Annotated in this window: 51 protein-coding genes and 2 pseudogenes; 25 read left to right on the top strand and 28 right to left on the bottom strand. The window is 61.3% G+C overall.

Annotated features, from left to right (window positions below):
* The 3 genes and pseudogenes from ATN37_RS21975 to ATN37_RS21965 all read right to left on the bottom strand — a co-directional run.
* A pseudogene (locus ATN37_RS21975) lies at window positions 1-272 on the bottom strand (acetyl-CoA C-acyltransferase); the annotation flags it as partial.
* Window positions 269-931 (bottom strand): 3-oxoacid CoA-transferase subunit B, encoded by a 663-nt coding sequence (locus ATN37_RS21970; RefSeq protein ID WP_007726396.1) that lies wholly within the window; start codon window positions 929-931, stop codon window positions 269-271. The pseudogene ATN37_RS21975 and the gene ATN37_RS21970, both read right to left, overlap by 4 nt.
* Window positions 928-1,695 (bottom strand): CoA transferase subunit A, encoded by a 768-nt coding sequence (locus ATN37_RS21965; protein WP_007726398.1) that lies wholly within the window; start codon window positions 1,693-1,695, stop codon window positions 928-930. Before ATN37_RS21965 ends, ATN37_RS21970 begins: the two co-directional genes overlap by 4 nt.
* Before the next feature lie 167 nt (window positions 1,696-1,862).
* Here ATN37_RS21965 and ATN37_RS21960 point away from each other — a divergent pair, with 167 nt between their 5' ends.
* Window positions 1,863-2,642, top strand: coding sequence for an IclR family transcriptional regulator (locus tag ATN37_RS21960; protein WP_218695617.1), 780 nt, complete (start codon window positions 1,863-1,865; stop codon window positions 2,640-2,642).
* 17 nt (window positions 2,643-2,659) lie between these two features.
* On the opposite strand, the gene ATN37_RS21955 is transcribed toward ATN37_RS21960, so the two are convergent.
* Window positions 2,660-3,241: a helix-turn-helix domain-containing protein gene (locus ATN37_RS21955; RefSeq protein ID WP_374103519.1), complete on the bottom strand. Its 582-nt coding sequence runs from the start codon at window positions 3,239-3,241 to the stop codon at window positions 2,660-2,662.
* A gap of 112 nt (window positions 3,242-3,353) precedes the next feature.
* On the opposite strand from ATN37_RS21955, the gene ATN37_RS21950 reads away from it, so the two are divergent.
* The 10 genes from ATN37_RS21950 to ATN37_RS21905 all read left to right on the top strand — a co-directional run bounded on the left by ATN37_RS21950 (window position 3,354) and on the right by ATN37_RS21905 (window position 16,979).
* Window positions 3,354-4,757 carry an MFS transporter gene (locus ATN37_RS21950; RefSeq protein WP_218695615.1) on the top strand — a complete coding sequence of 468 codons (1,404 nt, stop codon included), beginning with the start codon at window positions 3,354-3,356 and terminating at the stop codon, window positions 4,755-4,757.
* 110 nt (window positions 4,758-4,867) lie between these two features.
* Entirely contained in the window at window positions 4,868-6,775 is a 1,908-nt protein-coding gene (locus ATN37_RS21945) for an alkyl/aryl-sulfatase (RefSeq protein WP_218695614.1), read from the top strand.
* 17 nt (window positions 6,776-6,792) lie between these two features.
* Entirely contained in the window at window positions 6,793-7,773 is a 981-nt protein-coding gene (locus tag ATN37_RS21940; RefSeq protein WP_081557465.1) for a linear amide C-N hydrolase, read from the top strand.
* A 104-nt stretch (window positions 7,774-7,877) separates the two neighbouring features.
* Window positions 7,878-9,209, top strand: a complete 1,332-nt coding sequence (locus ATN37_RS21935) for an MFS transporter (RefSeq protein WP_218695613.1) — start codon at window positions 7,878-7,880, stop codon at window positions 9,207-9,209.
* Window positions 9,210-9,255: 46 nt separating this feature from the next.
* The gene (locus ATN37_RS21930; RefSeq protein ID WP_054780860.1) at window positions 9,256-10,452 is read left to right on the top strand and encodes an anhydro-N-acetylmuramic acid kinase; all 1,197 of its coding nucleotides are present in this window, start codon (window positions 9,256-9,258) and stop codon (window positions 10,450-10,452) included.
* Window positions 10,449-11,324 carry a MurR/RpiR family transcriptional regulator gene (locus ATN37_RS21925; RefSeq protein WP_003941452.1) on the top strand — a complete coding sequence of 292 codons (876 nt, stop codon included), beginning with the start codon at window positions 10,449-10,451 and terminating at the stop codon, window positions 11,322-11,324. The genes ATN37_RS21930 and ATN37_RS21925 overlap by 4 nt, the downstream gene beginning before the upstream one ends.
* Window positions 11,325-11,421: 97 nt before the next feature.
* On the top strand, window positions 11,422-12,339 hold the full coding sequence (gene murQ / locus ATN37_RS21920) for an N-acetylmuramic acid 6-phosphate etherase (RefSeq protein ID WP_070160321.1): 918 nt from the start codon (window positions 11,422-11,424) through the stop codon (window positions 12,337-12,339).
* Entirely contained in the window at window positions 12,340-13,119 is a 780-nt protein-coding gene (nagB, locus tag ATN37_RS21915; RefSeq protein ID WP_003941456.1) for a glucosamine-6-phosphate deaminase, read from the top strand.
* A gap of 60 nt (window positions 13,120-13,179) precedes the next feature.
* The gene (locus tag ATN37_RS21910; protein WP_218695612.1) at window positions 13,180-14,595 is read left to right on the top strand and encodes an FAD-dependent oxidoreductase; all 1,416 of its coding nucleotides are present in this window, start codon (window positions 13,180-13,182) and stop codon (window positions 14,593-14,595) included.
* Window positions 14,596-14,681: 86 nt separating this feature from the next.
* Window positions 14,682-16,979 (top strand): serine/threonine-protein kinase, encoded by a 2,298-nt coding sequence (locus ATN37_RS21905; protein WP_218695611.1) that lies wholly within the window; start codon window positions 14,682-14,684, stop codon window positions 16,977-16,979.
* Window positions 16,980-17,006: 27 nt separating this feature from the next.
* Here the strand turns inward: ATN37_RS21905 and ATN37_RS21900 are convergent, their stop codons facing one another.
* Entirely contained in the window at window positions 17,007-17,315 is a 309-nt protein-coding gene (locus ATN37_RS21900; RefSeq protein WP_037129603.1) for an amphi-Trp domain-containing protein, read from the bottom strand.
* A gap of 249 nt (window positions 17,316-17,564) precedes the next feature.
* On the opposite strand from ATN37_RS21900, the gene ATN37_RS21895 reads away from it, so the two are divergent.
* The 3 genes from ATN37_RS21895 to ATN37_RS21885 all read left to right on the top strand — a co-directional run bounded on the left by ATN37_RS21895 (window position 17,565) and on the right by ATN37_RS21885 (window position 20,820).
* Complete coding sequence (locus ATN37_RS21895; RefSeq protein ID WP_037129600.1) at window positions 17,565-18,008, top strand: Fur family transcriptional regulator; 444 nt, start codon at window positions 17,565-17,567, stop codon at window positions 18,006-18,008.
* A gap of 36 nt (window positions 18,009-18,044) precedes the next feature.
* Window positions 18,045-20,267: a catalase/peroxidase HPI gene (katG, locus tag ATN37_RS21890; RefSeq protein ID WP_058038909.1), complete on the top strand. Its 2,223-nt coding sequence runs from the start codon at window positions 18,045-18,047 to the stop codon at window positions 20,265-20,267.
* Window positions 20,268-20,346: 79 nt separating this feature from the next.
* Window positions 20,347-20,820, top strand: a complete 474-nt coding sequence (locus ATN37_RS21885; protein WP_003941446.1) for an NUDIX domain-containing protein — start codon at window positions 20,347-20,349, stop codon at window positions 20,818-20,820.
* A gap of 17 nt (window positions 20,821-20,837) precedes the next feature.
* On the opposite strand, the gene ATN37_RS21880 is transcribed toward ATN37_RS21885, so the two are convergent.
* Genes ATN37_RS21880 through ctaD form a run of 3 tightly spaced genes read right to left on the bottom strand, consistent with a single transcriptional unit; the run spans window position 20,838 to window position 23,620 of the window.
* On the bottom strand, window positions 20,838-21,656 hold the full coding sequence (locus ATN37_RS21880) for a universal stress protein (RefSeq protein WP_218695610.1): 819 nt from the start codon (window positions 21,654-21,656) through the stop codon (window positions 20,838-20,840).
* Complete coding sequence (locus ATN37_RS21875) at window positions 21,634-21,885, bottom strand: hypothetical protein (RefSeq protein ID WP_218695609.1); 252 nt, start codon at window positions 21,883-21,885, stop codon at window positions 21,634-21,636. The genes ATN37_RS21880 and ATN37_RS21875 overlap by 23 nt, the downstream gene beginning before the upstream one ends.
* Complete coding sequence (gene ctaD, locus ATN37_RS21870; RefSeq protein ID WP_218695608.1) at window positions 21,878-23,620, bottom strand: cytochrome c oxidase subunit I; 1,743 nt, start codon at window positions 23,618-23,620, stop codon at window positions 21,878-21,880. The genes ATN37_RS21875 and ctaD overlap by 8 nt, the downstream gene beginning before the upstream one ends.
* A 199-nt stretch (window positions 23,621-23,819) precedes the next feature.
* On the opposite strand from ctaD, the gene ATN37_RS21865 reads away from it, so the two are divergent.
* Window positions 23,820-24,200 carry a VOC family protein gene (locus tag ATN37_RS21865; RefSeq protein WP_007726436.1) on the top strand — a complete coding sequence of 127 codons (381 nt, stop codon included), beginning with the start codon at window positions 23,820-23,822 and terminating at the stop codon, window positions 24,198-24,200.
* Between the two features lie 3 nt (window positions 24,201-24,203).
* On the opposite strand, the gene ATN37_RS21860 is transcribed toward ATN37_RS21865, so the two are convergent.
* From ATN37_RS21860 to ATN37_RS21850, 3 genes are all read right to left on the bottom strand, one after another.
* The gene (locus ATN37_RS21860) at window positions 24,204-25,904 is read right to left on the bottom strand and encodes a GAF domain-containing protein (protein WP_003941436.1); all 1,701 of its coding nucleotides are present in this window, start codon (window positions 25,902-25,904) and stop codon (window positions 24,204-24,206) included.
* Complete coding sequence (locus ATN37_RS21855; protein ID WP_039972719.1) at window positions 25,894-26,625, bottom strand: response regulator transcription factor; 732 nt, start codon at window positions 26,623-26,625, stop codon at window positions 25,894-25,896. Before ATN37_RS21855 ends, ATN37_RS21860 begins: the two co-directional genes overlap by 11 nt.
* A gap of 263 nt (window positions 26,626-26,888) precedes the next feature.
* Window positions 26,889-27,233: a nitroreductase/quinone reductase family protein gene (locus ATN37_RS21850; protein WP_037129595.1), complete on the bottom strand. Its 345-nt coding sequence runs from the start codon at window positions 27,231-27,233 to the stop codon at window positions 26,889-26,891.
* 238 nt (window positions 27,234-27,471) lie between these two features.
* Here ATN37_RS21850 and ATN37_RS21845 point away from each other — a divergent pair, with 238 nt between their 5' ends.
* Window positions 27,472-27,693: an RGCVC family protein gene (locus ATN37_RS21845; protein WP_075832430.1), complete on the top strand. Its 222-nt coding sequence runs from the start codon at window positions 27,472-27,474 to the stop codon at window positions 27,691-27,693.
* Window positions 27,694-27,800: 107 nt separating this feature from the next.
* Here ATN37_RS21845 and ATN37_RS21840 read toward each other — a convergent pair whose 3' ends face one another.
* Together ATN37_RS21840 and ATN37_RS21835 are read right to left on the bottom strand one after the other, a co-directional pair.
* Entirely contained in the window at window positions 27,801-28,403 is a 603-nt protein-coding gene (locus tag ATN37_RS21840) for a hypothetical protein (RefSeq protein WP_082845672.1), read from the bottom strand.
* Window positions 28,404-28,426: 23 nt separating this feature from the next.
* Window positions 28,427-28,876: a helix-turn-helix domain-containing protein gene (locus tag ATN37_RS21835; protein WP_218695607.1), complete on the bottom strand. Its 450-nt coding sequence runs from the start codon at window positions 28,874-28,876 to the stop codon at window positions 28,427-28,429.
* Window positions 28,877-28,925: 49 nt separating this feature from the next.
* Between ATN37_RS21835 and ATN37_RS21830 the strand changes: the two are divergent.
* A pseudogene (locus tag ATN37_RS21830) lies at window positions 28,926-30,083 on the top strand (MFS transporter); the annotation flags it as partial.
* Between the two features lie 84 nt (window positions 30,084-30,167).
* Here ATN37_RS21830 and ATN37_RS21825 read toward each other — a convergent pair.
* From ATN37_RS21825 to ATN37_RS21810, 4 genes are all read right to left on the bottom strand, one after another.
* Window positions 30,168-31,418, bottom strand: a complete 1,251-nt coding sequence (locus ATN37_RS21825) for an amidohydrolase (protein WP_218695606.1) — start codon at window positions 31,416-31,418, stop codon at window positions 30,168-30,170.
* A 97-nt stretch (window positions 31,419-31,515) separates the two neighbouring features.
* On the bottom strand, window positions 31,516-31,938 hold the full coding sequence (locus ATN37_RS21820; protein WP_007726468.1) for a hypothetical protein: 423 nt from the start codon (window positions 31,936-31,938) through the stop codon (window positions 31,516-31,518).
* A 469-nt stretch (window positions 31,939-32,407) separates the two neighbouring features.
* Window positions 32,408-32,956 carry a hypothetical protein gene (locus ATN37_RS21815; RefSeq protein ID WP_003943619.1) on the bottom strand — a complete coding sequence of 183 codons (549 nt, stop codon included), beginning with the start codon at window positions 32,954-32,956 and terminating at the stop codon, window positions 32,408-32,410.
* A 159-nt stretch (window positions 32,957-33,115) separates the two neighbouring features.
* Window positions 33,116-33,256: a hypothetical protein gene (locus tag ATN37_RS21810; RefSeq protein WP_156423194.1), complete on the bottom strand. Its 141-nt coding sequence runs from the start codon at window positions 33,254-33,256 to the stop codon at window positions 33,116-33,118.
* A 187-nt stretch (window positions 33,257-33,443) separates the two neighbouring features.
* On the opposite strand from ATN37_RS21810, the gene ATN37_RS21805 reads away from it, so the two are divergent.
* The 4 genes from ATN37_RS21805 (at window position 33,444) to ATN37_RS21790 (ending at window position 38,091) form a co-directional block, all read left to right on the top strand.
* The gene (locus ATN37_RS21805) at window positions 33,444-35,159 is read left to right on the top strand and encodes a 3-ketosteroid-delta-1-dehydrogenase (protein ID WP_058038916.1); all 1,716 of its coding nucleotides are present in this window, start codon (window positions 33,444-33,446) and stop codon (window positions 35,157-35,159) included.
* A gap of 689 nt (window positions 35,160-35,848) precedes the next feature.
* The gene (locus ATN37_RS21800) at window positions 35,849-36,655 is read left to right on the top strand and encodes a peptidoglycan DD-metalloendopeptidase family protein (RefSeq protein WP_244993261.1); all 807 of its coding nucleotides are present in this window, start codon (window positions 35,849-35,851) and stop codon (window positions 36,653-36,655) included.
* A gap of 244 nt (window positions 36,656-36,899) precedes the next feature.
* A complete protein-coding gene (locus ATN37_RS21795; protein WP_218695605.1) occupies window positions 36,900-37,661 on the top strand; it encodes a pentapeptide repeat-containing protein in 762 nt (253 codons plus the stop codon).
* Window positions 37,662-37,674: 13 nt separating this feature from the next.
* Window positions 37,675-38,091, top strand: a complete 417-nt coding sequence (locus ATN37_RS21790; protein WP_042452357.1) for a hypothetical protein — start codon at window positions 37,675-37,677, stop codon at window positions 38,089-38,091.
* A gap of 78 nt (window positions 38,092-38,169) precedes the next feature.
* Here the strand turns inward: ATN37_RS21790 and ATN37_RS21785 are convergent, their stop codons facing one another.
* The 4 genes from ATN37_RS21785 to ATN37_RS21770 all read right to left on the bottom strand — a co-directional run bounded on the left by ATN37_RS21785 (window position 38,170) and on the right by ATN37_RS21770 (window position 41,807).
* The gene (locus tag ATN37_RS21785; protein WP_003943650.1) at window positions 38,170-38,511 is read right to left on the bottom strand and encodes a hypothetical protein; all 342 of its coding nucleotides are present in this window, start codon (window positions 38,509-38,511) and stop codon (window positions 38,170-38,172) included.
* Entirely contained in the window at window positions 38,508-39,659 is a 1,152-nt protein-coding gene (locus ATN37_RS21780) for an alkane 1-monooxygenase (protein ID WP_007726486.1), read from the bottom strand. Before ATN37_RS21780 ends, ATN37_RS21785 begins: the two co-directional genes overlap by 4 nt.
* A 95-nt stretch (window positions 39,660-39,754) precedes the next feature.
* On the bottom strand, window positions 39,755-40,408 hold the full coding sequence (locus ATN37_RS21775) for a class F sortase (protein WP_007726493.1): 654 nt from the start codon (window positions 40,406-40,408) through the stop codon (window positions 39,755-39,757).
* Window positions 40,409-40,526: 118 nt separating this feature from the next.
* On the bottom strand, window positions 40,527-41,807 hold the full coding sequence (locus ATN37_RS21770) for an ice-binding family protein (protein ID WP_256933442.1): 1,281 nt from the start codon (window positions 41,805-41,807) through the stop codon (window positions 40,527-40,529).
* Window positions 41,808-42,030: 223 nt separating this feature from the next.
* Here ATN37_RS21770 and ATN37_RS21765 point away from each other — a divergent pair, with 223 nt between their 5' ends.
* Window positions 42,031-42,747: a TetR/AcrR family transcriptional regulator C-terminal domain-containing protein gene (locus tag ATN37_RS21765; RefSeq protein WP_083056115.1), complete on the top strand. Its 717-nt coding sequence runs from the start codon at window positions 42,031-42,033 to the stop codon at window positions 42,745-42,747.
* Between the two features lie 558 nt (window positions 42,748-43,305).
* Here ATN37_RS21765 and ATN37_RS21760 read toward each other — a convergent pair.
* From ATN37_RS21760 to ATN37_RS21745, 4 genes are all read right to left on the bottom strand, one after another.
* Window positions 43,306-43,767 (bottom strand): Hsp20/alpha crystallin family protein, encoded by a 462-nt coding sequence (locus ATN37_RS21760; protein WP_007726499.1) that lies wholly within the window; start codon window positions 43,765-43,767, stop codon window positions 43,306-43,308.
* 186 nt (window positions 43,768-43,953) lie between these two features.
* Window positions 43,954-44,838, bottom strand: coding sequence for an MBL fold metallo-hydrolase (locus ATN37_RS21755; RefSeq protein ID WP_218695604.1), 885 nt, complete (start codon window positions 44,836-44,838; stop codon window positions 43,954-43,956).
* A gap of 137 nt (window positions 44,839-44,975) precedes the next feature.
* On the bottom strand, window positions 44,976-46,229 hold the full coding sequence (locus ATN37_RS21750; protein ID WP_218695603.1) for a wax ester/triacylglycerol synthase domain-containing protein: 1,254 nt from the start codon (window positions 46,227-46,229) through the stop codon (window positions 44,976-44,978).
* A gap of 46 nt (window positions 46,230-46,275) precedes the next feature.
* Window positions 46,276-47,940 carry a hypothetical protein gene (locus ATN37_RS21745; RefSeq protein WP_230793318.1) on the bottom strand — a complete coding sequence of 555 codons (1,665 nt, stop codon included), beginning with the start codon at window positions 47,938-47,940 and terminating at the stop codon, window positions 46,276-46,278.
* 183 nt (window positions 47,941-48,123) lie between these two features.
* Between ATN37_RS21745 and ATN37_RS21740 the strand changes: the two genes are divergently transcribed.
* Together ATN37_RS21740 and ATN37_RS21735 are read left to right on the top strand one after the other, a co-directional pair.
* A complete protein-coding gene (locus ATN37_RS21740; RefSeq protein WP_218695602.1) occupies window positions 48,124-48,741 on the top strand; it encodes a DUF1109 domain-containing protein in 618 nt (205 codons plus the stop codon).
* Window positions 48,742-48,941: 200 nt separating this feature from the next.
* Entirely contained in the window at window positions 48,942-49,433 is a 492-nt protein-coding gene (locus tag ATN37_RS21735; protein ID WP_007726512.1) for an FBP domain-containing protein, read from the top strand.
* Between the two features lie 149 nt (window positions 49,434-49,582).
* Here the strand turns inward: ATN37_RS21735 and ATN37_RS21730 are convergent, their stop codons facing one another.
* From ATN37_RS21730 to ATN37_RS21720, 3 genes are read right to left on the bottom strand one after another with little or no spacing between them, the layout of a single operon-like run.
* Window positions 49,583-50,323 (bottom strand): ABC transporter permease, encoded by a 741-nt coding sequence (locus tag ATN37_RS21730; RefSeq protein ID WP_218695601.1) that lies wholly within the window; start codon window positions 50,321-50,323, stop codon window positions 49,583-49,585.
* Window positions 50,320-51,255, bottom strand: a complete 936-nt coding sequence (locus ATN37_RS21725) for an ABC transporter ATP-binding protein (protein WP_058227586.1) — start codon at window positions 51,253-51,255, stop codon at window positions 50,320-50,322. The genes ATN37_RS21730 and ATN37_RS21725 overlap by 4 nt, the downstream gene beginning before the upstream one ends.
* Window positions 51,252-51,614 carry a GntR family transcriptional regulator gene (locus ATN37_RS21720; protein WP_218695600.1) on the bottom strand — a complete coding sequence of 121 codons (363 nt, stop codon included), beginning with the start codon at window positions 51,612-51,614 and terminating at the stop codon, window positions 51,252-51,254. Before ATN37_RS21720 ends, ATN37_RS21725 begins: the two co-directional genes overlap by 4 nt.
* 58 nt (window positions 51,615-51,672) lie before the next feature.
* On the opposite strand from ATN37_RS21720, the gene ATN37_RS21715 reads away from it, so the two are divergent.
* Window positions 51,673-51,861: a hypothetical protein gene (locus ATN37_RS21715; RefSeq protein WP_218695599.1), complete on the top strand. Its 189-nt coding sequence runs from the start codon at window positions 51,673-51,675 to the stop codon at window positions 51,859-51,861.
* Window positions 51,862-52,475: the final 614 nt, after the last annotated feature.

The following is a 52,475-nucleotide window of genomic DNA, read 5'->3' as shown; positions in this document are numbered from 1 at the left end:
AGGCACACTTTGTTGATGCTCAGGGCGGGGACGTTCATGGGGATGCCGGCGGCGACGGCGGCTTGGCGGGCGGGCATCTGGCCGGCGCCGGCGGTGAGGACCTGTCCCATGATGACGTAGTCGACCTGTTCGGGTGCGACTGAGGACTTGTCGAGGGCGCCTTTGATGGCGATGCCGCCGAGGTCGGACCCGGAGAGGTCTTTCAACGATCCGAGGAGTCGACCCATCGGGGTACGAGCTCCCGCGACAATCACAGTGGTCGTGTCGGTCATGCCAGTTCAACTTTCAGTTCGGTGCCGGTTGCGGCGACTACGTCTTCGACGCTGACATCGGGGGCGAGTTCACGCAGGACGAGTGGACCTTCTTCGCTCACGTCGATGACGGCGAGGTTGGTGATGATCCGATTCACCACGCCCTGGCCGGTGAGCGGCAGGGTGCAGGCGTCAACGATCTTGGGGTTGCCGTCGCGGTCGTTGTGCTCCATGACGACGATGACGCGTCGGGCTCCGTGGACCAGGTCCATCGCGCCGCCCATGCCCTTGACCATCTTCCCGGGGACCATCCAGTTGGCGAGGTCGCCCGTCTTCGACACCTGCATACCGCCGAGGACTGCGGTGTCGATGTGGCCGCCTCGGATCATCCCGAACGAGAGGGCCGAATCAAAATATGCTGCACCGGGATTGACGGTCACGGTCTCTTTGCCGGCGTTGATGAGGTCAGGATCGACGTTGTCCTCGGTGGGATACGGTCCGGTGCCGAGAATTCCGTTCTCCGAGTGCAGGACCACACGAACGTCCGAGCCCAGGTATCCGGGAATTAGTGTGGGAAGGCCGATTCCGAGGTTGACGTACTCGCCGTCGATCATCTCTGCGGCCGCCCGCGCTGCCATCTGCTGGCGCGTCCAACCCGTCACTGTCACTGGTGCGGTCATCGTGTGGTTCCTTCCGAAGCGCTGACGGTTCGCTTTTCGATTCGCTTGTTCTGAGGTCCGGTGTGGACTACGCGCTGGACGAAGACCCCAGGTAGATGCACTGACGCCGGATCGATTTCACCAGGTTCGACGAGGCGTTCCACCTGCGCGATGGTGATGCGACCGGCCATGGCAGCGAGAGGGTTGAAGTTCATCGCGGTCTTGTCGAACACGAGGTTGCCGTCGGTGTCACCGAGAACGGCGTGCACGAGTGCGTAGTCGGCGTTGATCGCCTCTTCCATCACGTAACGCTTGGTTCCGAAGACGCGAGTCTCCTTCGGAGGCGATGCAATAGCGATCGAGCCGTCGGCGTCGTAGCGCCATGGCATTCCGCCGTCGGAGATGGGGCTACCCACTCCGGCCGGTGTGAAGAATGCGGGGATTCCGGTTCCGCCGGCGCGCAGACGCTCGGCGAGCGTTCCCTGCGGCGTCAGTTCCACTTCGAGTTCGCCGGCCAGGTACTGCCGGGCGAACTCCTTGTTCTCGCCGACGTACGACGCGGTCACTCGTCGGATACGGCCGGCGCTCAGCAAGATTCCGAGACCGTGATCGTCGACACCGCAGTTGTTGGAGAACACCTCGAGGTCGGTTGCACTCGTAGCTGCGATCGCGTCGATCAACACGTCGGGGATGCCGCACAAGCCGAATCCGCCGACGGCCAGCGTTGCGCCGTCGACGATGTCGGCGACCGCCTCCGCTGCGGACTCGTACACCTTTGCTGTCATGTTCTCTCCCTGCCAAGCGTTCATTGAGTAGACACTCACTCACTTCGATATCCAGTGAACTATCTCCAGTTCACAGGTTCAAGGAATCTCGAACATCAACCGAGAACTGATCGACTACTGATCGTCTGAAGGAATTTCGTTCATTGAATGGACGCTAGGATGGCTGCATGCCAACTCACGGGCAATCGCCGGCCATGGTCGCGCGGGTGGCTGCACTTCTGCGAGCCCTCGGCGCGTCCGAACCAACGGGCACTTCCACCACGGAATTGGGCAAGGTCACCGGCCTCGCTCGGCCCACTGCGCACCGACTGCTCACGTCCCTGGCTGCCGAAGGACTGGTCGACCGTGACGCACGAACCGGTCGGTGGTCTCTCGGCCCGGAGTTGTACCTCCTGGGGGCGGCGGCCGGAAATCGGTACGACATCACCGACCGGGCCCGCGACGTCGTCGACGAACTTGCCCGGGTCACGGGGGAGAGCGCCTTCCTGTCGGCACGCCGAGGTGACGAGACCGTCTGCATCCTGAGTCAGGAAGGCAGTTTTCCACTGCGATCTCACGTGCTGCACGAGGGGAAGCGATTCCCGTTGGGGGTCGCGTCGGCGGGGCTTGCCATCTTGAGCCATCTACCGACGCGGGATGTCGACGACTATTTCGCCCGAGTGAATCTGGAATCGGAATGGGGTGAGATCCACAGTGAGGCATCAATCCGTGAGCGAATCGAGTCGACGCGTGTCACCGGGTACGCGGTCAATCCAGCCCTCATCGTCGAGGGAAGCTGGGGGATGGGTGCCGCGGTGTTCGATCGCAACGGTCGCCCGGACTGGGCGCTGAGCCTGACCGGAGTGGAAACACGCTTCCGGCCCGCGCGTCATGCCGAGTTGGGAACGCTACTCCTCGAGTATGCTCATACGTTGTCGAACCGATTGAAAACACATGCAGTGAACTAGCTTTCGATAAACACGCTTTAGGCAGGAGCGTTCTTTACCTTCGTGCGCACGTGTGCCTTCTCGCCTTGCGGGCCGAACAGGTGCAAGATCTCCACCACCTGTTCATCGGCAGGCCCGAACCAATGGGGCTCGGCAGTGTCGAACTCCGCGACTTCCCCGGGGTGCAGGACAACCTCGTTCGCCCCCAGGATGAGACGCAGATCCCCGGCGAGGACGTAGAGCCATTCGTAGCCGGCGTGGGTGACCAGCTTCGGTGGACGCGGACCGATCACCTGCTTGAAGACCTGCACGCGGCCGGGATAGCGCGTCAACGGAACGACGGCACTGCCGTTCTTGCGTCGGGTCGGGGTGAGGTGAACCCGGGGATCGCCCGTAGCGGGAGCGCCGACGAGTTGGTCCAGCGCGACCCGGTGCGCTCGGGCAAGCGGCAACAACAGATCGAGGGTGGGACGACGCTTACCCGATTCGAGGCGTGAGAGTGCGCTGACGGAGACGCCGGTGGCCTCGGACAGCGCCTCGAGAGTCAATCCGCGATCGCGTCGAAGCGTGCGCAGCCTCGGTCCGATATCGGTGATCAACTGCTCGAATTCAGCATCCATGCCGTCCATCTTTGCAGTTTCCGCAAAATTCTTACCGACTTCGGACTCTGGAGAGCAACGATCCTTTCGACAGTCGAGTACGGCAGAGCACTTCGAGAGATGGAGTCCGACCATGAAACCTTCGAGCGGGATCGAACCGCAAGTGATCGGACTTGATGCACGGCGGCGATGGGGCATCCTGGCGATCTGCTGCACGAGCCTGTTCGTCGTCGGGTTGGACACGACCATCGTCAACGTAGCCCTGCCGACGATCGGTGAGGGATTTCGCGTCGGAACCCGTGGTCTGGAATGGGTCGTCAACGCGTACACACTCGTCCTGGCCAGCTTGCTGATCTCGTCCGGAGCGGTGGCCGATCGATTCGGCAGGAGACGAGTCTTTCAGATCGGGCTTGTCGTTTTCGGGGTGGCGTCGATTGCCTGCGCACTCGCTCCGTCCGTGGAGGTGCTGATCGCGGCGCGGATCGTCCAAGGCGTCGGTGGGTCGATGCTCAGTCCGGTTGCCTTGGCGATCGTGGTCAACGTGATGACCGACCCGAAGGAGCGGGCCAAGGCGATCGGGGTGTGGGCCGCGGTCTTCGGCCTGAGTATGGCGGCAGGGCCGATCGTCGGCGGTGTGCTCATCGAAAGTTTCGGCTGGCGATCGGTTTTCTGGATCAACGTGCCGGTGATCTTGGCCGTGCTCGTCTTGACTGCTGTGTTTGTACCGGAGTCCCGAGCGCAGCAGTCGCGACGTCTCGACCTTCCCGGTCAGTTGCTACTGGTGATTCTTGTCGGCGGGGCGGTCGCCCTTCTGATCGAGGGTCCGCGAATCGGATGGTTCTCTGCCGCGGCGACGGCAGGGTATGTCGTTGTTGCTGCAGCGTTGGCCGCATTCATCCGCGTCGAATCACGCAAGCGCGAGCCACTGATGGATCTGGCACTCTTTCGCCGCAGAACGTTCTCGTCGGCTGTGGTCGGCGCTGTCGTGGTGTTCGTGGCGTTGAACGCGACGCTACTGCTCGGCACGTTCTACTTGCAGCACTCCCGCGGAATGAGTCCGGCACTGGCCGGCGCGATCACCCTTCCGATGGCTGTTGCGGCAACGGTCTGCGCGCCGTTGTCCGGAATACTCGTCGGACGCTTCGGCCCGCGGCGGCCGCTACTCATTGCTGGTAGCTTCACGACACTCGGCGGGCTGTGCCTGGTCTCGCTCGACAACAACACGGCGATTCCGATGCTCTTGGCCGCTTACCTGTTCCTCGGTATCGGATTCGGATTCTCGAATGCCCCGATCACCAACACCGCCGTCAACGGGTTGCCGAGATCGCAGGCGGGGCTTGCTGGTGGAATAACCTCCAGTGCACGCCAATTCGGTGCTGCTCTCGGTGTTGCGCTGGCCGGTGGCATCATCGGCGGCAGTGCATCGGTGGATGTCGCGCAGGCATCGAGGTCGGGATGGATCCTGGTTGCCGGATGTGGGATCGCGGTCCTGGTGATTGCACTCGCATCTCGGAATTCCGAGGAACTCCCCGGCTGATCACCTCGCGTGTTCGTGGGAGCTTCACCCTGCGCGGGTGATTCCAAGCGCGTGCCCAACCGATACAGATGATGGGGTATCAGATCGTCGTATCCGAGCGGGGGAGTGCCATGTGCCAGACACCTAAGGACGCAACACCGGCCACAGTCACGGCGAATCGCGAGGCAGTCGCACGGTATGCCATGGACGACCGGCAGGATTTTGCCGACGCGGATCGAGGATTGATCGCTCCGTTGCCGGGCAAGGTTGTCGCCGATGACGGGCATACGGTCTTCGATCCCGATGCGATGGCATACCTCGGTGACGATGTTGCCGCGCCGGAGACAGTCAATCCGAGCCTGTGGCGTCAAGGACAACTGATGCGCCGAGGTGGTCTGTATCAGGTGACGGATCGCCTTTACCAGGTACGGAACAACGACCTGGCAAATTTGACGGTTGTCGAAGGTGGCGAGGGACTGATCGTCATCGACTGTATGGCGGGGGTCGAATCGGCGCGCCAGGGTATGAAGATGATTCGTGAGCACGTCAGCGATAAGCCAGTTTCGGCGATCATCTACACGCACACCCACATCGACCACTACGGCGGAGTCAAAGGGATCGTCGATCTGGACGACGTGACGTCCGGGCGAGTTCCGATCATCGCACCGGGCACGATCGCGTCGTTCGACAAGTTCGCGATCGGGGAAAACGTCGTCGCCGGAAATGCCATGGCGAGACGGTCCTTCTACGCCTTCGGTGGATTGCTCGATCTCGATGCCAAAGGGATGGTTACCTGCGGCATCGGCACGATCAGCACGAAAGGTCCACTTGTCTCGTATATTTCCCCCACTGACAGCATCACGGAGACCGGAACGAAGCGTGAGATAGCCGGTCTGGAATTCGAGTTCCTCTACGCGCCGGATACCGAGGCCCCGGAGGAAATGCACATCTGGATCCCCGAACTCGCCGCGCTGACCTGTGCGGAGAACGCCAATCATTCGCTCCACAACATCCAGACCTTAAGAGGTGCGCGCACTCGCGACGCTCGGAACTTCGCGCGGTATCTGGACGAGACTCTCGAACGGTGGGGAGACGACGCGACTGTTCACTACGGACCGCACACGTGGCCGGTGTGGGGTAACGAGAACCTGGTGCCGTTCATCGAATCGCAAAGGGACACTTACAAGTACATTCACGACCAGGCACTCCGTCTCGCGAACAAGGGGTACACGCCGCTCGAAGCTGCCGAGGTGATCGAACTACCGGACGAACTCGGGCGCAAGTGGTACAACCGCGGATATCACGGCACTCTGCACCACGACGTTCGCGCCGTGTACACCAAGGAACTGGGAATGTGGGACGGCGATCCGGTGTCGCTTCATCCTCATCCGCCGGTCGAATCGGCGAAGAGGTTCGTCGATCTCCTTGGCGCGCAGAAGATCCTGGACGAGGGTAAGCGGGCATTCGACGCCGCGGACTACCGATGGGCGGCAGAGATCCTGCACAAGTTGGTGTTCGCGCAACCGGAGAACGCCGAAGCGAGGAACCTGCAAGCCGACGTCTACGAGCAGATGGGCTATCAAGCCGAAGGGCCGCAGTGGCGTGGGATCTATCTCTCGGCCGCATTGGAACTACGCGAGGGCGCCCAGCCTGCCCCGTACGTCACGGCAAGTCAGGACAGTGTCCTCGCGATGCCCATCGACATCCTCTTCGACTTCGTTGCAATACATCTCATCGGCGACAAGGCCACCGACGCGGAACTGCGGATCGATTTCGTGTTCACCGATCGCGGCGACGAGGCATGGACTGCGTGGGTCAAGCGCGGTGTCCTCAATGCACGTAAGGGTGCGTCACCGAACACACAACTGACGGTCTCGGGCCCGAAAGCGGCACTCGTGGGAGCGCTTCTGCAACCGGGCGCGGCCGCCGAACTGGCCAAGGCCGGGAAGATTTCGCTCGACGGAGACGAATCAGCGCTCGAGACGCTGGGAGGGTTGCTCGATACCTTCGATCCCAGTTTCAATATCGTCACGCCGTAACGAAGGGATAGTTTTCGATGTGTACACGCTTGGTCTACTTGGGGCCCAACGACACTGTGATCACTGCTCGATCGATGGATTGGAAGGTCGACCTCGGAACAAACCTCTGGGCTTTCCCGCGCGGCATGACCAGAGGGGGCTGCGCAGGTCCGAACTCGATACAGTGGACGTCGAAATACGGAAGTGTTGTCGCGACGGCCTACGACATGTGCACGACCGACGGGGTCAACGAGGCTGGACTGTCTGCCAATCTCTTGTGGTTGGTCGAGTCCGAGTACCCGACGTATGACGGTTCGACCCCGGGATTGTCGATCGCGGCGTGGGCGCAATACGTCCTGGATCGCTTTGCGACAGTTCAGGAAGCGGTCGAAGTACTCGCGTCGGAACCGTTCACGGTAGTGACCGCTGCCGTTCCCGGCGAAGACCGCCTCGCAACGCTGCACATGTCGCTCTCGGACGCCGGGGGAGACAGCGCGATCATCGAGTACGTCGGTGGACGCCCGACGATTCATCACAGCCGTGAGTACCAGGTGATGACCAATTCGCCGATCTTCGATCAGCAACTCGCCGTCAACGAGTACTGGAAGCAGATCAACGGGACCGTCATGCTGCCCGGAACAAACCGTGCCGCTGACAGATTCGCTCGGGCGTCGTTCTATGTCGATGCGATACCGCAGACGGACGATCCGCGGGCGGCGTTGGCATCCACCTTCAGTGTTATTCGGAATGTGTCGGTGCCCCTCGGTATTTCGACTCCCGATGAGCCCAACATTTCATCGACCCGTTGGCGCACCGTCGTCGATCACAAACGCACGCTCTATTTCTTCGAGTCGGCGATGACGCCCAATACCTTCTGGGTGGACGTGGCGTCGATGGATCTCGCGGAAGGGACACCCGTCCGAAAGCTCGGACTCGGACCGAACGAGAGCACCGTCTATTCCGGTGACTCCACTGACCAGTTCGAACGGGCGGAGGCATTCACGTTCGCGGGAGCATAAGGCTTCGGGGCGTAGTAAAAATCCAATCGTGAAACTTCTTGACATTTCTACTCCGTTCAGATGAAACTTTGTTGCATATTCGGGTTTCGTCAACGGAGGACGGCATGGGCATCACAGTGCAGACACGGAACGATGGTGCGCAGCTCAAACGGCGCAGGGCGCTCGTCGCCGGCTCCGTCGGAAATTTCATCGAGTGGTACGAGTTCGGTGTGTACGGGTTCTTCGCGACGATCATCGCGTCGAACTTCTTCAGCGCCGACGGCTCCGGCGACCTCGAAAGCCTGATCAAGACCTACGCGTCGTTTGCGTTGGCGTTTTTCTTCCGCCCAGTGGGGGCCGCGCTGTTCGGTCGACTCGGTGACCGCATCGGCCGACGTCCCACCCTGGTGATCGTTCTTCTGCTGATGTCGGCTGCGACGACCCTGATCGGTGTGCTCCCCACCTACGAGAGCGTCGGAATTCTGGCACCGCTTCTCTTGACGGTCCTTCGAATTCTGCAGGGATTGTCGGCCGGTGGTGAGTTCGGCGGTGCGGTGTCGGTGATGACCGAGTTCGCTCCGCCCGGACGACGTGGGCTGTACGGCTCGTGGCAGTCGTTCACCGTCGCACTCGGACTGCTCGCCGGTGCGGGTATCGCAGCACTCCTCGCCACTGTCCTCGACCCGTCACAGCTCGGTGACTGGGGCTGGCGTATCCCGTTCCTCCTTGCACTGCCGCTGGGGCTGGTTGCCCTGTGGCTCAGGCTCCGGCTCGAAGAAACGCCGTCGTTCGAGCGTGCTCGATCAGTCCAGTCCGAACCGACAGCTGATGCGCCGGCGCCGGTAGTGCAGCCGACTGTCGGAGAGACGGCCAGGGCGATTCTGCTCGGAATCGGGCGGTTGATGGGGTGGTCTGCTGCCGGTTACACGTTCCTCGTCGTGATGCCGACTTATCTTCAGAGTTCGCTCAACGCGACTTTCCATCAGGCACTTGTTGCTTCCGTGCTTGCCAATGCGGGCTTCGCGGTGACCATTCCGATCGCGGGTGGACTCAGCGATCGCATCGGACGACGCGCGGTCATGCTCACCGGCACCGTGATAATTCTGGTCTTGGCTCTGCCGCTGCTCAACGTCCTGCAGAACGAGCAGACGTCTTTGACAGCCAAGGGATTTGCAGTGTTTGCCGCCGGCGCCGCAGTGGGACTTGTTGCCGGACCCGGACCCGCCATGCTCTCCGAGATGTTCCCCACCTCGGTTCGGTACACCGGATTGGGACTCGCATACTCCCTGTCCAACGCGGTCTTTTCGGGCTGCGCCGGTTTGATCATCACGTGGCTGATCAAGGAAACTTCCAATCTCGATATTCCGGCCTACTTCGTGATGGCAACGTGCGCCGTCAGCGCGATCGCCTTGAGTACCTTGCGAGGAAATGCCCACAAGCGGGCACTCGTCGACTGACCGCAGTTCTTCCGAATGCCGAAACGATGCGAGTAAGGGATATTTCATGAGAGTCATCGGTCTGATGTCCGGTACTTCGTACGACGCTATCGATGCTGCCGCAGCAGACATCCGGATCGACGGGGACACTCTTGTGCTCACCCCACTGGGCATGGTCAGCGAACCGTATTCCGGTGAGTTGCGGGCTGCGGTGGCGGCTGCGGTACCGCCGGCGTCCACCACTGTCGGTCAGATCTGCCAACTCGACACCGAGATCGGACAGGCATTTGCGGCCGTGGCTGCGCGGGCGAACGAGGAACTGTGCGGTGGCAGTGCGGAATTGATCTCCTCACATGGTCAGACGATGTTCCACTGGGTCGAAGGAGCGCAAGTAAAGGGCACTCTTCAGCTCGGGCAGCCGGCCTGGATAGCCGAGAAGACCGGATGCACGGTCGTGTCGGACCTGCGCTCTCGCGACGTGGCGACGGGTGGTCAGGGTGCACCACTGGTCAGTGCGTTCGACGTATTGTGGCTCAACGGAAGAACTTCGGGTTCCGTCGCGCTCAATCTCGGTGGCATCGCGAACGTCACTGCTCCGGGAGGCGCTCCGACATCGACGGCAGATGGTGCCGCAGTACCGATTGCCTTCGACACCGGCCCCGCAAATGCGTTGATCGACGCTGCGGTAGGCGAATTCACTGCCGGGGAGCAGTGGTTCGATCTCGGAGGTGCTCTGGGCGCAGCCGGCACACCGAACGTCGATCTGCTCGCACAACTACTGAGCGAACCGTATTACGCGCAGCCCGCTCCCAAGAGCACAGGCAAGGAATTGTTCCATCGGGACTACCTACTCGCCGCACTGCGGGGCTACGAATCCTTGTCTCTGGCCGACATCGTCGCGACACTGACTGCACTGACCGCCCGGACCGTCGCCGATTCCGTCAAAGCGCTGGCGGCTACCGAAGTGGTGGTGTCAGGCGGTGGCACCAAGAACCCGACGTTGATGGCGATGCTCCGTGACGAACTGGGCGACATCGCGCTTGTCTCTTCGGACGAGCTCGGCGTCACCTCCGATATCAAGGAAGCATTGGCTTTCGCGGTTCTCGGCTATCTCACCGCACACGGATTGCCCGGCAGCATCGCTTCGTGCACCGGTGCGCGTCACGCCAGTGTGCTCGGATCTCTGACGCCAGGAAGCCGTGGGCTGCCTAGAATCACATCGGTGCCGTCAGCTCCGAAAACGATGCGAATCGAGGCGTTATGACTTTGGACCGGAGTGCTCCGGCGTCCGTCGACCTGCTTGCTCGTATTCGTGCATCACTGAGCAGCCTCTCGCCTGCCGAGCTGCGGATCGCCGAAATCATCGAAGCCGACCCCAGTCTGGCCTCCACCCTGACGGTCAACGACCTCGCCGAACGAGCGTCGACAAGCACGGCGACAGTGGTCCGCACAGCCAAACGACTCGGTTTCGAGGGTTATCCACAGCTTCGTCTCGCGCTGGCGGCGATCAGCGGGTCCGGTACAGAGAACACGATTCCGCTCGGTGTGGACATCGTTGCTGCCGACTCGGCCGGTGAGGTGATGGCCAAGCTCGCCGAGTTCGAATCCGAACAACTCAAGGGCACGGCGCAATTGACAGATCCTGCTGCGCTCGAAGAAGTTGTGTCCCGGATTCGATCCGCCCGCCGCGTCGAGGTCTACGGCATCGGCGCCTCTGGCATCGTCGCGCAAGACCTCACGTTGAAGCTCTCTCGCATCGACGTCAACTGCCGGGTTCATCTCGACCGAGACGCGGCCATGGTCAGCGCCAGCTTGCTCGGACCGGACGACATCGCAGTGGGGATCTCACATTCGGGTGAGACTTCGGATGTCGTGGAACCACTTGCCCTTGCGCGTCGAACCGGGGCGTCGACGGCTGCGATCACCGGAGGGGCACGATCGACGCTCGCCGTGCAGTCACATCACGTTCTGCTCACTGCCGGTAGAGAATTCGGTTTCCGATCGGCTGCGATGGCAAGCCGCACCGGTCAGCTGTTGGTAGTCGACACAATTTTTGCGATGGTGGCGCACTCGCTGCCCAGCGCACTCTCTGCTCTGCAACGAAGCCATGATGCCATTGCTTCGAAGCGGCACTGACGAGGAGTCGTCGCTGTGAGTACTGACGAGGAGTCGTCGCTGTGAATACTGACGAGGAGTCGTCGTAATGAATATCGATCGAGGAGGACTCGCCACAATGCAATTGGAAATGCTCTCCACCGAGAGACCCAACCCTCTGACCCGCGATCTCGATGTCATGTCGGTGTCGGGTCTGCTGACGGTGATGAATCAACAGGACGCAATCGTGGCCGACGCGGTGGCAGCGGTACTACCCGCCATCGAAGCCGCAGTCGACTTGATCGTCGCGGCCCGAGCACAAGGTGGTCGACTGATCTACCTGGGAGCGGGGACAAGTGGGCGTCTGGGAGTTCTCGACGCAGTGGAATGCCCTCCGACGTTCGGGACCGATCCGGGCGAGGTGATCGGCATCATCGCCGGTGGCCCTGGAGCGTTTCTGAACGCCGTCGAGGGGGCAGAGGACGATCCGCGAGCGGCTGGGGTCGATCTCGACGCAATCTCGTTGAACGCCAACGACGTCGTGGTGGGTCTGGCTGCCAGCGGTCGTACCCCCTACGTCATCGGGGGACTCGATCACGCCCGCGAACTCGGCGCTGCAACAGTGGCAGTCTCGTGCAACCGGAACGCGGCAATGAGTTCTCACGCCGGCGTGGCCATCGAAGTGGAGACCGGCCCCGAAATCCTCACCGGATCGACGAGGCTCAAGGCCGGAACTGCGCAGAAGATGGTGTGCAACATGCTCTCCACGGCGAGTATGGTTCGCTCCGGGAAGGCATTCCACAATCTGATGGTCGATCTTCGGCCGACCAATGCCAAGCTTGTCGATCGTGCGAACCGGATCGTCGCGGCAGCCACCGGAGTCGATACCGAGATCGCTGCGGAGACCATCGACAATGCCGATGGTCATGTGAAGGCAGCGGTCGTCATGTTGTTGGCCGAATGCGACTTCGCCGAAGCAACCGAACTGTTGGACCGCGCTTCGGGTTCGGTACGTGAGGCCATCGTCGGAGCCGGCAAGAGCAGTGAGGAAGTCTGAATGGAAATCGTCATAGTTCCCAGTCCGGAGGACGGCGGGCGAATCGCTGCCGATATCGTTTGCGGCGCAATCGAAAACGGAGCGCGGACGCTCGGCCTCGCGACCGGATCGTCACCGCTGCACACGTATCGAGAGCTGATCAAGAGGCATCGAGAATCGGGAGTGTCGTTCGCGGCGATGAGCGCGTATCTTCTCGACGAGTATGTAGGTCTCACGTCCGATCAGCCGCAGTCCTACGCGCACACCATCCGCACGGAACTCGTGGATCACCTCGACATCGACAATGCGCGAGTGTTCAGCCCCGACGGCGGGGCCGCGGATCCCAGTGACGCTGCCCGGCGTTACGACGCTGCCATCGCCGAAAACGGTCCCATCGACGTGCAGATCCTCGGCATCGGCCTGAACGGACACATCGGTTTCAACGAGCCCTCCTCCTCGCTTGCATCGCGCACCCGAGTGAAGACCTTGACCGAGAGGACCCGCGCCGACAATGCACGGTTCTTCGCAGACCCAGCCGACGTACCGCATCATGTGATCACGCAAGGGCTCGGAACCATCAGTGATGCACGGCATCTCGTCCTGATCGCGGACGGCGCCCGCAAAGCGCCCGCCGTCCGGGCCGCGGTCGAAGGTCCGGTCTCGGCATTCTGCCCGGCGTCGGTGCTGCAGCTGCATCCACACGTGACCGTCATAGTCGACGAGGCAGCTGCCGGCGAACTCCAACTAGCGGACTTCTACCGCTACACAACCGAGCACAAGCCTGCAGAGCAAGGTTACTGAAAAGCGGGCTGCTGAAAGCGGACTTGATCTCCAGCGCAGTTGAGGTCCTAGCCTCGGGGGATGATCAACGCCAGAGGTCCAGCGGTATCCCCGCCTGCGGCGCCCCGATTCTTCTCACCACCGCTCAGTGTCGCGATCGTCGGAGCGGGGCCGGCGGGAATCCACGCCGCCGGCGCTCTCGCCGAACTCGCGCCCGGCACCAAGACAGACGTGTTCGAGCGTCTACCGACGCCGTACGGACTGGTGCGCTACGGTCTCGCACCAGGGCACCCCGAGTCCGAAAAGTTCGCCCATTCTCTGCACACCACGCTGGTCGCCAGTGAGTTCCGGCTGTTCTGCAACGTGGAGATCGGAAAGGACCTTTCCGTCGATGACCTACGTTCGTCCTACGATGCCGTGATCATTGCAACCGGTGCGCCGCGGGATGCACCTCTCGACATTCCCGGCGTCGAGCTTCCAGGTTCTTTCGGTGGCGCCGAGTTTGTCGGTTGGTACAACGATCACCCGGACAGCTCGCCGCAGTGGCCGCTGAACGCGGAATCGGTCGCAGTGATCGGAGGTGGCAACGTCGCACTCGACGTCACCCGTATGCTCCTCGCCGAGGCGCAATCGCTGCAGGCCACGGACGTCTCCGACCAAGTTCGGGAAGGGATCGCCGGCAGTCGAGTTCGCGAAGTACACATCTTTGTCCGGCGCGGACCCGCCGACGCTCGCTTCTCCCCGAACGAGTTGCGCGCTCTCGGTGAACTACCCGGCGTAGATTTTGTCGTCGATTCTGTCGATGTCGTACCGGACCGGCATGTCGAGCGGATGACCAAACAGTTGGCGCACACCCGACTGACAGTCGAGACACTCCGTGGTTTCGCGGACGCTGCTTCTGCCGATCGGACTTCCCGGCGCCGAGTTCACCTGCACTTCTACCGACAGCCGGCGCAGATTCTCGGCAGCGGGAAAGTCGAAGCACTCCGCGTCGAGCGGACAGACCCGGACGGATATGGTCACGTCACCGCTTCGGGTATCTGTACCGACTATCCGGTTCAAGCTGTGTACCGGGCAATCGGATTTCTCGGGACGCCACTTGCCGGGGTGCCTTTCGATCACGGACGCGGCAATGTTGCGCACCAGGGCGGCGCAGCGGTCGACGAGAGCGGCTCGCCGATCGCAGGTTTGTTCGTGACGGGCTGGATGAAGCGAGGTGCCGCCGGGCTGATCGGCGCGGCTCGGCCTGATGCACGCCAAACCGTCGAAACCTTGCTGCGACAGTTGGATTCGGCATACGAGCGTCGAGCCGGCCACGGCCGGATCGCGGAGGTCCTCAGGGCCGGCAGAGTGGTGCCCGTCGATTGGGACGGATGGCTTCGCATCGATGCCGCCGAACGTGCCCTCGGTGTGAAGCATGGGCGTGATCGGATCAAAATCAAAGAGCGCGACGAACTCGTTCGCATCGGCACGGAGTCGGCAGTTCACGCCGAATAGATTCGCTGGGGTCTGGAGTACCACCGGGGTTACGCTGAAGTGAGTCACTCCGATTCATTGTGATCGAGGTGCGGAACAGAAGTGTCATGAATGAACGTGGTGCGCAGGCCAGTGACGCGACAATCGCGAGCGGGCCCCTGACCGAACGGGGCACCGTCACCGAGTTGCGCCCCTCAACGCTGCCGGTGGTGCGTGACGGCCAGAACGGTGCAGACGGCCTCGGCCGCCTTGTGGCGGATTGGGAGGAGGGACGAACCCCGTCCGACCTGAGCGACTATCTGCCTGATCCAGCCAAGATTCGTCGGGCGGCGCTGATCGAACTGGTCGGAATCGACATGGAGTACCGCTGGCTGAAAAATGATTGCCCGAAACGGCTCACGGATTACTGTGCCGAGTATCCCGAATTACTCGAAGAACCATTACCGGCCGAGCTCCTGTACGAGGAGTTCCGGCTGCGGAAGCAGGGTGGGGAGGACGTCGCAGCAGCCGAGTACCTCAGCGAGTTCCCTTTGCAGGCAGAGAGTTTCGAGCAGATGTTCGACCGTGATTCGATGGCCGGTCGCGAAGACGTGATGATGTTGGGACTGTCGGGTTTCGACGAGTTCGAAATCGGGCAGCACCTGGACGATTTCGAACTGGTGTTGGAACTCGGGCACGGCGCATTCGCCCGAGTGTTCCTCGCTCGGCAACTCTCGATGCAGCGGTGGGTTGCGTTGAAAATCTCGCGCAACATTGGAGTCGAGCCACAGACTCTCGCCCAGCTCGACCATCCCAACATCGTCCGGGTCTTCGATCAACGGCTGCTCGAGGAACGCGCACTGCGAGTCCTGTTCATGGAATACGTGCCGGGTGGGACCCTGCTCGACGTGGTCAAACTTGTCCGCGTGACACCGCAGGCCCAGCGGTCCGGACAACTACTTCTCGACGCCATCGACAAGACCCTGGCGAAGAAGGGAGAGATGAAGCCCAGCGAGACGAGCCTGCGGAGCGAGATCGCTGCGATGTCGTGGCCGGAGACCGTGGCCTGGATGGGGATGCGACTGGCCGATGCCCTCGAGTATGCGCGTGAGCACGGCGTATTACATCGGGACATCAAGCCGGCGAATGTCCTGCTCAGCGTCGAAGGCATCCCCAAGCTCGCCGACTTCAACGTCAGCTCGAGCGAGGAGGTCTCGACCGAGGACGCTGCATGTTTTGTCGGAGGCTCGCTTGCCTACATGTCTCCGGAGCAATTGGAGGCCTGTGCGGTGGGGGCGCCTGGCACACTCGACACCCGTAGCGACATCTATGCACTGGGCGTGATGTTGTGGGAACTCCTCACCGGGAGTAGGCCTTTCACGGACGACGGTACGGGGGAGAGCCCACCGTCGCCCAAGAAGGCGCTCGAGGCCCGCCGGCGCGGGGTGGATCCCGCAGCCGAGGCACGGCTACCGGACGACTGTCCGCCGGCGCTGCGCCGAGTTCTGGTCAAGTCTCTCTCGCCGGAGAGAGACGGAAGGTGGTCTGGCGGCCGAAAGTTGGCTCGTCAGTTCGCACTGTGTCTGGACCGGTCTGCTCGCAATCTGGTGGACCCACCGGAAGGGAGTCCACGTTCGACGTTGTGGAAGTGGGCGCTGCCGATAGTGCTTGCCGCGATCGGAATTCCGAATCTTCTTGCGGCGGGCTACAACTACTACTACAACAAGATGCTGATCATCTCGGGTCTCTCGCCGCAGGCTCAGCAGCATCTCGAGCAGGTTCATCTGGTCATCGGGGTGGCTGCGTTCTCTCTCGGTGCCGCAGCGATCCTGTATTGGTGTCGGCTTGCACTCACCGTGCCTCACGGACTGCGCAACGGTCAGACGTACAGCGCGGAGGTCTTGAACAAAGCGCGTACCGCGACGCTGAATGTCGGACATCGCGCGGTGGTGATCGCATTCGGTCTGTGGGTTCTGGCCGGTATCGCATATCCGGTCGCATTGCAGATTGCCGCCGGCGGAATTCCGCAGCGAGCCTACGTGCACCTGATGTCGTCGCTGGCGGTGTGCGGCGCCGTCGCAGTCGCGTATCCGTTCTTCATCCTGACGTACTACTCGGTTCGATGTCTGTATCCGATCTTGTTGTCACACGGCGAGTTACGAAGCGATGACGGACGCGATATTCGCTCGTTGGGTCGGAGCAGCACGCGTTACCTCGCAGTCGCGGCGTCGGTTCCACTGGTGGGAATCGCGGGGCTCAGTTTTGTCGGTTCGGGTGCCGGTGAGGAACTCAACGCAACAGTCCGTGCGCTGTGTTTGGGCGGGATCGCCGGATTCATCGTTGTGTATCAACTGTTTCGACGGATCGAAAGTGACCTCCGAGCACTGCTGCGCGTCGTGTCTCTCGAGGTGTCGGCGTCTCCGTAAGTGCCGAACAACCGTATTCGAGTCGGCCTATGTGGAAGTGCTCTTGCGTGGTCGGCTGCGACGAACTGCTTTGGTGCGAGGCGGAGACTTCTCTTCCGATTCTTCCTGAGGGTCGTCGCGCCAGTGAATCTCGATTTCTATCTCGACTTCGTTGCCGTCGACTTCGATCTCGAGTTCCCACCGAACCTGTTCCGGAACACTGATTTCGATCGAGTCCCCACCCGACCCCAGCTCCACTTCCGATCCACTGGCGAGGGCTTGGCCGAGGGCGATGAGTCGGTCGGCGACTTCCTGCCGTGAGAGTTCTGACTTCCTCTTGATCTCCAGTTTGGGCACGAGCACTCCTGACCTCGGCGGATTCTCCCTTTCACGGTAGTTGGACGAAGGGGAGATTGTCGGAGTTTGTGGAACCACACAGCGGGACGCGTCGACGCGCAACAAACCTGAAGGCGCTGTTGGGGGCGTGAGAAACAGCGAGGAATCCGGCTCACTTCCAGCACGGACGAATCGGTCGGGAGGGCCCTGTCCGCGATGATTTTCGCGAAAGTCTGGGTTCAGTCCAGAAGATTGCGCAATAGTGGAAAGGTGCCTTCGACGCCGGATTATGCAGCCCAACTGCGTAACGCTGAGCTTCGCGTGACTCGTCCCAGAGTCACGGTGCTCGAGGTTGTGCATGCACGCCCACACGCAGCCACCGAGACTGTCTTCGATGCTGTGCGGGCTGTTCTGCCGGGGGTGTCGCGGCAGGCGGTCTACGACGTGTTGCACGCTCTCACCGACGCCGGGCTGATCAGGCGGATCCAACCGTCCGGATCGGTGGCGCTGTACGAGTCACGCGTCGGCGACAACCATCATCACGTCGTCTGCCGGTCCTGTGGGGTCGTTGCAGATGTCGACTGCGCAGTCGGAGAGGCACCGTGTTTGACGCCGTCGGCGCACAACGGTTTCGTTCTCGACGAAGCCGAGGTCATTTACTGGGGCCTGTGTCCCGACTGCTCGACAACTCAGAGTTTGCGATCACAAACGTGATCGAAGTCCGTTCTACTCGCTCATGGAGGGATTACCGTGTCCGATAGTTGCCCGGTTGCTCACGACGGAAACACCGAGAGCACCAGCGAAAGTGAAAACCCCGCAATCCCGTCTCCGACGCCTACCGGGAATCGTCCGAGAACAAACAGCGACTGGTGGCCGAATCAGCCGGATCTCTCTGTCTTGCATTCACATTCGTCGAAGTCGAATCCGATGGGTGCCGACTTCGATTACGCCCAGGAATTCGCCAAGCTCGATGTCGAGGCGCTAAAGCGCGACGTCATCGCGTTGATGACGGCGTCGCAGGATTGGTGGCCGGCCGACTACGGGCACTACGGCGGACTCTTCGTGCGTATGAGCTGGCATGCTGCCGGCACCTATCGCATTGCAGACGGCCGCGGCGGTGGCGGCCAAGGTGCTCAGCGTTTCGCCCCGCTCAACAGTTGGCCGGACAACGCCAGCCTCGACAAGGCGCGGCGCCTGCTCTGGCCCGTGAAGCAGAAGTACGGAAAGCAGGTTTCCTGGGCCGACCTGCTGGTGTTTGCGGGCAACTGCGCCCTGGAGTCGATGGGGTTCAAGACCTTCGGCTTCGGATTCGGCCGAGAAGACATCTGGGAGCCCGAGGAGATCTACTGGGGTCCCGAGGACACCTGGCTCGGCGACGAGCGTTACAGCGGAGACCGTGAGCTGTCCGGACCGCTCGGAGCCGTGCAGATGGGCCTGATCTACGTCAATCCCGAAGGACCCAACGGGCAACCGGATCCGGTAGCGGCCGCCCGCGACATCCGAGAAACGTTCGCCCGCATGGCGATGAACGACGTGGAGACAGCTGCGCTGATCGCCGGCGGTCACACCTTCGGCAAGACGCACGGAGCCGGACCGGCCGACCTCGTCGGACCGGAACCGGAAGGTGCTCCCATCGAGCAGCAGGGACTGGGCTGGAAGAGTGCCTTCGGCACGGGTGTGGGTAAGGACGCGATCACCAGTGGTCTCGAAGTCGTGTGGACTCCCACTCCGACGAAGTGGGACAACACCTTCTTGGAGATTCTGTACGGCTACGACTGGGAGCTGACCAAGAGTCCGGCGGGTGCGTGGCAGTGGATTCCGAAGGACGGCGCGGGGGCGGGCACCATCCCGGATCCGTTCGATTCGTCGGCCGGACGCACCCCGACGATGCTGACGACCGACCTGTCCCTACGCCTGGATCCGACGTACGAGAAGATCACCCGGCGCTGGCTCGATCATCCGGAAGAATTCGCCGAAGAGTTCGCCAAGGCTTGGTACAAGCTCCTTCACCGTGACATGGGACCGGTCACGCGCTACCTGGGACCTTGGGTTCCCGAGCCGCAGCTGTGGCAGGACCCGGTTCCCTCGGCCGATGATCAACTGATCGGGGACGCAGACATCGCGATCCTCAAGAGTCGACTTCTCGACTCCGGGCTGTCCATTTCGCAGTTGGTATCGACGGCGTGGGCGTCTGCCGCGAGCTTCCGCAGCACGGACATGCGCGGCGGCGCCAACGGTGCGCGAATCCGACTGGAGCCGCAGAAGAATTGGGAAGTCAATGAGCCCGCAGCTCTCTCCGCGGTGCTTCAGACTCTCGAGCGGGTTCAGCAGGACTTCAACCAGGCTGGTGGAGCAAAGGTTTCTCTCGCCGACCTGATCGTTCTGGGTGGTACAGCGGCCGTCGAACAGGCTGCGAAGAACGCCGGACAGGACATCACGGTCTCGTTCACGCCGGGCCGAACGGATGCAACGCAGGAGCAGACAGACGTCGACTCGTTCGAGGTACTCGAACCCCGGGCCGACGGATTCCGGAACTACCTCAAGGGAGGCGAGAAGCTTCCGGCAGAGATTCTGTTGGTCGACCGCGCGTACATGCTGTCGCTGACCCCGCCCGAGGTGACAGTGCTGGTCGGCGGACTTCGCGCGCTGAACGCGAACTTCGGCAATACCCGTCACGGCGTGTTCACCGATCGTCCCGAGACGTTGACCAACGATTTCTTCGTCAACCTTCTCGACATGGGTACCGAGTGGAAGCCGTCGAAGACGGACGAAAACGTCTACGACGGTGTTGATCGCGTGACGGGCGATCCGAAGTACACGGCAACTGCGGTCGATCTCGTTTTCGGATCGAATTCGCAACTGCGTGCACTCGCCGAGGTGTACGCCAGTGCAGACGCCAAGCAGAAGTTCGCCGAGGACTTCGCCGCAGCCTGGACCAAGGTGATGGACCTCGACCGGTTCGACGTGAACTGATCCAGCAGATCGTCGACGACGCCCCGCGAGCTTGTTCTCGCGGGGCGCCGTCATTTCACGCGCACGATAGCGTGGTCGTGTGGCCGATCAATTTGCGCTGGTACCAGCGGTGTACGTGATGTTCTGTCGAAGCAACCCGGTACAACGGCGCGAGGTGCTGCTGCAATTGCGCGAGGGCACGGGATTCATGGACGGATACTGGGCTCACGCTGCTGCGGGCCACGTCGAACTGGGGGAGTCGGCGATCGACGCTGCCGTTCGGGAGGCTGCGGAAGAACTTGGTGTCGAGTTGCTTTCCTCGGAACTGAAGCCGCTGACCGTGTTGCATCGCCGCCACGCGGACGGGAGCGAACCGGTGGATCATCGAGTGGACTTCTTCTACGAATGCCGCACGTGGTCGGGTGAACCACGCCGGATGGAGCCGTTGAAATCTGCAGATCTGCGGTGGTGGCCGGTTGACGAACTCCCGGAGAAGTTGGTCGACCACGAGCGTTTCGTAATCGAAGCCCATCACTCCGGGCAGCTCGCACCCATCCACAGTTACGGCTTCTGACCGGGTGACGATCTGATTCAGGCTTCGCTGGCAACGATGACCGGGCAGTGTGCTTTTCGAATCATCGCACTGCTCGTGGTGCCGAGAGCGGTGTCGTCGAACGAGCCTCGCCCACGCCGACCCACGACGAGAAGCCGTGCCTCGGTGGAGAGTTGTTCAAGAATGGCAACCGAGGGGCCGTCGAACTCGATCTGACGGATCGCGACGCCAGGGTAGAGCGTGGCCCAACCCGACAGTTGCCACGTCAGCGGCGTCGAGTGCTGGGGCGAGTGCCCGGATGCGACGTCTCGACGCAGTTCGGCCTCTGGCGGCGCGGCGTGAACGACGACCAGTTCGGTGTTCGCTGCCTCTGCTTCCTTGAATGCGATGGCCAGAGCGCTTTCGCTGTAGGCGCTTCCGTCCAAACCGACGACAACCGGCAAGGCTGCCGCAGCGCTGCTTTCACGCGGTGTTCCGACTCTTGCGAACGAACATGTCGGTCCAGGTGCGGCGGGATCGTCCTGTGGTGCGACGATCAAGGCGGCCTCGGACGTCAACGCGGTGAGGATTGCGGTGTTCTCCCCGGAGATCAGATCGGTCCGGATCCGAAGATCTGGCGACACCGACTCGGCGATCTGAATGGCCTCCATGAACAGGCCGGTCGGCGATGCCGAGGTGTTCAGATCGGCGCTCGGAGCTACGAAAACGATTCGCATCCAGAGACCGTGGCGATGTGCGAACTCAGCCGCCCACGTGATCACGTCGGGGCGCACCGGGGATCCGTCGATGCACACGACCACCGCTCCGTCCGCGGACCACTCCGAGGTGATGAGATCAGTCGATAGTTCGGGCTTCATCGTGAACTCCTCGAGCTGTGTCTGTTGAATGCGAACTAGCTTGCAGGACAGTGCCGAACAGCAATCCTGCGACGACTATCGAGCACGCGGCAGTCGTCAGGGGCAACCACACGAGCGTCGTGACAGCGAACATGAGCACGAGCAACGGGGCGAGGAGATGGCCGGGTTTCGCTCGGCGTTCGTGGTGCTGCTTTTCTGCCCAGGCTCGGTGCTTCGTGCCGTCATTCATGTTGTTTCACCTCAGTTCTCACGTCGGAAACCGACTTGTGACCAAGCAGTCCGACATGCGCCTCGTCGCGCATTCTTTCGACCATGTGGGGGTAGTGCAGTTCGAATGCCGGCCGCTCACTGCGGATTCGGGGGAGTTCGGTGAAGTTGTGTCGCGGTGGTGGGCAGGACGTCGCCCATTCGAGCGAGTTTCCGAAGCCCCAAGGATCGTCGACGGTCACAATTCGGCCGTACCGGTAGCTCTTGAAAACGTTCCAGATGAACGGAATCGTCGAGGCTTCGAGCACAAACGCGCCGATGGTCGAGATCGTGTTGAGAAGAGTGAAATTGTCAGACGGGAGGTAGTCCGCGTACCGCCGAGGCATGCCCTGAGCGCCGAGCCAATGCTGGACGAGAAATGTTGCGTGAAAGCCGATCAGGGTCAACCAGAAATGGATCTTGGCGAGCTTCTCGTCCAACATCCGGCCGGTCATTTTCGGGAACCAGAAGTAGATTCCGGCGTATGTCGCGAACGCGATTGTCCCGAAGAGGACGTAATGGAAATGCGCGACAACAAAGTACGAGTCGGTGACATGAAAGTCCAAGGGCGGGCTGGCAAGGATGACGCCGGAGAGTCCGCCGAACAGGAATGTGACCAGGAAGCCGACGGAGAACAGCATGGGCGATTCGAAAGTCAACTGCCCCTTCCACATGGTGCCGATCCAGTTGAAGAACTTGACTCCGGTGGGAACTGCGATCAGGAAGGTCATGAACGAGAAGTAGGGGAGGAGAACGGCGCCGGTTGCGTACATGTGGTGCGCCCACACAGCGATCGACAGTGCAGCAATTCCCAATGTTGCGTAGACCAATCCGGTGTATCCGAAGATCGGCTTGCGGCTGAAGACGGGGAAGATCTCCGAGACTATGCCGAAGAACGGCAGCGCCAGAATGTAGACCTCGGGATGGCCGAAGAACCAGAACAGGTGCTGCCACAACATGACTCCACCGGTGGCGGGGTCGAACAGGTGCGCTCCCAGGTGCCGGTCCACCCACAGTCCGATCAAGGCAGCAGCGAGCAGCGGAAAAACGAGGAGGATCAGCATGCTGGCGACCAGCGCATTCCACGTGAAGATCGGCATGCGGAACATCGTCATGCCCGGGGCGCGCAGGCAGACGATCGTCGAAACGATGTTGACTGCGCCGAGGATGGTGCCGACGCCGCCGAGAGCGAGACCGATGATCCACAGGTCGGCGCCCATGCCGGGGGAGTGGAGTTCGCTGGTGAGCGGTACGTAGGCGGTCCAGCCGAAATCTGCCGCACCACCAGGTGTTACGAATCCGGCGGACGCGATCAGGCCGCCGAAGAGATAGAGCCAGTAGCTGAAGGCGTTGAGTCGCGGGAAACACACGTCCGGCGACCCGATCTGCAGTGGCATCAGGTAGTTGGCGAATCCGAAGAACACCGGGGTCGCGTACAGCAGGAGCATGATCGTGCCGTGCATGGTGAACAACTGGTTGTACTGCTCGTTGGACAGGAATTGCATTCCCGGAACGGTCAATTCCATGCGCATGAGTAGTGCCATCAGTCCGCCGATCAAGAAGAAGGCAAACGATGTCACGATGTACATCAGACCGATCATCTTGTGATCGGTGGTCCTGAGGATCTCGACCAGTTTCGAACCCTTCGGAGCGGTTCGGGGAATTGCATCGGCGGGGGAATCGACCTCACCGACCGGCCGGGGCGCGAGATCAACCACGATGGCCGCCTACGCACATCGACGTGACGAAAGACCGAGAATGCCTGGGACTGTGGAACATAACGCAATGATCGTGGCGACCGGGAACTCGGACGAGGGGAAAAGGTCCCTAGGATCGGAACAGAGGCATGGCGTAGATCACGTGGTCCGGTACGGTCGAGAGAGTTGTCTTCACGAGCCGAAAGAAAGCGAGATGGTCATGGCATGTCGTATCAGTGAACTGGTGCTCGGTTGCCGGGAACCCGAGGTGCTGGGCCGGTTCTGGTGCGAGGTCCTGGACTTCGTCGTGCTCGATCGAATGGACGACGGTTCGTTGGAGATCGGCCCACGCGAAGGGTTCGGCGGTCCGCAGCCGACGATCATCCTCAGTCGCAGAGACGAACCGGAGAAGGGTAAGCCCCGCCTGCATATCGACGTCAACGCCACCGATCGCGATCAGGAGGCCGAACTGGAACGCCTGTTGAGTCTTGGTGCGCGGCCGGCCGACATCGGCCAGACAGGGCACGAACAATGGCATGTCCTGGCCGATCCGGAAGGTAACGAGTTCTGCCTGCTCAAGGCCCAACTGGATCCGCTCTGACGCTCAACGATGCTGGATCGGCAACGGACTTCGCCTGGGGCTCAGCGGAACACGCCACACCAGTTCGGTGACACCGTTCTCGCTGGTGATGTTGCTCGAGCCTCCGCACTGACGAGCGCGGGTCGCCAGGTTGTCGAGACCGTGGATTCTGGTTGCCTGGTCGATTCCCACACCGTCGTCGACGATGCTGATGACAAGCTCCTCGGTGGCCCGGATGGTGACGTCGATGGCATCGGCATGTGCATGCCGCAGAGCGTTGCTCAAGCCCTCGCGCACAACGGCTTCGGCGTGCGGGGCAAGTCGAGACGGGACGGAACTGTCGATGGTTCCCTCGAAAGTGACGCTGGGAGTGATCGACGAGTGGCCGGACAGACCGTTGACGGCATCGAGTAGTCGCCGCCGCAGGCTTGTGGGAGTAGACATCTCGCTCGTATGGAGGTCGAAGACTGCGGTGCGGATTTCACGGACTGTTCGATCGAGTTGATCGACAGAGGTGTCCAATACGGTTCGAACGGTGTCCTCGTCGCCTGGACGTTGCAGCACCCCCTGCAAACTCAACCCGGTGGCGAACAGCTGTTGGATGACGTGGTCATGGAGATCCCGCGCGATTCGGTCGCGATCTTCGAGGACGTCGACCAGTCTTTCTTTCCGTTGCTGTTCTGCGAATTCGACAGTGACAGAAGCGATGTCTGCCATCGCCGTCAGTTGCTCGATCTCGTCCACTCCCCACGGGCGGTTGCTGCGGCGTGACGCGAAGAGAACACCGCCGCCGAACGAGGTCCCGGAGAGGGGGAGTGCGACCACTGATTCGTCGCCGGAAACGTTCAGTGCCGGAACGGAACTGCCATGTGGTGCAGAGATCGGCCGCCGGCTCCGCGCAGCGTCGTCGATCACGGTCCCGGACAGATCGACGGCTGATCCGGTCGCGGGGACAGGCTGGGAATCAGCAGCATCGGCGACGTGGACTACCGGCTCTCTGCCGAGGTCGTAGCGAACGACGCACACAAGATTTCCATCCGTGAGGTGCCGCGTCGTCCGAACCAGTTCCGCCAGCGTCTCGTCGCGGGATCCGCCGCTGAGCAGACGTGCATTGACGGCGGCGACGGCCTTGAGCCAGGCTTCTCGCGTCCGGGATTCCTCGAACAGACGCGCATTGTCGATGGCGATGCTCGCAGCATTTGCCAGAATCTGGAGTACAGCCTCGTCGCGGTCGTCGAATGCAGTCCGTTCCGAGCTGTCCGCGAGGTAGATGCTGCCGAACACCTCGCCCCTGACGAAGATCGGAACACCGAGAAACGTGTCCATCGGCGGATGATTGGTCGGAAACCCTGCCGAGGACGGATGCGAGGAGATTCGGTCGGTTCGAACCGGGCACGGTTCTCGAACGACCAGGCCCAGCAGGCCGTGACCTTCGGGAAGATGCCCGATCTTGGCAACCTGCCCCTGAGTCATACCGGAGTGGATGAATCGGGACAAGCGTCCGTCGGGGGATTTCACGCCGAGCGCGCCGTAGTCCGCTTCGAGGAGATGTCGCGCGACGTCGACTATCTGTTGCAGGGTTTCGTCGAGCTGGAGTGTGGACCCGACGGTCAACACGGCACTGAGCAGTTTGGGAATTGCAGTCGGGTTGAGAGCAGTCAGTTCTGCGCTTCCGGCGATGTCGCCGAAAAGGCTGAGCATGAGCGCGTCGCGGCTACCTGGCATGGTGCGTGCCCGTGGTGGCGGAGAAGGGCGAGCCGGATGGCGTCAGCAGGTGAGTGGTCGCCTGGCCGGAAGGATCCGGGTGCGAAGTGCCCGCACGAAGCTTTGTCGCCAGAACTGCGGCCTGCGTTCGACGTTCGAGACCCAGTTTCTCGAGGATGCGTGAGACGTAGTTCTTGACTGTTTTCTCCGAGAGTTCTGCGTGCGAGCTGATCTCTCGATTGCTCAGTCCCTTGCCGATCAACTCGAAGATCAAGAGCTCCTGATCGGTCAACAGGGCTGCCGCAGTACCCGACTCCTGTTCGGACCGGATGCGCCGGACCAAACCGATCACCGCCTGGGTGTTCAACAGCGACTTGCCGGTAGCAACCGTGCGGATCGCCGACACCAGGTCGTGGCCGCGGATGTTCTTGAGGACGAATCCTCGTGCGCCGGCGATCAGGGCGTCGAGCAGTGCGTCGTCGTCGGAGTACGACGTGAGCATCAAAGTGGCGGCGCTCGGGTAGGTCGACGCCAGTTCTCGGCACAGTTCCACACCGTTACCGTCGGGAAGTCTGACGTCCATGACAACCACGTCGGGTCGGCATTCGGGTATTCCGGCCGAGGCTTCGCGAACACACGACGCCTCGCCAACAACGTTGAATCCCGATACCTGGTTCAACAGGTCTGCCAATCCACGACGGACGATCTCGTGGTCGTCGACCAGATAGATGCCGATCGTCACGGTGGTCACCTCTTCCAGCTCACGCCTGCCGTCGATGTTACCGGACGGTAATGTCCCGACAGGATCGGGTTGTCCGACCGATGGTCGACAAAAAACCCGCGTCGAAGGGTGCGAGACCGAGTCTCGATTGCACAGAGTCAAAGGTCCCGACCGTCACGAGATCTGAATCACCCAGATCTCGTGAGGCGGTGGGTGTGAGCTGAATGTGATTGCACCGGTGGGTGTGAGCTGAATGTGATTGCACCGGTGGCTGTTCGATCCGCTCAGTCGACGGGAGCGAGTTCGACGGAGACGTAGACACCCTTGCCTTTTCGGTGTGCGAGTGCCTCGCCGGGGCGATCGATACCGTCCAGTTGGAGAACGATCGGACCTTGTTCCGGGTAGAAATTGCGCCACCAACTCTTCTTGTCTGGCATGGCAACGCCGATCGTCACATGGTCGCCTTTTCGTTTGTAGGACACGGGCGCGCTGAAGGTGCGACCGGACTTGCGTCCGACGTAGGTGATGACGGTCATGGAACGGCCCAGTAGTTTGCCTACGATCGGAGCGCCGATCAGTGGTTGGACCACTACGTTCACGGCGGCGGATACACGTTGGAAAGTGTTCACGAGAAGCCCTTTCACGACGAATGCTGCACGAATTCGAATCCTGCACGGAAATGGTGCGTGCAGTAGTTCTATCCTGCTCGACCGGGAATGTCGCGTGGGCAGAAATTGGTACAAACCGGTGTGCCGAAGCGAGTAGCGTGGGGTACGTCGAGGGTCATTCGAATATGCGCGGTCAAGCCATGTCGTCCTCGACGCCAACCCGGTCTGTGGTCGAACGGCCGAGAACTGGAGCGCCTGTATGGCGTCGAACCCGTCCGATGTGTCGAATGCACGAGGGCAATCCGAGTCGACTGACGAGGATCAGAAAACACCGTCGATCTGCCCGGCGTGTCAGCACAGTATGGAATCCCATGATCCGCTCGGGGTTCGCTTCTGCGCAGTGACTGCCGACCGCGGTCTCGATCGAAAGTGCATCTGCGCTGCCGATCGTGAGGAAATTCAGCACTACTCGCGATACTGATCCGCCTGGGCATCACGTCAATTCATACGCCAAGATTCGACTGTCACCTCGACGACACTGCCCGCGCCACTGAACGCGCCGCGGGTGAACCGCACTGAGTGACAGATTCACCCTCGTTGCGACCACTTGCCGCGCAGAAGCATCAGTGCGGTAAGGGTGAGGCCCCATCCGATCGTGGACAGTGCGACGCCCACGCCTGCCTGTCCGGTGACATCAGTACTGGCGTCGATGCTGAATGCGGTGGTGAATCCCGCAGCAGTGCCGGCAGCGGCCGTCATACCGCCGGCCTTCATCCATCGCGAGCAATGGGCGGAACCGAAACACGCCAGAATCACTGTCAGTCCACAGGCGACGACCTGCCAGGTGGGGAACTGTGTCGGGGCAGGCAGGCCGGGGCCGCGGAATCCGCCTTTGTAGTCGGCTGACCAGCTGAGCCAGCCCATGCAAGACAGAAAGCCCAGTGCAAAGGCCAACAGGCCGGTGCTCCACAGTCCGAGTGAGCCCGATCCCGTGTGCCCGCCGCCGAGGGCGGTCGTGGAGTGCTCCAGGCCAGTTCGTTCCGAACGCCAGATTGTCCAGATGATGCTCGCGCCGATAGTTGCGGGCACGCCGACGAAGATGAATGCAATCCAGAGAAACTGCGGCCAGGAGAACTCGAGATCGACAGTCATAGTCGGAGTATGCGCGCACTTCGAATCATGTGCGCCCATCTGTCAATCTGGCGAGTTGCGGGTCAACCTTCCTCGACCTTATCCACATGTGTACTTGTAGGGTCCAGGTCGATATTCCGTGTGTTGATCAGTCGAAGCCTGGGAACCGGATCGCCCGTGGTGTCGTCGATCAAGATCGAGTGTGGCTCACCGTCATCGAAGGCGTGGCGCTCTCCCCACTGTCGCAGGCTAATGATCACGATGAACAGATCCATACCGCGTTCGGTCAGGATGTACTCGTTGCGGGTACCTTGCGCGTTCGGTTGGACTTCGAAGATTCCCTGCTCGACAAGGACTTTGAGCCTGTCCGTGAGAATGTTCTTTGCGATGCCCAGGTTTCGTTGAAACTGACTGAATCTCGATGACCCGTCGAAGGCGTCACGCACGATCAGCAGCGACCATCTGTCGCCGATGATGTCGGCCGCTCGGGCCGTCGGGCAGTGCGGGTCCGTCCATTGTGCGCGATCCGGCATCGAGTTCCTCATTGGTTGCGTTTTGAAACTGTATTGACGTAACCTCCAAATGGTATCAAAACGCAACCAAGTTGAGGTGGAAGTGACTGCACGTCATGCTGTCGAGAACGCGCGGGGCAAGTTGAAAATGTCTCGCGGACTTCGCCTGTTGCTCGCAGTGCTCTGCGGGGTCTCGGTAGCCAACATCTACTACGCACAGCCGCTCCTCGGGCAAATAGGCTCGGATCTTTCCATTCCTCCGGCCGGCCTCGGTTTCGTAGTCGCACTCGCCCAACTCGGTTATGTGGTGGGGTTGATCGTGTTGGTGCCATTGAGCGATCTCGTGAATCGAAAGAAATTGATCGCAATCCAGATCGTCGCTGCTGCAACGGGAACGATGCTTGTTGCTCTGGCCACCACGAATCTGCAGCTGTTGATCGGGATGGCGGTCGCAGGCACGTTCTCGGTAGTTGTTCAAGTCATAGTTGCCTATGCTGCGGCAATCAGTGACCCGGACGAGCGGGGCGCAAACATCGGTGTCATCACCAGCGGCGTTGTCGTCGGCATCATCCTCGCTCGGACTGTCGCCGGCGCAGTTGCGGATCTGGCAGGCTGGCGGGCGGTCTACGCGGGATCCACTTTCATTTCGGTACTGGTCGCGGCCGTCGCGCTGACGATGCTGCCGAAAGATCCTCGTTCGCAACACGATAGGCGTTCGTACGTGCGTGCAATGGGGTCTGTCGTGACGTTGACGCTTACGAACCGACTGTTTCGCACCCGGGCCCTGATCGCCTTGTTCCTTTTCGCGTCCTTTGGTGCTTTGTGGAGCGGAATGGCCCTGCCGTTGAGTGAGGAACCATGGCGGTTGTCGACCACACAGATCGGGCTCTTCGGAATCGCAGGATTGGTTGGAGCATTGGGCGCGGTCGGTGCCGGTCGGTGGGCCGATCAAGGCAAAGCGCAACGCGTCACCGGGGCGTCGTTGGTCGTTCTCTTGCTGTCGTGGGTATTCAACGCGCAGGCGACGCACTCGCTGGTGTTACTCGTAGTCGGTGTTGTTGCGTTGGACTTCGCCGTGCAGGCTGTTCATGTCACGAGCCAGAATCTGATCGTCGCGAACACACCGGAATCGTCGGGGCAGATCATCGGTAGTTACATGGTGTTCTATTCGTTGGGCAGCGCGGCTGGGGCGGTTTCCACCACTATGGTTTTCGACGCGGCAGGGTGGGGCGCTGCAAGTATTCTCGGCGGCGCCTACGCGTTTGCAGCCTTGATCGAATGGACGATCGATCGATTGCGGACCCGCAACACTCTAGGGAGTTGGGAGCCACGTCCTGGCCGCGACGACCAAGGCGTTCACACCGATGGTCAGGGTCGGCTCGATCACGGGAGCGTAGTGCGGAGAGTGGTTCGACGGCACGGTTCGCAAAGCCGGATCAGTCATGTCACCTGTCGTGAACAGTGAAGGGTCGGTACCGCCCAACAGCCAGTACGACAGTGGCGCACCGGCACTGGTCGCGAGAATGCCGACATCTTCACTACCTGCTCCCGCTCCGGGATCGAGAACCTTGTTCGTCCCCAACCATTCGGCAAACGCATCGAGTGTCTTGTCCAGCGCTGCCGGATCATTGACGACGATCGGAAAGTGCTCCGTCTCGGTGATGGTCGGTGGGGTGGGTGCACCGGCGGTGGCCGCTTCGCCCCGGACGATGCGGTCGACGCTGTCCAGGATGCGCTGACGCACACCTGCGTCGTAGCTGCGGATGTTGAGTTGCAGTTCTGCTTCGCCGGGAATGACGTTGGCGGCATCTCCAGCATGGATGGAGCCGACGGTGAGGACAGCTGTGGCAGTACTCGGGACCTCGCGTGAGATGACAGTTTGCAAACGCAACACGGTTTCGGCTGCCATGACCACGGGATCGACCGAGTTCTCCGGCATAGATCCGTGGGCGCCCTTTCCGACCAGTCTCACACGAAGTGAGTCCGATCCCGCATACGAGGGGCCGGCGTGCCCGGCGATCGTGCCTGCCGGTAGCGGCGATACATGTTGTCCGAGAACGATGTCGGGCCTCGGGAATCGCTCGAACAGTCCGTCGTCGACCATTGCTTGCGCACCCGCGCCAAGTTCCTCAGCCGGTTGGAAGACGAGGACAAGAGTGCCAGACCAGGTCGTCGTATCCTGAGAGAGGATCCGGGCCGCACCGAGTAAGCAGGTCGTATGCAGGTCATGGCCGCACGCGTGGCTGACCGAGACGGTCTTTCCCTGATCGTCGGTCGTTGTTACGGTACTGGCGTAGTCCAATCCGGTTTCTTCCCGAACCGGGAGGGCGTCCATATCCGCACGCAGCAGCGCTGTGGGGCCCACTCCGTTCTTCAGGACTCCGACGACTCCGGTAGTCCCGACATCGGTGGTGGTGTCGAATCCAAGTGCTGTTAAATGTCTTTCCACCAGACTGGATGTTCGTTGCTCGTGAAACCCCAGTTCCGGATGGCTGTGGAGGTCCTTGTACAGGTCGATCAAATCCAGATCCACGGCGATCGTTTCGTGCACTGACGAGGTCATGAGTGTCCTCTCGGTAGCGTCTTTTCAGGCTAACCGGGATGACGGGTCGGTAAACAGGACCTTAGGTCCAACGGTGCCGGTGATGCGGAGTCTGGTGCTACGGCACGTAGAACGATGTGACACCTGGGGTGATGATGGATCCGGCCACGGACAGCACGGCAACAGCGACTTGACCGGTCCCGGTCTGCACGATCGCCTCTGCTGGGACTCCGTTGAGACCGTCCGAGAGCCGAGCCGAGCCGGAGGCCCCGGTCGAAAGGTTCAGCCAGCGCACTTCGGACGAGAGCAGGCATCCCCACCGGCCTTCCTTGCCTCCGGTGATCGTCACCGTGCCGGGTTGTTCACCGACGACAGCTACGCAGCGGACGGCCGGCGCGTCGAAGCTGCCGTTCGGGTTGCCGTACGGCGCAGGGTTGACCTGGAATGGAATGGTCACCGCGGCGGATGCGAGCGCTACCGACGTCAGAGTAGAAGCGATCACGACGGATGTGCAGACGCTCAGTCGGCGAACGAGATTCATCACGGAGGCCTCCAGCCATGTCCAGGTGATTTGCTTGTCTTCCCCGACGTAACGTTTTGGTCGTAGCTTCCCTTCTTGCATCGCCGCATTGAAGACGACAGCCTCACCGTATCCGGTTGCACAGGAGAATTCAGGTACTCGTCGCTATTCGCTACATGTGGCGGCCTCAGATGCCGTCCGTCGAACCGCCTCTGCCGTCGTCGAAGCACGTACTACGGCAACCGGTGTTCCGGCTGCGGGATCGAAACTCCAGTCCTGCCGATAGGACTGGAGTAGATCTGGATCTGTGATCATCGCACCTGGCGACAATCGCTGGGCGAGCGTGTTCAAAGCGTCGACACTACCATGATCTGGTTTCAGCCTTCCGCTCCGAGATGTGAAACTCATTGTGTCCAAGGCATGTCCGTGGACCCGAGAGTTGAAAGTCAGTATCTCGAGTGCGGTTGAGATCCACCGAATATGGCGTACGTCATATGTTGCTGAGGTCGGTCAGTACCTGATCGAAGGCGCCGGTACGTCCAGGTGTCACTACCTTCTGAAACAGTGTCAGGACACATTCGTCAAGGGCGTCCGTTGCCGTGAGGGTTCTTCTGGCGACGGTGCTTCTACCGGACCATCGGCCACGTTCCATGTGTGCCAATGCGATTCCGTCACGCCGGGCTGTTGCCTTTCGGCCCGATGAATGAACGAAGAGGTATGTTCTGCCCGCGATATCGACTTCGCACAGCTTGTTCTTGCGGCGCATGGCCTTGGGCTTCTGGTCGATCAGGGTCCCGATCGTTCCGTCGGACAATCGAAGTGATGCAGGTCGGCCTTTACGGAATGTGAGCCTGGATCGATCCTGCTCGGCTGTTGACGATTTCCTCTTCCGCCCGCCGGCAACGCTCTCCGATCCGTCGTCGGATGCGGGAATCAGTTCGCCTTGAACGTTCCCCGACGGATCGAATATCGATACGGCCGAACCACCTTCGGCGAGGTTGACGAACCAGCCGGTCTCTGTAGGGGTGTTCCATTTCATGTAGATGATTATTCTTCATCAGTGCCGAGGAACATCAGCCGACAGCCCGAGACGAGGATCGCGGTCAGGATTCGACAGTCACCTCGATCACGCCATCGTCGCCGTTGAAACGAACCGCCGGCCAGTACCCGTCCATGAAATGCAAACCGCACGAGTCTGTCAGACGTTGACAATCGCTTCGACGGCCAGACGGTGAAGAGCCTGGTGCTGCTCGAAGACGTGGCGTAGGCGGGGAAGCATGCCGCGTGCAAGGGTGCCGAGCGTTTCGTCGACGATGCCGAAGCTGGGATTTGTCCTCACGTGAGCAGCGTAGACATCGAAGAAGGCAAGCCGCGATTCTGCTGGGGCGGGCACAACGCCCGAACCGTGGCAGGAGCCGTTCTTCGCCAATCCACTCGCAATGTCCCGCTGACTGGGCATCCGGAACCTTCTGCGCCGCGACTGCCTTAGCGTTCTACGTCGATAACCACGTGAAGGGATTTGTTCAATGGCGAAGAATCAGGCACCCCCCGCGACACAAGCCAAGGACATCGTTGTCGATCTACTGGTGATCGGGTCCGGTACCGGCATGGCTGCCGCCCTCACCGCGAACGAGCTCGGCTTGTCCACGCTGATCGTGGAGAAGACGCAGTACGTTGGCGGTTCGACGGCGCGGTCCGGTGGAGCGTTCTGGATGCCTGCCAACCCGATCTTGGCGAAAGCCGGTGCGGGCGACACCGTTGAGCGCGCGAAGACATACGTGCGGTCGGTGGTCGGTGATACTGCCCCTGCCCAACGTGGGGAGGCATTCGTCGACAACGGTGCGGCCACCGTCGACATGCTTTACCGCACGACGCCCATGAAGTTCTTCTGGGCCAAGGAATACTCCGATTACCACCCCGAACTGCCGGGAGGTAGCGCCGCCGGACGTACCTGCGAGTGCCTGCCGTTCGACGCGTCGGTACTCGGCGCGGAACGCGGTCGCCTGCGGCCCGGTTTGATGGAAGCCGGACTGCCGATGCCGGTGACAGGTGCGGACTACAAGTGGATGAACCTGATGGTGAAGAAGCCGAGCAAGGCTTTCCCTCGCATCATCCGCCGCCTGGCGCAGGGCGTTTACGGCAAGTACGTACTCAAGCGTGAATACATCGCAGGCGGTCAGGCGCTCGCCGCCGGCCTGTTCGCAGGTGTGGTCCAGGCCGGTATCCCGGTGTGGACGGAAACGTCGTTGGTTCGGCTCATCACCGAAGATGGCCGCGTAACGGGTGCAGTTGTGGTGCAAGACGGACGTGAAGTGACGGTGACCGCTCGGCGTGGTGTCGTTCTGGCAGCCGGCGGGTTCGACCACAACATGGAGTGGCGCCACAAGTACCAGTCGGAGAGGCTCGGTGAGCACGAGAGCCTGGGCGCAGAGGGCAACACCGGCGAAGCGATCGAGGCAGCACAAGAGCTCGGCGCAGGTATCGGATCGATGGATCAGTCGTGGTGGTTCCCGGCGGTGGCAAGCATCAAGGGCCGCCCGCCGATGGTGATGCTCGCAGAGCGTGCGCTGCCAGGCTCGTTCATCGTCGACCAGACCGGTCGTCGATTCGTGAACGAGGCGACGGACTACATGTCGTTCGGCCAGCGCGTGCTCGAACGGGAAAAGGCCGGAGATCCGGCCGAGTCGATGTGGTTTGTTTTCGACCAGGAGTACCGCAACAGCTACGTGTTCGCAGGCGGTATCTTCCCTCGTCAGCCGCTTCCGCAGGCATTCTTCGACTCCGGCATCGCGCACAAGGCGAGCAGTCCGGTCGAACTTGCCCGCAAGGTCGGTCTTCCCGAGGAGGCTTTTGCCGAGTCCTTCGAGAAGTTCAACGAGGCCGCTGCTGCCGGTAGCGATGCGGAATTTGGTCGCGGCGGAAGTGCATACGATCGGTACTACGGCGACCCGACAGTGTCCCCGAACCCGAACCTGAGGAAGCTCGACACGAGTGCCCTCTACGCGGTGAAGATGACGCTCAGCGACCTCGGCACCTGCGGCGGTGTGCAGGCAGACGAGCATGCACGCGTGCTTCGTGAGGACGGCAGCGTGATCGACGGCCTGTATGCGATCGGCAATACTGCGGCCAACGCATTCGGTCACACCTACCCGGGCGCCGGTGCAACGATCGGCCAGGGGCTGGTTTACGGATACATTGCCGCTCACCACGCAGCCGAGAAAGTAGCTGCGACTCAGCAGTAGATCCACTAGGCAACAGATCGCCGAACGGGAGATCAGCACGCGTTTCCGATGCCGGGAACGTGCACTGGTCTCCCGTTCGGCTTGTAGGAGCAATGCCGCCTGTATGTCCCATCTCGGTAACGCTGACGCGCCGGGTGACCAAGACGCGGTATCGTCTCCAGAAGTGACATGGGGCACTGGCGATTGTTCGACCAGATGCCATCCACCGAAGGCGCGCCTGATATCGACCGGTCGGGTCGAATGCGCAAAAACAGGTATGTACCCAGGTAATTCAACCGTGGTGTGGAGCGTCGTGAAGCGACAGCGTATGAGGTGATTCCTCATCCGCAACGCAAGGATCTCCATGTTCCACCCCCTTTCCGACCATCCGGGTAGACACCCACCCTGTCGATCTTCGAATGAGAAGCCTTCGGTTTGTTCCGGCATTCGTAGTCCTCGATCAACGATCGATTCAGGCACTGCCTCGATGTAGAACCCGTATCTCCTGTGCTGTCACCAGGAGATACAGACCTGCGGGTCTATGCGCGCGCTCGCGTTCGAGAGCGGTCACCGTACCTCTCTCCATGGCGCGATCCGAACATTTCACTCCAACGGAGTCTTGGTGCGATACACCAAGTAGCTCAGCACGTATTGAGTGCTGTCTGCGGGTAGAGCCTGCACCTGCTCCGAGCACATCAGTCAAGGAAAACATGAGTAAGCACAGAAAACACAAGCCTTCCAGCACAAAACGATTCATCGCCGTAACTGCGGGACTGGGCGCCCTTGTGGGGGCCGGAGCAGTAGCCAATGCAGGTACCGCCGGTGCGCAGGGCTGGTCGGCGAGTTGCAATTGGGAGTGGCCGGTAAGCGGATCACTTTCGCAGGGTTACCACGCGGGACATGACGGAGTCGACTTCGCTGTCAACGTCGGCACCGCGCTCCACGCGCCCACATCGGGCACGATTTCTGTTGCCGGACCCAATGATCCGGGTGGATATGGAACGTACATCCAGTTGGAAGCGGACAGTGGCGAGCAGATTCAGATGGGCCACCTCTCCGAAACATGGGTCGGTGTGGGGCAACACGTCGAGGTAGGCGACGAGATCGGGGCAACGGGCAACACCGGTAGCTCCACCGGTCCACATCTGCATCTCCGCATTCACAGTGGAGGCGCAGTCGATCCCATGTCCTTCCTGAGTTCGATCGGGGCGTGCGATACCGGGTCGAGTATTGCTCCCGCGCCCGCGCCCGCGCCGGCACAGGACGTAGCACCCGAATTTGCACCGGAACCGGCGCCTGCTCCCGTTGTCTACTCTGAGACATCCGAATCTGCACCGGTAGAAAGCATTCCGGAGTCGGAGACTCCAGCGCCCGGCTCAGAGGTAGTCGTTGCAGCCGGTGATACATTGTTCGACCTCGCGACAGAACGAGGTCTCACCTGGCAGCAGGTGTGGGACATGAATCCGCAGATCGTCAATCCCGATCAGATCCTTGTGGGCGACGTGATCAACTTGTGAGAGTTGATAATTCGATACTGATCCGGAGATGAGTCAACGGCTCGTACACGACCGGTTTCAGTACCCCAGTTGACTCCGAGTTCCACTTCGTGCGCGTGAGCGCTGCAGCCGGGCCGTGCATTTCACGGTCCGGCTGTTTTGCGCGCTCCGAGAAGTGATTCCTACCGAAGTACTGATGTGTGGTGGTTCGCTTCTCGGGCAGCCACGGCCAATCAATGGGGATCTTGCCGATACTATTGAGCCCGTGAACCGGTCCGCGATCACCTCCCTACGTCGACGTTGGTCAGATGAGGACGTCGATAATTTACGGGCGCAATTGCTCGATCAGTCGCGGATCGTCAAGCCTCCCCACACTCTCGTCTCCCCACGGGCGGAGACCGATGACGGGCTGATCGATGTGCGTGGCCTGACAGCGGGTAGCGCTGGATTGGACATTCGGTATCTCACGTTGGAACGGATTGATCTGAGCTTCGCTCGGGGTTCGATCTCCGTCTTCGAATCCGAATTATTCGACTGCCGTTTCGATTTCGTGGCACTGACCGGACAGCCCCGTTTCAATCGCCGACTCGAACGGTGCAGTTTCCGGGGTGCGACGCTCTCGCGTGTGGCGCTCGGACCGAGGGTCGTCGATTGCGATTTCACTGGAGCCAAAGCACGCGGGCTCCGCTCCGTGCCCAATACTGTGTTCGAACGATGCGCATTCGACGACACAGACCTGACTGGTGCGCAGTTCGCCGATACCTCATTCGTGGAGTGCACTTTCGGCGGCGCACGATTCTCGGCGGCCACGAGTTTTGTGCGGTGTTCCTTCACCCGGACCGCTGTCGAGTTCTCCGAGGCGCAAGTGTCGCGAACAACGTGTGACGGCACCGCGATTCCGGATCAATGGGAAGGTGAGGCCGATTCAGCAGTCGCACTGGAGCGGTATGCCGGTCGATATGCCCGAGCACTTGGCGTGGGGGACACAGAGGGTATGGCCCTCGATCCTGAAATGGATGATTCGTAAAGGGGGCAGATCGATGACTCGCGGGGTCACGTTCAGGACAGTATTCGGTGGACCGTCGGTGCCGCTTGACTTCATCGAGGAGTTGACTCGGCTCAGACACCGGCTGAGGGGCATCGCGATGCAGTACGACTTCGATCTGTTTGTTGTCGTTGGTGGCGACATCTCCGTGGTGACCGATCCGACCGGGATCCGGCTTCCGCGTGTATTTCTGGGCAGGCGTACCGCTACGGCGCAGGTACAGATGAACACTGACGACGTGATGGGGGTGCCCGACCCGCGTGCATTTCTGTACACGACGATCCATGCGGCACTGACGGAACTGATCACGCGTGTCTCAGACCGCGACAACGACTTCGATGCGGACGGGGAGCGAGCGAAGATCGAGTTCTTGATCCTCGATGACATTGGCGAGCGCGAATCAAAGCTGTGATGGCAAATGACAAATGCTGCGCTCCCGAATTCGTCAGGCTGTTGTCACTCTCTGGCATCAAACACTGCGGTGACCACTTCACAGAAAATCGCCGGGTGCCGGCAATGGACGAACCTCACTATGAGTTCTGCGGTGCGCGGTAGCGGTGACAAGTAGGTAGCGTTCAGCTGCGGCGTAGTCGGTGATCGATGTTCCGTCGGGCCCGGGGGTTTGAGTGATCAGGTCGAGGTATCGGCGGCGATAGAGGTATGCGTCGGGCTGGGTCAACAGGTACTCCGCGGCAGCGACGACGTCCAGGCTCGGTGCGGCTCGTCTGAGCCGGGTGCGCGCCGGCTGGTACGCAGCTCTGGCGTGTTTGGTCGGCCCGGTGGCCGTGTAGTGCCCGTCGCTGTGGTCGTCGTCTCGGGCATTGTCATTCATATCGTCGCCTTGGTGTGAATGAGCTCGACGTTGCCGTTGTAGTAGCCGAGGACACGGTGATCCATCATCCGCCGCCACAGTGGTGGTACGGCAGCGCAGACGATCATCACCGCGTATCCGGCAGGGAGTTGCGGAGCGGTTGGAGCGCTGCGCAGAGATTGGTAGCGCAGACGCGGATTCGCGTGATGGTCACTGTGTCGTTGTAATTGGTACAGGAACAAATTGGACAAGAGATGATCACTGTTCCAACTGTCTTCGGGCCGGGCTTTGACAAAGCTGCCGTCTTGTCTTCGCGCACGGAGCAATCCGTAGTGTTCGAGGTAGTTTGCGGCCTCGAGGAACGTGATCCCGGCCAAGGCTTGCAGGAGCAGCCAGGGCAGTATCTGCCACCCGAATAAGGTGATCAACGTCCCGAACAGTGCGGCGCTCAGCGACCATGCCTGCACGATGTTGTTTCGAGGCGACAGTGCGGGTGAACCCTGCCGGCGCAGGCGTGCTGATTCGATCCGCCAGCCCGATTTCAGACCTCCGAATACGCTGCGGGGCAGGAATATCCAGAACGATTCCCCGAAACGAGCACTGGCGGGATCGCGCGGCGTCGCAACGTTGACGTGGTGACCGTGATTGTGCTCGATGTAGAAGTGCCCGTAGAACGATTGAGCGAGCACAATTTTCGCCAACCGCCGCTCGAGGCGGCTGCTCTTGTGGCCTAGTTCGTGTGCGGCATTGATACCGACGCCCGCAACGACGCCGACGGTCATCGCCAGTGCGATCTTCTCTCCGGTTGCCATCGGGGCGTGCGCCCAACACCATGCGGCGAAGACGAGGCCAGCGTATTGGAGTGGCACGAACAGGTAGGTACACCAGCGGTAGTAGCGGTCGTCCTGCAATGCCGCGATCACGTTGTCGGGTGGGCTGCGGCCATCTGCGCCGACTGCGACGTCGACGATCGGGATGACGAGAATCAGGATCCAGGCACCGGTCGCCCAGAACAGGCCGAGGTGCAAATATTCGACCAGCAGCCAGGACAGGAAGGGACTCAGCGGGATCAGCAATCCCAACGGCCACCAGTAACGCTTCCGATCCCGCCATGCAGGAGCGTCGACACCTGCTTCGGCGCTCGCTCGAATGTCGTCGGTGTCTGTCATCGAAACTTCTCGAGCACGGGAAAGTGGAATACGGTCATTGCTCTCCAACGGTTCGTGCGGACTTTCGAAGTGGTGTGCTGCGGCGTCTCAGGCGGTTAGGCCAGGTCGGCGAATGCGATGATGTTGTCGTTGTAACTGCGTGCGGTTTCGTCGAAGGATCCACCGCACGTGATGATCCGGAGTCCGGGGTGGTCGATGTCGCCGTATACGACGTCGGTGGGAAAGTCCTCTTTGGGGAAGTGTTCGACACTGGTAGCGGTGAACACTGCGCGACTTCCGTCTTCGCGGGTGACGATGATGTCGGCTCCTGTTTCGAGATTCCGCAGATCGAAGAAGACCCCGTCGGTGCCTTGCCAGTCGACGTGGCCGGCGATGATTGCCGGTCCGACCTCACCGGGGGCGGGAGCGCCGGTGTACCACCCTGCGTCCTTCCCATCCGGTGGGACCTCGAGTGCTCCATCGGTATCGAGTCCGAGATCGATGATGTCGGTGTCGACGCCGATGGACGGGATTTCGAGGCGCGCGGGGCGGTGGTCAGCAGTTACCGGCGCCCTTTCGGGCAGTGCAGAGTCAGTGGCGCGCGGCGCGGATGTGGTGTCTTGTCGAGGCGACGAGATTGGTTGTGAATTTCCGCTGTCGGATTGTCCACCGGCGCATCCGACCACCGTTACGAGTACTGAAACAGTAAGGGCGAGAGCCGTGATGGCTCGGCGAGTTCGCGGAGCCATCACGGAGTTTTCGTCTTTCATCTATCGACTTGTCCGACGGATGACGAGGGCCGACATAGCCACGACGCTGAAGAAGCCGACGAGCAGGGCGATCCACCCTCCACTGGACTGTCCGCCGCGTTGGGATTGTGTGCTTCCGTCACCGGTGTCGACCGACCCTCGTGGTACCTGCTGCACCTGAGGGGCTCGAACATTCGGGGATTCCGGGCCTACCGGTTGAGTGGTCGGGGTACCCGTTCGAGAAGCTGACGTCGTCGGCACCCGAGACGGGACGGTTACCGTCCCGGGAACGGTGGGAGGTATTCCCGGCAGTGGTGGGAGACCGGGAATCTCGGGTATGGACGGAATGTTTCGGCTGGTCGTGATGATCGGCGGTACGTCCACAGTGGTTGTAGTCGTGCCGTTCGGCCCTGGTGTGGTGGTCGTCGCTTCCACCGGTGTACCANGTCGTGGTTGTAGTCACCTCCGGCGGGACGACCGTCGTGGTTGTAGTCACCTCCGGCGGGACGACCGTCGTGGTTGTAGTCACCTCCGGCGGGACGACCGTCGTGGTTGTAGTCACCTCCGGCGGGACGACCGTCGTGGTTGTAGTCACCTCCGGCGGGACGACCGTCGTGGTTGTAGTTGTCGCGGTGTCAGGCGGGACCGTAGTCGTCGTAGTGGTCGGAGTCGTGGTCGTGACAGGAGGCGCACAGGTCGGGATCGTAACGGTGTTCGTATCCAGAGTGACCGCGCCATTGATCGCCAACAGTCGACCCTCGACGGTTGCCTCGGTTGTGGCAGTAATGTCTGTCAGCGCCAACAGGTTTCCTCGGAAGACGGAGTTGGTGCCCAGGGTGGCGGAACTTCCAACCTGCCAGAAAACATTGCATGCCTGCGTTCCGTTGATCAGTGCAACGGTGCTGGACGACGATGTGATCAGCGTTGATCCCGCCTGGAAGACGAAGACTGCATCGGGGTCACCTTGCGCGTCGAGGGTGACGGTTCCCGACAGTGCGATCGACGAACCGGAGTTGTAGACACCCGAAACCAGTGTCCGACCGGTCAAGTCGTCTCCCGTCGGTTGTGTGGGTCCCTGACCGGCAAGAGTGTTGTAGGCAGTCAGCACGTCGGGTTTCGCTCCCTGCGATACCGCGTCGCCACCATGATTGGTGCCGGCAATCGTCAGGTCCGATACACCGGTGATGGTTGGAGTCGGATACGTGCCGATATCGCCGCCGAGGGTTGTCGGTCCGGTGTTGGTGATTCCTGCTCCGGCAAGGACTGCAAAGGGCTCAGCGGTGCCGAGTCCGACAGCAGTCGCTTCCGCGCCGGCAGTGCCGGCCGGCAAGACGAGAATGCCGACGGAGAAAACGGAAATCGTTGCAATACCCGAGAATTGAAAGAACCGCGAGCGTCGTGTTGCGGTGGGTGCTGTCATGTTCTGTTCATCTTCGATCCTTTGAAGAAGGGACTCATGCGACGAAAGTGAGTCCGTACGTCCGCGCCGACTCCGGCGCCGGGACGTATCGATGAGCGCCCACGTAAATCCGGACATTCCGGGTGTACGATGTGTGTATACGTTGTATGCATAGGGCGTATCCGAACAGTAAACCAGCCGTACTGTTCTGTCAACGCGTAGGCATACGATGTATGTTTTGTGGATGACCGGACACTCGCCAGATCGCACTAAGGGTTTGATTCCCGCCGCGGACCGCGAGGAGCCCCTCACCAGGGCGCTCGTACTCTCGACGGCGTTGGCGATCATCGACGAGGAAGGTGCCGACGGCCTCTCCATGCGCCGACTGGGCAAAGCGCTCGACAGAAATCCGATGACTCTCTACAGGTACGCGGCCAACAAGGCGGCCCTGCTGGACGGGGTCGTCGAGACCGTGCTCGAACAACTGGTCGTCGACCCGTCCGATCGCGACTGGAGGGGGCAGCTGCACGCGGTTGCGTACGGGTATCGCCGCCTCGCGCTCGCGCACCCCAACGTGGTTCCTTTGCTGGTCACTCGGCCGCTGTCCACGCCGCTCGGATTGCGTCCTCCCGGGACGTTGCGCTACCTCGAAGCGATTCTCGAACTGCTGATACGGGCCGGTTTCACTCCTGAAGACGCATTACACATCTACCGAGCAGTGTTCGGCTTCCTCAACGGGCACATTCTCAACGAGCTTCAGGAAATAGTCGAAAATCCCGAGGAGACGGACGATCTCTTGCGACTCGGTCTGCATCGGCTTGCGCTTGCCGAGTTTCCGAGACTGCGGTCGATGGCTACGATCATGGCTCACTACGACGGGCAGGACGAACTCGAGCGCGGTCTGGCAATCCTTCTGGAGGGTCTGGCGACGGCATCTCCTCCGACGAGGGTTGAGGGCTGACCACTTTCAGTTTGGGTATAGACATGAGACGACCTCGACGGCCACACAATTCAGGGGACCGACGAGGTCGGTAAGCGTCAGCGCAGTCACTGACGTCTACATTTCAACCGTACGAGTCACGGTTGGCAGGTGGCGGCGAGCTTCGTCCTTGTTGTGTGAGTGTTTCGTCCTGCTTCGCCCATTTCGGGCGGTTCCTGACCTGCTGCAGGTGATGGCTCTTCGGTTCGGCCGGAATGCTTCATCGAGCTGAACGTGTGTAGAGCGCCTGTAAATGCCGTCCGTCCGCCTCGGTGGACGGACGGAAGGCATCAATTCATTTGTGGGTGACCGTATTCGGCGAACACGGTCTGGTTTTGTCAGGGTTGAAATTCTTCGTTGGTGGGGTTCTCGGGCGGGGTGGCCGCGAGGATGCGCTTCCACCAGCCTTGCCGCTGCGGGTCTTCGTTCTAGACGACCGGTTCAGCCAGAGCTGCGGCGGGGGCCATGATTGGCGCGGGCATAGTGGACCTCCTGGATGAAAGGTTCTCGTACAGTCGATTTCGTGCCAAGCCGTTCAGGTCAGGCTTCGATCTGTCCTTGGGTTTTCACCTCGGAGTTTGCGGTGCGGGACGGCGGTCCCGACGAGATTTCGATCCGCCGCGGTTTCGCCTTCTCTGCGATCGGCAAGGTCACGGTCAACACGCCGTTGTCGTATGAGGCGACGATCCGTTCGGAATCGATGTCCTCACTGATGGACAGCTGCCTTCTGTATGTTCCTGTGAAACGCTCACCGGCCAGCCACGTCACTCCCTCTTCGGAAATGGCGCTGCGGTGCGCGGTCAGGGTGAGGGTCGAGCCGTCTACCTGTACGTCCACTGATCCTGGGTCGACGCCGGGAAGATCGGCGTGAAGGACGTAGTGGTCATCGATCTTGTAGAGGTCCATCGGCATGAAACGTGGACTTCGGCTGCTGCCGGTTCCGGTGGCAAGCAGGGACTTGGTGATCGCGTCGATGTCGGTGAAAGGATCGAAACGAAGCACAGCAACACACCTCCCGTATCGTCTAAGAAAGGTCACCGTCACCTCGACGGCGACCGAACTTACTGTGCGAGAACATGATAACCAGCCAAACTGGCACTCTGCAACCTCGAGTGCCAGATTTTTTCGGTGAACTTCGGTCCGATTCTCGGAAGTATCCGAAATGGCGCGATCAGTTCGCCAGGGATGTCAGAGGGTCCGGCGAAACACCTTGTCTTCGTCGACTGTGACGGCACCGGATGCGATGAGTCGTTCGAGGTGTAGCTGAGCTGTCCGTCGTTCGACGGCGTCGACGTACGGGGCCGATACGTGGGGGCGGTAGACGAGTCGATGAGCGACTATGTCTTCCAAGAGTTTTGGTTCGCCGAGGAATTGGATGAGACGGTCTTCGCGGCTCAGTAATTTGTCGCGGTATGCGGACAACCGGCGACGGAACTCGTCGCTGCCCTCGACCACGCCCTTCTGATGGAATGTTCCGTACCAGCGTGCGTCGATCGTTGCGATGTGGTCGATGGAGTCGAGGAAGTCGTTGACGCTGCTACCCAGGTCGCCGTACATCGGGCCGAAGGAGGTGAGATCGATGTCGGCGACGTAGAAGAAGCCGTCTGGTTCGACGAGGACCCCGCAGTGTCCGCGGGTGTGCCCTGGCAAATGAATGACTGTCGCAGTGCGGTCGCCCAGGTCGAAGGCGTGGCCGCCCGCGATCCCCGACACGTTCTCGTGGGTCGGGGGTATGCCGTATTGCGTAGCAATCGACTGCTGGACCTCGACTCGTTCGTTCGGAGGAAGGCCGTAATTGGTGAGCATCGTGTCGAGGGATGCGACTGCGGGTGCGTCGAGATGGTGCGCATAGGCCGGGGTGTCGAAATGGCGTAGTCCGGCGATGTGGTCCTCGTGCCCGTGGCTGACGAATACGAGGTCTGCGCCGACGGGGTCGCGGTCGAGGGAGAGCGAAGGGTCGATGACGAGCGTGCTTTCAGATCCGTGCACTACCACGGTGTTCCCGTAGGGGACGGCACCACCGTTCTCAGGAACCAGTACCGAGACCTTGCCGAATTCTGCAGGTGTGAACATCTTTCGCCTTCCTCGTGACGATCGTGTCGTGACGACACCGGCTTGCAGGCTCGAATCAGTGGAGATGTTGTCGAGACGTCTCGACAGTATCCGTTGCCCAAGCGGCGAGGTGCATCGGATAGTGGCAGTAGATCCAGTCAGTGTGCAGTGCCGGCTATTTCGTCGAGAGTCCGTTCGACGGCTCGGGCGATCTTGCTTGCAGGTGGGAGATGCTCGGCATCGGTCTGGATTCCGATCCAGAATGTGTCGTTGTAGGACGCTGCGGTGAAGCCGACGCGGACATTGCCCGCCAACGGGCCCAGAGGCCAGAGTTCGACTAGCGCTGCCCCGTCGAGCGTGAGCGGGCCGCGCGGTCCATGGACGTTGGACACGACTGCACCGATCATGTGCTGCCGCTTTGCGAGCTTGTCGAAAACGCCGGCGATACGCGGTGACCGAAAGGTTGTTCCCGCAGCGCGTGCGGAAGGTTTGGCCGCAGCGGTTTGCTTCGCGACGATCGCGACTGTGCGTTGTGGGTCGGTTTCACGAAGTGGAAGGTCGATGATCATGAACCCGACGGCATTGCGTGCGCTACCGATCGCTGTGACTGCGACGGGTACCGATACCGCAATCGACTTGGGGATGGGCTCGCCGCATTCTTGGAGGATGAATCGCAGTCCGCCGCCCACCGCAACGAGATAGGCATCGTTCAAAGTGCCTCCCGCTTGCTGCGCGGCATGCTCGATCAGAGAGGTGCGGACGTTGACGGACGAGATCGATCTCGTGGGACCAATGGCGCCCAGCAACACCCGTGATCGGATTGGCCGGTGCAGGAAAGTACCGATTCGAAATCGGAGGAGGTCGAGGGAACCGGCGGCCTTCGGAGGGATGTTCGGCACGGGAGCGCCCGGGTCGGTACTTTTCGAATCAGGTGAGGCGAACAAGCGCTCGAAAAGGTCGCTGGCTCTGGCGCCGTCGAGAACCGCGTGATGCACTCGGATGACAATGCCGCACAGACCCGGTCGAGCTGCAGGAACGAAGGCGATGTGCCACAACGGTCGGGTGGTGTCGAGGGGTTGCATCACGAGTCGACCACAGACGGATTCGAAGTCGGGTTCTGTAGGCCCGCGTCCGTCAAGCGAGAGATGGAGGTCGAAGTCGATGTCGTTTTCCGTCCACCACCATGACCCGTTCCGCATGATCGGTCGCTGCCGCAGTAACGGCTCCTGCGCGATGTGAGCGGCGAGAGTGCGGTGAAGTCGCACTAGATCAGGTCGACCGTCTCGATCGACGAAGCCACCAGGAGCGAGCAGTCCGGCAATAGTGACCAGGTAGGGCTGGACGTGCACACCGAGCTGGAAGCTCGCAGCGTCGACGGGTGATATCGGCACGTCGGGTGTGGTGTCGACCATCTGCTGAGCCTAATCGAGGCGACACGGTGGACGGCGATGGTTTCGGCTAGCGGATCACCAAGTCGTGGTCGGTGGCGCTGAGCGTGATCGCGGCAATGGGGTTTCCGCGCATCCAGTCCTGCACGAACGCGTCCAGAGCGGGGTTCGATGCCCGATCCGCGTACGCGTCCGACGGGATCTCGATTGCCCCGACGAGGTGGCGCGGATCGGCATCGAGGCCGGATGCGCGGGGAGCCATCCGTAGTCCGTCGGCGGTGTGCAGGACGACCGGAAGAACCGTGCCATCCGGTGCAGTCACGGTCGCGGTCCGCGTGGTGGCGACCGGGTCGAAATGGTCCACGTCCAGTCGGTATCCGGACGGTTGTGCGTGCTGGCCGATCGCGTCGAGCAGACGCGGATCCACCACAGAGTACGGAAACCCGATGTCGATCAGAGCCTGACCGTCGATGGCACCGTCGCGGGCGGGCAGGGTCGTGGACAAGTGCCAGGGGGCAGCGGGGGACAGGGTATCCGTCGACCGGTCTGTCGGCGCGTTTTCGATCAGTGTGCCGAGGAGGGACGCGCCGGTCGGCGTGAACTCCCAGGCATCCCCGACGAGATCCTTGTGCCAGAAGCCGGATTCGGCGCCGCGGAGACCCTCGACGCGCAACTCCCGCCGGTTCGGGCCGGGACCGAGTGAGTGCACACTGATCGCGGATGTGACTTCACCGGGAATTTTGGGCTGGTGCACCCAGTCTGGGGCCGGAAGTCGGATCGCGGCGGTGCTGCGGTCGAGTGTTTCGGCCACGAGGTTGGGTGCCGACGGCTTGTCCGACTGATCTTCCCAGCTGTAGCGGAAGAAGATCGAGTCCGATCCCGAAGAATCGAAATCAAATGTGCGGGTGTATATGTCGCCGTACTTGTTCATCACGAAAGTGGTTGATCCGGCCGCCGACAGCGAGTCCGCCTGGAATCGCCCGCCGAGCGGGCCGCCGATCTCGTAGCTGTCGTCGTTGGGCAGCCACGGGTCCGCGTAGGTTATCCGGCTGCCGTCCCCGGTCAACGTGGGGATCATCGTCATCTTGGCGAGTCCGACGAAGTGAATCCGTCCTGCGACGTCGGTGAAAGTTTGGTTGTCCCAAGGCGACGAGACGCTCAGTGCCCACCCGTTCGGGTGGTCTCCGGGGAGTTGTCGGCCGGGACCGCTCCACAGCGGTGCGCCCCATGCCGAGGTCCAATTCCACACCAGCGGATCCTGGGATGCGTTGTCCATCGTGTAGATCCAGCCGTTGTCGTCGACCGCGACGAGTTCGTCGTCGTCCAGTGATATCCCGACCAGTCGTCCACGCAGGCACTCGGGCATCGGCACGAAACGCCACGGTTGAGCCGTTGATGCGCCTGTCTCTCGCGGCCGAGCGAGTAAGTCGTGGTCGACTAGCGCGAAGTCCCAGAAACGGTTGAATTGCGTAGTTGGCGTGCGGATCTGGACCGAGCTGGGGGCGGTTGAACCGGTGAATGTCGGTAGGTTTGCCAACCCGACTCGACCTCCACCGGAGGGCGCACCTGGTGGCAGTTGGGCGGTTCCGAATGATATGCAACTGGCCGGCCCAGGTTCGGTGGGCGCGGCAGCGGCGAGGGGAGTGGACCACAGGAGGGCGGCGGAGAGTAGGACGCCGACGCTCAGCAGTCGCGGTCGGTGCGGGTGCGAAACTCCACTCGCGGTCTCGTTCACCGTCCGATTGTCGCATGATCGGCACGTTGAATCTGAGAATTGTGAGGTTTGTCCATCTGTGTCGGTTGCGGCGAGAGTGCCGATCGCTGCGTTGGTTGTTGTGAGTGGAACGAGAGTGCGTGTACTGCAAAGGTATTCGCCGTGTAGCTGAGTTTTGCCATGACCTGCAGATACGGTGGGGTGATGAGAAGGCCGAAGTCGCTGGGTGAATGGTTGGTAGCTGACCCTCCGGAGTCGTCCAAGCCACCGGGGCCGATTCTTTTGGCATTCACCGTTGTTCCGCTCATTGCGTTGGTCTGCCGGCATTACGGTTGGTGGCCTTCGCCGTTCGGGGAGTACAGATGGTTGGATCCCTTCCTCGTCAGCGCCGCGGCTCTGCTCATCTTGATCGTGGTCGGTCTGGTGTGGGCGATCCGCACCCTCTATGCCCTTGGCCAGGACCGGCGGTGGTCGTGGTGGATTCTGTCCTCCCCGATCGCCGTCATCGCTGCAGCAGCTCTGGTGTTGTTGATGCCGCCGGCAACTTTCCTCGACAAGAGCGGAGAGTTCGAGACCATCGCGATTGGTCTTTTGGAGCAGCCTGAATCGACCGTGGAAGAGCTCGAGATCGGCCAGTTCGATATCAGTAGTGCCCATGTCGTGCGGCCGGATGAGGTCTACTTCATCGACAACGACAGCATGTTCATCACCTCGAGTGGGTGGGTGTACTCGCCCAGCGGCCCACCATCGGGGTTCGATGATTTCTCCGCAACTCACCTCGGCGGACCTTGGTACGAGTTCACGGCGGTATGGCGTGACTGATAAATCGAGTGGCCTGTAACGCAGGCCTGTAGCTACCATCGCGGTGTGGATACGTACACGGTGACGCCCCATGGGCGTGAGGGGGTTGTCGGCGTCGTCTTCGCCGGCGACAGATAGCGCATTTCGGACCCGACAGCACTTGGTGCTGATCGGGCCATGAGCTGTACCCACCTTCACCGAGCCACGATTGGTATACACCCATGATCATTTTGACCGATACATCTATTCGTTCCAGCCTCGTCAACGCGAGTCGTAAGGAGAAGTCCGATCTCACCCTGCCGGACGGCTTCGGCACCATCGACTTCGACGCTCTCGACTACCTGGGCTGGCGAGATCCGAAAATGGGCCGACGCGCCTACGCGATCGTCCCGACACTCGACGGGGAGACCATCGGAGTCTTGCTCGTTCAAGCCGAGGCCACTCCGCGATCGCGCGCCCAGTGCTCCTGGTGCCGCGACACGCGACTCCCCAACGAGGTCGTCTTCTACGGCGCCAAGTTGGCCGGGCCCGCCGGTCGACGTGGCAGCACGGTCGGAACACTGATCTGCCGAGACTTCCAGTGCTCGTCCAATGTTCGTAACGACCCCCCGCTCCCGTATGCCGGCTACGATGCCGCCGCTGCGCGCCAGAACCGGAAAGATGAACTGGTGCTGCGGGCTTCGAGTTTTGTCGAGCGGGTGGCTCGGCAGTAGAGCGGACCAAATCGGGGACGAGATAGCACCCTGTTGCGACGTTCGTCCCCCTTTCCTGACTCAGGGAGGGGGACGAGCTGTCTAGACGGGTTTGATCCGACGAGCACTTCGAGACGACGCGACATGTGGCGTCGCACATGATTGCGCGGTCACGGCGTTGCTCGACGCAACGTCGCCCAGGCTCCGGCGATGCACGCGATGGCAAGGGCCAGAGGGAGTAGTGCCATCGGTACAACTCGGGGAGTATCGACAAACCACGAACCGATCGCCGGCCACCACCCAGCCCAGGTGATCGCGATCGCTGACAAGCCGAGGAAGCCGAAAAGCCCGGTGAGGGAGGCGAGTAGACCGGTGATCCTCCACCGCTGGTAGATAGCACCTGCCAGCATTGCGATCGAACTGGTCAGCAGCAGCGTCGCGAACAGTGCGAGCAACTGTACGGCGGTGTTGTCGGTGAAATAGCGTGCGATGCCGAACATGCGCATGTGCACACCCCAGCCGTTGGTGGCGGACTCCAGCACGGACAGCAGTTGCAGCGCGATTGCGAAGACTGCGGACTGTGCCAGCGCCATAACCGTGGTGGCAGTGAAGAACTCGCGGCGGGTCACGCTCAGTCCGAGCGCGAATGGGAACGTCTGCGTCATCGACTGGAGGTAGAACGCCAGCACGAAACCGTAGACCGAGAACACACTGCCGGTGAATCCTTCACCCTCCTCGTTCCCGACGATCGCGTAGATAGTGAAGCTGATCAGGAACGAGATCAACAGGATGCCCACCGGCCAGGCGATCAGCAACGGCCACGCGACCGTGTGCAGTTGTAGGACGGCACCGATCCTGGACCGAGCGGGCGTCTTCGGGACCGTCCGTGGCTCTGTCGTTGCGATACTCATACGGTGATCTCCTTGCGCTGCGTCGAAGTCGCGATGACAAGTTCCTGCAAAGATGCCGGTTCCACTTGGACTCCTGCCTCCCGCAGTCGGTTTCGCTCGGTCTCTGTCACATCGGCCTGCAACATGATTCGGCTGTGGGCGCCCAGTGTCTCCCGGCGCAGGACCCTGCCGGACGCAGCAACGGCATCCACCGCATCAATGGGACCGGATACCACCACGGCGCGGCTACGCAGTGCATCCGCGTCTGCGTCGACGACAATCCGGCCGCCGTCGACGACAATCACGTGCTCGAGTAGATTGGCTACCTCGTCGATCAGGTGAGTCGAAAGCACCACAGTGCGAGGATGTTCGGCGTAGTCCGCAAGCAGGCGATCGTAGAACAGTTGGCGTGCAACGGCATCGAGACCGAGATACGGCTCGTCGAAAAGCGTGAGCGGTGCACGGGAGGCAAGTCCGATGATCACTCCCAACGCTGACCGCATGCCGCGCGAGAGCTTCTTCACCTTGCGGCACAGGGGAAGTTGGAAATCGTCAAGCAGTGTCTCGGCGAACGCGTGGTCCCAATTCGGGAGTAGATGGCCGGCGGCGACGAGTACGTGCTTGACCTTGAGGTCTTCGGGGTACGTCTGGCTTTCCTTGACGAAGCACACGTTCGCCAGGACGTCGGCATTCTCGAAAGGGGCGGCCCCGAAAACTTCGACGTCGCCGCTGGTGTGCAGGTCCTGCCCGGTCAGTATCTGCATGATCGTCGTCTTGCCTGCGCCGTTACGGCCGAGTAGGCCGTAGATCTTGTTGCGGCTGATCTCGAACGAGACGTCCGCGAGCGCGTCGACATCCCCGTACTTTCTGTCCACGGAGCGCATCGAGGCGACAAGTTCAGTTTCGTCGAAACGCCTGACTCGGGGCTCGGTCGTTGTCGTGCTTGCGTTCATCGGTCCGCCTTCCTGTCGTCCAGCATGGATTTGAGTTCGCCGAGGGAAATCTGGAGCCGGTCGGCCTCCGTGACCAGCGGCTCGATGTATTGGCGCGCGAACGCTTCTCGTCGTCTGAACCTGAGTGCGTCGCGGGCGCCGACCGTGACGAACATTCCGATTCCCCGTTTCTTGTAGAGGATCCCCTCGCCTACGAGCTGATTGAGGCCCTTGGCTGCCGTCGCCGGATTGATTCGGTGGAACGCCGCCAGTTCGTTGGTTGAGGGCACCTGCCCGTCTTCGGGTAGTGAGCCGTCGATGATCGAACTCTCGATCTGTTCGGCGATCTGTTGGAACAGTGGTCGTCCGTCGTCGATCACGATGACCGGCGCTCGGTGTTCACTGGTTCATTACTCATGTAATGAACCATAGAACGTCATGGGGCATGTTGGCAATGAGATCGCGGAAACTGGCACCGATGACTTGGGTCTCCGAGCGCTACCCATCGGGACATTCATCGCAGAGGCTGATGGAACAGCTTGGATGCAGACCGGCTACGACTTCCAGATCCCGGGGCGTTGCGCACAGGCATTGAGCTTCTTCGGAACCATGGAACCGCCGATCTAGGTGGTCGACCACGGGACGGGGCACCTTCGGGTGGCCGGTAGTTATCGCCTCAATGAATTCGGCCACCTCGTCGAAGGCGGCAACTATGTCGCGGGGGTCATTCTGTATGGACGGTGTAGCTTGGGGAGTTCGCTATGCGTTGACGCAAACACCCGGCAGCATCGGCAGTTCGCCACCCACCCGTGAAGCAGGCGAAACCACCAGCCTCGGCTTCGGGGCGTAACCCGTAGTCGTAGAACGGAAGCCGGACCGCACGCGGCGGTCGGGCCCCTTTTCGTCAACCCAAAGACGGAGTCGTATCCACCGCAAGTAGGGACTTAGCGCCCCGTTTTGGTGTTTCTGTACTGATTTGCAATCCCGATACGTACGCTTCCGGCCAGGGAATCGGACACTCGACCAGCAGGGGTATCTATGCCGAATGTGACAGTGAAATTCGGGGGTTCAGACCCGGAAACAGCAGACCTCGCACGCCGGGCACTGCAACCAGTACTAGATGTATGAGGAACGGACGTTAGTTACGCGGTGCCGGCGGTAAGCGGCGGGCGGTCGTCCTCCGCGTGTTGAATGCGGTCGATGATAATTGTAGTGAACGTTCCAGATTTCCACGGCGGTGC

The sequence above is a fragment of the Rhodococcus sp. MH15 genome (assembly GCF_019266045.1).
Lineage (GTDB): Bacteria > Actinomycetota > Actinomycetes > Mycobacteriales > Mycobacteriaceae > Rhodococcus_F > Rhodococcus_F qingshengii.
The sequence above is the reverse complement of the archived record's forward strand: the minus strand, read 5'-3'. Positions and strand labels throughout refer to the sequence as shown.

What these genes read in the sequence shown, in the direction of transcription:
- ATN37_RS21970 (WP_007726396.1), bottom strand. Translation starts at nt 931, where the DNA reads ATGACCGCACCAGTGACAGTGACGGGTTGGACGCGCCAGCAGATGGCA.
- ATN37_RS21965 (WP_007726398.1), bottom strand. Translation starts at nt 1,695, where the DNA reads ATGACAGCAAAGGTGTACGAGTCCGCAGCGGAGGCGGTCGCCGACATC.
- ATN37_RS21960 (WP_218695617.1), top strand. Translation starts at nt 1,863, where the DNA reads ATGCCAACTCACGGGCAATCGCCGGCCATGGTCGCGCGGGTGGCTGCA.
- ATN37_RS21955 (WP_374103519.1), bottom strand. Translation starts at nt 3,241, where the DNA reads ATGGATGCTGAATTCGAGCAGTTGATCACCGATATCGGACCGAGGCTG.
- ATN37_RS21950 (WP_218695615.1), top strand. Translation starts at nt 3,354, where the DNA reads ATGAAACCTTCGAGCGGGATCGAACCGCAAGTGATCGGACTTGATGCA.
- ATN37_RS21945 (WP_218695614.1), top strand. Translation starts at nt 4,868, where the DNA reads ATGTGCCAGACACCTAAGGACGCAACACCGGCCACAGTCACGGCGAAT.
- ATN37_RS21940 (WP_081557465.1), top strand. Translation starts at nt 6,793, where the DNA reads ATGTGTACACGCTTGGTCTACTTGGGGCCCAACGACACTGTGATCACT.
- ATN37_RS21935 (WP_218695613.1), top strand. Translation starts at nt 7,878, where the DNA reads ATGGGCATCACAGTGCAGACACGGAACGATGGTGCGCAGCTCAAACGG.
- ATN37_RS21930 (WP_054780860.1), top strand. Translation starts at nt 9,256, where the DNA reads ATGAGAGTCATCGGTCTGATGTCCGGTACTTCGTACGACGCTATCGAT.
- ATN37_RS21925 (WP_003941452.1), top strand. Translation starts at nt 10,449, where the DNA reads ATGACTTTGGACCGGAGTGCTCCGGCGTCCGTCGACCTGCTTGCTCGT.
- murQ (WP_070160321.1), top strand. Translation starts at nt 11,422, where the DNA reads ATGCAATTGGAAATGCTCTCCACCGAGAGACCCAACCCTCTGACCCGC.
- nagB (WP_003941456.1), top strand. Translation starts at nt 12,340, where the DNA reads ATGGAAATCGTCATAGTTCCCAGTCCGGAGGACGGCGGGCGAATCGCT.
- ATN37_RS21910 (WP_218695612.1), top strand. Translation starts at nt 13,180, where the DNA reads ATGATCAACGCCAGAGGTCCAGCGGTATCCCCGCCTGCGGCGCCCCGA.
- ATN37_RS21905 (WP_218695611.1), top strand. Translation starts at nt 14,682, where the DNA reads ATGAATGAACGTGGTGCGCAGGCCAGTGACGCGACAATCGCGAGCGGG.
- ATN37_RS21880 (WP_218695610.1), bottom strand. Translation starts at nt 21,656, where the DNA reads ATGAAGCCCGAACTATCGACTGATCTCATCACCTCGGAGTGGTCCGCG.
- ATN37_RS21875 (WP_218695609.1), bottom strand. Translation starts at nt 21,885, where the DNA reads ATGAATGACGGCACGAAGCACCGAGCCTGGGCAGAAAAGCAGCACCAC.
- ATN37_RS21865 (WP_007726436.1), top strand. Translation starts at nt 23,820, where the DNA reads ATGGCATGTCGTATCAGTGAACTGGTGCTCGGTTGCCGGGAACCCGAG.
- ATN37_RS21860 (WP_003941436.1), bottom strand. Translation starts at nt 25,904, where the DNA reads ATGCCAGGTAGCCGCGACGCGCTCATGCTCAGCCTTTTCGGCGACATC.
- ATN37_RS21845 (WP_075832430.1), top strand. Translation starts at nt 27,472, where the DNA reads ATGGCGTCGAACCCGTCCGATGTGTCGAATGCACGAGGGCAATCCGAG.
- ATN37_RS21840 (WP_082845672.1), bottom strand. Translation starts at nt 28,403, where the DNA reads ATGGGCGCACATGATTCGAAGTGCGCGCATACTCCGACTATGACTGTC.
- ATN37_RS21835 (WP_218695607.1), bottom strand. Translation starts at nt 28,876, where the DNA reads ATGCCGGATCGCGCACAATGGACGGACCCGCACTGCCCGACGGCCCGA.
- ATN37_RS21825 (WP_218695606.1), bottom strand. Translation starts at nt 31,418, where the DNA reads ATGACCTCGTCAGTGCACGAAACGATCGCCGTGGATCTGGATTTGATC.
- ATN37_RS21820 (WP_007726468.1), bottom strand. Translation starts at nt 31,938, where the DNA reads ATGAATCTCGTTCGCCGACTGAGCGTCTGCACATCCGTCGTGATCGCT.
- ATN37_RS21815 (WP_003943619.1), bottom strand. Translation starts at nt 32,956, where the DNA reads ATGAAATGGAACACCCCTACAGAGACCGGCTGGTTCGTCAACCTCGCC.
- ATN37_RS21805 (WP_058038916.1), top strand. Translation starts at nt 33,444, where the DNA reads ATGGCGAAGAATCAGGCACCCCCCGCGACACAAGCCAAGGACATCGTT.
- ATN37_RS21800 (WP_244993261.1), top strand. Translation starts at nt 35,849, where the DNA reads ATGAGTAAGCACAGAAAACACAAGCCTTCCAGCACAAAACGATTCATC.
- ATN37_RS21790 (WP_042452357.1), top strand. Translation starts at nt 37,675, where the DNA reads ATGACTCGCGGGGTCACGTTCAGGACAGTATTCGGTGGACCGTCGGTG.
- ATN37_RS21785 (WP_003943650.1), bottom strand. Translation starts at nt 38,511, where the DNA reads ATGAATGACAATGCCCGAGACGACGACCACAGCGACGGGCACTACACG.
- ATN37_RS21780 (WP_007726486.1), bottom strand. Translation starts at nt 39,659, where the DNA reads ATGACAGACACCGACGACATTCGAGCGAGCGCCGAAGCAGGTGTCGAC.
- ATN37_RS21775 (WP_007726493.1), bottom strand. Translation starts at nt 40,408, where the DNA reads ATGAAAGACGAAAACTCCGTGATGGCTCCGCGAACTCGCCGAGCCATC.
- ATN37_RS21765 (WP_083056115.1), top strand. Translation starts at nt 42,031, where the DNA reads ATGACCGGACACTCGCCAGATCGCACTAAGGGTTTGATTCCCGCCGCG.
- ATN37_RS21755 (WP_218695604.1), bottom strand. Translation starts at nt 44,838, where the DNA reads ATGTTCACACCTGCAGAATTCGGCAAGGTCTCGGTACTGGTTCCTGAG.
- ATN37_RS21750 (WP_218695603.1), bottom strand. Translation starts at nt 46,229, where the DNA reads ATGGTCGACACCACACCCGACGTGCCGATATCACCCGTCGACGCTGCG.
- ATN37_RS21740 (WP_218695602.1), top strand. Translation starts at nt 48,124, where the DNA reads ATGAGAAGGCCGAAGTCGCTGGGTGAATGGTTGGTAGCTGACCCTCCG.
- ATN37_RS21735 (WP_007726512.1), top strand. Translation starts at nt 48,942, where the DNA reads ATGATCATTTTGACCGATACATCTATTCGTTCCAGCCTCGTCAACGCG.
- ATN37_RS21730 (WP_218695601.1), bottom strand. Translation starts at nt 50,323, where the DNA reads ATGAGTATCGCAACGACAGAGCCACGGACGGTCCCGAAGACGCCCGCT.
- ATN37_RS21725 (WP_058227586.1), bottom strand. Translation starts at nt 51,255, where the DNA reads ATGAACGCAAGCACGACAACGACCGAGCCCCGAGTCAGGCGTTTCGAC.
- ATN37_RS21715 (WP_218695599.1), top strand. Translation starts at nt 51,673, where the DNA reads ATGGGGCATGTTGGCAATGAGATCGCGGAAACTGGCACCGATGACTTG.